At 69.7% G+C, this 55,906-nt stretch carries 61 protein-coding genes and 2 pseudogenes (2 of these 63 running past the window's edge); 27 read left to right on the top strand and 36 right to left on the bottom strand.

The features are described from left to right. Both MOQ72_RS10045 and MOQ72_RS10040 read left to right on the top strand, forming a co-directional pair. A protein-coding gene (locus MOQ72_RS10045) for a chitinase (RefSeq protein WP_242182286.1) crosses the window boundary here: on the top strand, positions 1–616 show its 3' portion. The gene continues 371 nt to the left of window position 1, outside the view; only the last 616 of its 987 coding nucleotides appear in the window; its start codon lies beyond the left edge, outside the window; it ends in the stop codon at positions 614–616. Positions 617–718: 102 nt separating this feature from the next. Continuing rightward, on the top strand, positions 719–1,006 hold the full coding sequence (locus tag MOQ72_RS10040) for an MGMT family protein (RefSeq protein WP_242182284.1): 288 nt from the start codon (positions 719–721) through the stop codon (positions 1,004–1,006). A gap of 93 nt (positions 1,007–1,099) precedes the next feature. On the opposite strand, the gene MOQ72_RS10035 is transcribed toward MOQ72_RS10040, so the two are convergent. The 5 genes from MOQ72_RS10035 to MOQ72_RS10015 form a co-directional block, all read right to left on the bottom strand. Further along, positions 1,100–1,921, bottom strand: coding sequence for a uroporphyrinogen-III synthase (locus MOQ72_RS10035; RefSeq protein ID WP_242182282.1), 822 nt, complete (start codon positions 1,919–1,921; stop codon positions 1,100–1,102). Between the two features lie 88 nt (positions 1,922–2,009). Then, the gene (locus MOQ72_RS10030) at positions 2,010–2,807 is read right to left on the bottom strand and encodes a TIGR02569 family protein (RefSeq protein ID WP_242182280.1); all 798 of its coding nucleotides are present in this window, start codon (positions 2,805–2,807) and stop codon (positions 2,010–2,012) included. Positions 2,808–3,024: 217 nt separating this feature from the next. Beyond that, positions 3,025–4,197 carry an adenylyltransferase/sulfurtransferase MoeZ gene (gene moeZ / locus MOQ72_RS10025; protein WP_242182278.1) on the bottom strand — a complete coding sequence of 391 codons (1,173 nt, stop codon included), beginning with the start codon at positions 4,195–4,197 and terminating at the stop codon, positions 3,025–3,027. A 182-nt stretch (positions 4,198–4,379) separates the two neighbouring features. Beyond that, positions 4,380–5,447: a DUF3152 domain-containing protein gene (locus MOQ72_RS10020; RefSeq protein WP_242182276.1), complete on the bottom strand. Its 1,068-nt coding sequence runs from the start codon at positions 5,445–5,447 to the stop codon at positions 4,380–4,382. Positions 5,448–5,542: 95 nt separating this feature from the next. Next, positions 5,543–6,562 carry an alpha/beta fold hydrolase gene (locus MOQ72_RS10015; protein WP_242182274.1) on the bottom strand — a complete coding sequence of 340 codons (1,020 nt, stop codon included), beginning with the start codon at positions 6,560–6,562 and terminating at the stop codon, positions 5,543–5,545. Between the two features lie 127 nt (positions 6,563–6,689). Between MOQ72_RS10015 and MOQ72_RS10010 the strand changes: the two genes are divergently transcribed. Continuing rightward, on the top strand, positions 6,690–7,310 hold the full coding sequence (locus MOQ72_RS10010) for a TetR/AcrR family transcriptional regulator (RefSeq protein ID WP_242182272.1): 621 nt from the start codon (positions 6,690–6,692) through the stop codon (positions 7,308–7,310). Between the two features lie 3 nt (positions 7,311–7,313). Here the strand turns inward: MOQ72_RS10010 and MOQ72_RS10005 are convergent, their stop codons facing one another. Continuing rightward, positions 7,314–8,222 carry an alpha/beta fold hydrolase gene (locus MOQ72_RS10005; protein ID WP_242182270.1) on the bottom strand — a complete coding sequence of 303 codons (909 nt, stop codon included), beginning with the start codon at positions 8,220–8,222 and terminating at the stop codon, positions 7,314–7,316. After that, positions 8,219–9,118, bottom strand: coding sequence for an AurF N-oxygenase family protein (locus tag MOQ72_RS10000; RefSeq protein WP_242182268.1), 900 nt, complete (start codon positions 9,116–9,118; stop codon positions 8,219–8,221). Before MOQ72_RS10000 ends, MOQ72_RS10005 begins: the two co-directional genes overlap by 4 nt. Positions 9,119–9,170: 52 nt before the next feature. On the opposite strand from MOQ72_RS10000, the gene MOQ72_RS09995 reads away from it, so the two are divergent. Together MOQ72_RS09995 and MOQ72_RS09990 are read left to right on the top strand one after the other, a co-directional pair. Beyond that, a complete protein-coding gene (locus MOQ72_RS09995; RefSeq protein WP_242182266.1) occupies positions 9,171–9,923 on the top strand; it encodes a TetR/AcrR family transcriptional regulator in 753 nt (250 codons plus the stop codon). Further along, positions 9,916–10,221 (top strand): DUF4873 domain-containing protein, encoded by a 306-nt coding sequence (locus MOQ72_RS09990; protein ID WP_242182264.1) that lies wholly within the window; start codon positions 9,916–9,918, stop codon positions 10,219–10,221. The genes MOQ72_RS09995 and MOQ72_RS09990 overlap by 8 nt, the downstream gene beginning before the upstream one ends. A gap of 63 nt (positions 10,222–10,284) precedes the next feature. Here MOQ72_RS09990 and MOQ72_RS09985 read toward each other — a convergent pair whose 3' ends face one another. Together MOQ72_RS09985 and MOQ72_RS09980 are read right to left on the bottom strand one after the other, a co-directional pair. Next, positions 10,285–10,512 (bottom strand): DUF3107 domain-containing protein, encoded by a 228-nt coding sequence (locus tag MOQ72_RS09985; RefSeq protein ID WP_242182262.1) that lies wholly within the window; start codon positions 10,510–10,512, stop codon positions 10,285–10,287. A gap of 130 nt (positions 10,513–10,642) precedes the next feature. After that, on the bottom strand, positions 10,643–11,329 hold the full coding sequence (locus MOQ72_RS09980) for a ferritin-like fold-containing protein (protein WP_242182261.1): 687 nt from the start codon (positions 11,327–11,329) through the stop codon (positions 10,643–10,645). 331 nt (positions 11,330–11,660) lie between these two features. Between MOQ72_RS09980 and MOQ72_RS09975 the strand changes: the two genes are divergently transcribed. Both MOQ72_RS09975 and MOQ72_RS09970 read left to right on the top strand, forming a co-directional pair. After that, positions 11,661–13,454 (top strand): DEAD/DEAH box helicase, encoded by a 1,794-nt coding sequence (locus tag MOQ72_RS09975; RefSeq protein WP_242182415.1) that lies wholly within the window; start codon positions 11,661–11,663, stop codon positions 13,452–13,454. A 105-nt stretch (positions 13,455–13,559) separates the two neighbouring features. Beyond that, positions 13,560–14,762 carry an Rv3212 family protein gene (locus MOQ72_RS09970; protein WP_242182259.1) on the top strand — a complete coding sequence of 401 codons (1,203 nt, stop codon included), beginning with the start codon at positions 13,560–13,562 and terminating at the stop codon, positions 14,760–14,762. Positions 14,763–14,843: 81 nt separating this feature from the next. Here MOQ72_RS09970 and MOQ72_RS09965 read toward each other — a convergent pair whose 3' ends face one another. The 5 genes from MOQ72_RS09965 to MOQ72_RS09945 form a co-directional block, all read right to left on the bottom strand. Continuing rightward, the gene (locus MOQ72_RS09965; protein WP_242182257.1) at positions 14,844–15,239 is read right to left on the bottom strand and encodes a hypothetical protein; all 396 of its coding nucleotides are present in this window, start codon (positions 15,237–15,239) and stop codon (positions 14,844–14,846) included. Between the two features lie 26 nt (positions 15,240–15,265). After that, a complete protein-coding gene (locus MOQ72_RS09960; protein ID WP_242182414.1) occupies positions 15,266–16,099 on the bottom strand; it encodes a RecB family exonuclease in 834 nt (277 codons plus the stop codon). A 48-nt stretch (positions 16,100–16,147) separates the two neighbouring features. Further along, positions 16,148–17,029 carry a PHP domain-containing protein gene (locus MOQ72_RS09955; RefSeq protein ID WP_242182411.1) on the bottom strand — a complete coding sequence of 294 codons (882 nt, stop codon included), beginning with the start codon at positions 17,027–17,029 and terminating at the stop codon, positions 16,148–16,150. 93 nt (positions 17,030–17,122) lie between these two features. Beyond that, positions 17,123–17,695 (bottom strand): PH domain-containing protein, encoded by a 573-nt coding sequence (locus tag MOQ72_RS09950; RefSeq protein WP_242182254.1) that lies wholly within the window; start codon positions 17,693–17,695, stop codon positions 17,123–17,125. A 26-nt stretch (positions 17,696–17,721) separates the two neighbouring features. After that, positions 17,722–17,886, bottom strand: coding sequence for a cytochrome c family protein (locus tag MOQ72_RS09945; RefSeq protein WP_242182252.1), 165 nt, complete (start codon positions 17,884–17,886; stop codon positions 17,722–17,724). Positions 17,887–18,034: 148 nt separating this feature from the next. Here MOQ72_RS09945 and MOQ72_RS09940 point away from each other — a divergent pair, with 148 nt between their 5' ends. From MOQ72_RS09940 to MOQ72_RS09925, 4 genes are all read left to right on the top strand, one after another. After that, complete coding sequence (locus MOQ72_RS09940; RefSeq protein WP_242182409.1) at positions 18,035–18,460, top strand: NUDIX hydrolase; 426 nt, start codon at positions 18,035–18,037, stop codon at positions 18,458–18,460. A 451-nt stretch (positions 18,461–18,911) separates the two neighbouring features. Beyond that, positions 18,912–19,991, top strand: a complete 1,080-nt coding sequence (gene corA / locus MOQ72_RS09935; protein WP_242182250.1) for a magnesium/cobalt transporter CorA — start codon at positions 18,912–18,914, stop codon at positions 19,989–19,991. A gap of 137 nt (positions 19,992–20,128) precedes the next feature. After that, positions 20,129–20,320, top strand: a complete 192-nt coding sequence (locus MOQ72_RS09930; RefSeq protein ID WP_242182248.1) for a hypothetical protein — start codon at positions 20,129–20,131, stop codon at positions 20,318–20,320. A gap of 306 nt (positions 20,321–20,626) precedes the next feature. After that, positions 20,627–21,106, top strand: a complete 480-nt coding sequence (locus MOQ72_RS09925) for a CAP domain-containing protein (protein ID WP_242182246.1) — start codon at positions 20,627–20,629, stop codon at positions 21,104–21,106. Positions 21,107–21,189: 83 nt separating this feature from the next. Here MOQ72_RS09925 and MOQ72_RS09920 read toward each other — a convergent pair whose 3' ends face one another. The 6 genes from MOQ72_RS09920 to MOQ72_RS09895 form a co-directional block, all read right to left on the bottom strand. After that, complete coding sequence (locus MOQ72_RS09920; protein ID WP_242182244.1) at positions 21,190–22,362, bottom strand: ABC transporter ATP-binding protein; 1,173 nt, start codon at positions 22,360–22,362, stop codon at positions 21,190–21,192. Between the two features lie 5 nt (positions 22,363–22,367). Then, on the bottom strand, positions 22,368–23,213 hold the full coding sequence (locus tag MOQ72_RS09915) for a carbohydrate ABC transporter permease (protein WP_242182242.1): 846 nt from the start codon (positions 23,211–23,213) through the stop codon (positions 22,368–22,370). Next, entirely contained in the window at positions 23,213–24,148 is a 936-nt protein-coding gene (locus tag MOQ72_RS09910; RefSeq protein WP_242182406.1) for a carbohydrate ABC transporter permease, read from the bottom strand. Before MOQ72_RS09910 ends, MOQ72_RS09915 begins: the two co-directional genes overlap by 1 nt. Beyond that, positions 24,148–25,407: an ABC transporter substrate-binding protein gene (locus MOQ72_RS09905; protein WP_242182405.1), complete on the bottom strand. Its 1,260-nt coding sequence runs from the start codon at positions 25,405–25,407 to the stop codon at positions 24,148–24,150. The genes MOQ72_RS09910 and MOQ72_RS09905 overlap by 1 nt, the downstream gene beginning before the upstream one ends. A gap of 234 nt (positions 25,408–25,641) precedes the next feature. Continuing rightward, positions 25,642–26,163: a YflT domain-containing protein gene (locus tag MOQ72_RS09900; protein ID WP_242182240.1), complete on the bottom strand. Its 522-nt coding sequence runs from the start codon at positions 26,161–26,163 to the stop codon at positions 25,642–25,644. Between the two features lie 134 nt (positions 26,164–26,297). Then, the gene (locus MOQ72_RS09895; protein WP_242182238.1) at positions 26,298–26,861 is read right to left on the bottom strand and encodes a hypothetical protein; all 564 of its coding nucleotides are present in this window, start codon (positions 26,859–26,861) and stop codon (positions 26,298–26,300) included. On the opposite strand from MOQ72_RS09895, the pseudogene MOQ72_RS46040 reads away from it, so the two are divergent. The 3 genes and pseudogenes from MOQ72_RS46040 to narI form a co-directional block, all read left to right on the top strand. Next, a pseudogene (locus tag MOQ72_RS46040) lies at positions 26,821–26,955 on the top strand (hypothetical protein); the annotation flags it as partial. The gene MOQ72_RS09895 and the pseudogene MOQ72_RS46040 sit on opposite strands and share 41 nt — an antisense overlap. After that, positions 26,954–27,151, top strand: a pseudogene (gene narY, locus MOQ72_RS09890) (nitrate reductase subunit beta); the annotation flags it as partial. The pseudogenes MOQ72_RS46040 and narY, both read left to right, overlap by 2 nt. Positions 27,152–27,185: 34 nt before the next feature. After that, positions 27,186–28,187, top strand: a complete 1,002-nt coding sequence (narI, locus tag MOQ72_RS09880) for a respiratory nitrate reductase subunit gamma (RefSeq protein ID WP_308197863.1) — start codon at positions 27,186–27,188, stop codon at positions 28,185–28,187. 45 nt (positions 28,188–28,232) lie between these two features. Here the strand turns inward: narI and MOQ72_RS09875 are convergent, their stop codons facing one another. After that, positions 28,233–31,679 carry a patatin-like protein gene (locus MOQ72_RS09875; RefSeq protein WP_242182236.1) on the bottom strand — a complete coding sequence of 1,149 codons (3,447 nt, stop codon included), beginning with the start codon at positions 31,677–31,679 and terminating at the stop codon, positions 28,233–28,235. 190 nt (positions 31,680–31,869) lie between these two features. Continuing rightward, positions 31,870–32,826, bottom strand: a complete 957-nt coding sequence (locus MOQ72_RS09870; RefSeq protein WP_308197862.1) for an HpcH/HpaI aldolase/citrate lyase family protein — start codon at positions 32,824–32,826, stop codon at positions 31,870–31,872. A 152-nt stretch (positions 32,827–32,978) separates the two neighbouring features. Between MOQ72_RS09870 and MOQ72_RS09865 the strand changes: the two genes are divergently transcribed. Then, positions 32,979–34,265 (top strand): magnesium transporter MgtE N-terminal domain-containing protein, encoded by a 1,287-nt coding sequence (locus MOQ72_RS09865; RefSeq protein ID WP_242182234.1) that lies wholly within the window; start codon positions 32,979–32,981, stop codon positions 34,263–34,265. Continuing rightward, positions 34,265–34,792: a DUF1003 domain-containing protein gene (locus tag MOQ72_RS09860; RefSeq protein WP_242182231.1), complete on the top strand. Its 528-nt coding sequence runs from the start codon at positions 34,265–34,267 to the stop codon at positions 34,790–34,792. The genes MOQ72_RS09865 and MOQ72_RS09860 overlap by 1 nt, the downstream gene beginning before the upstream one ends. A gap of 78 nt (positions 34,793–34,870) precedes the next feature. Here the strand turns inward: MOQ72_RS09860 and MOQ72_RS09855 are convergent, their stop codons facing one another. Further along, entirely contained in the window at positions 34,871–35,287 is a 417-nt protein-coding gene (locus MOQ72_RS09855) for an NUDIX hydrolase (RefSeq protein WP_242182228.1), read from the bottom strand. 4 nt (positions 35,288–35,291) lie between these two features. Then, complete coding sequence (locus MOQ72_RS09850) at positions 35,292–35,738, bottom strand: MarR family winged helix-turn-helix transcriptional regulator (protein ID WP_242182226.1); 447 nt, start codon at positions 35,736–35,738, stop codon at positions 35,292–35,294. A gap of 290 nt (positions 35,739–36,028) precedes the next feature. On the opposite strand from MOQ72_RS09850, the gene MOQ72_RS09845 reads away from it, so the two are divergent. Then, positions 36,029–37,168, top strand: a complete 1,140-nt coding sequence (locus MOQ72_RS09845) for an Mrp/NBP35 family ATP-binding protein (protein WP_242182224.1) — start codon at positions 36,029–36,031, stop codon at positions 37,166–37,168. 83 nt (positions 37,169–37,251) lie between these two features. Here MOQ72_RS09845 and MOQ72_RS09840 read toward each other — a convergent pair whose 3' ends face one another. Then, on the bottom strand, positions 37,252–37,857 hold the full coding sequence (locus MOQ72_RS09840) for an O-methyltransferase (RefSeq protein ID WP_372495342.1): 606 nt from the start codon (positions 37,855–37,857) through the stop codon (positions 37,252–37,254). 288 nt (positions 37,858–38,145) lie between these two features. Here MOQ72_RS09840 and sigE point away from each other — a divergent pair, with 288 nt between their 5' ends. From sigE to tatB, 4 genes are all read left to right on the top strand, one after another. Then, positions 38,146–38,724: an RNA polymerase sigma factor SigE gene (sigE, locus tag MOQ72_RS09835; protein WP_242182399.1), complete on the top strand. Its 579-nt coding sequence runs from the start codon at positions 38,146–38,148 to the stop codon at positions 38,722–38,724. A 3-nt stretch (positions 38,725–38,727) separates the two neighbouring features. Further along, complete coding sequence (locus MOQ72_RS09830; protein WP_242182222.1) at positions 38,728–39,462, top strand: zf-HC2 domain-containing protein; 735 nt, start codon at positions 38,728–38,730, stop codon at positions 39,460–39,462. Between the two features lie 170 nt (positions 39,463–39,632). Beyond that, positions 39,633–41,315: a trypsin-like peptidase domain-containing protein gene (locus MOQ72_RS09825; RefSeq protein WP_372495341.1), complete on the top strand. Its 1,683-nt coding sequence runs from the start codon at positions 39,633–39,635 to the stop codon at positions 41,313–41,315. Positions 41,316–41,616: 301 nt separating this feature from the next. Next, on the top strand, positions 41,617–42,009 hold the full coding sequence (gene tatB, locus MOQ72_RS09820; protein WP_242182218.1) for a Sec-independent protein translocase protein TatB: 393 nt from the start codon (positions 41,617–41,619) through the stop codon (positions 42,007–42,009). A 152-nt stretch (positions 42,010–42,161) separates the two neighbouring features. Here the strand turns inward: tatB and MOQ72_RS09815 are convergent, their stop codons facing one another. Next, on the bottom strand, positions 42,162–43,364 hold the full coding sequence (locus MOQ72_RS09815; RefSeq protein WP_242182216.1) for an MFS transporter: 1,203 nt from the start codon (positions 43,362–43,364) through the stop codon (positions 42,162–42,164). Positions 43,365–43,427: 63 nt separating this feature from the next. On the opposite strand from MOQ72_RS09815, the gene MOQ72_RS09810 reads away from it, so the two are divergent. Further along, positions 43,428–44,360 (top strand): LysR substrate-binding domain-containing protein, encoded by a 933-nt coding sequence (locus MOQ72_RS09810; RefSeq protein ID WP_242182213.1) that lies wholly within the window; start codon positions 43,428–43,430, stop codon positions 44,358–44,360. A gap of 129 nt (positions 44,361–44,489) precedes the next feature. On the opposite strand, the gene MOQ72_RS09805 is transcribed toward MOQ72_RS09810, so the two are convergent. Both MOQ72_RS09805 and MOQ72_RS09800 read right to left on the bottom strand, forming a co-directional pair. Next, positions 44,490–46,070 (bottom strand): leucyl aminopeptidase, encoded by a 1,581-nt coding sequence (locus tag MOQ72_RS09805; RefSeq protein ID WP_242182212.1) that lies wholly within the window; start codon positions 46,068–46,070, stop codon positions 44,490–44,492. A 316-nt stretch (positions 46,071–46,386) separates the two neighbouring features. Next, positions 46,387–46,554, bottom strand: coding sequence for a DUF3117 domain-containing protein (locus MOQ72_RS09800; RefSeq protein ID WP_009949794.1), 168 nt, complete (start codon positions 46,552–46,554; stop codon positions 46,387–46,389). Positions 46,555–46,947: 393 nt separating this feature from the next. On the opposite strand from MOQ72_RS09800, the gene MOQ72_RS09795 reads away from it, so the two are divergent. Continuing rightward, positions 46,948–47,736: an enoyl-CoA hydratase-related protein gene (locus MOQ72_RS09795; protein ID WP_242182209.1), complete on the top strand. Its 789-nt coding sequence runs from the start codon at positions 46,948–46,950 to the stop codon at positions 47,734–47,736. A 269-nt stretch (positions 47,737–48,005) separates the two neighbouring features. Here MOQ72_RS09795 and MOQ72_RS09790 read toward each other — a convergent pair whose 3' ends face one another. From MOQ72_RS09790 to MOQ72_RS09775, 4 genes are read right to left on the bottom strand one after another with little or no spacing between them, the layout of a single operon-like run. Further along, the gene (locus MOQ72_RS09790) at positions 48,006–48,584 is read right to left on the bottom strand and encodes a DNA-3-methyladenine glycosylase I (protein ID WP_242182207.1); all 579 of its coding nucleotides are present in this window, start codon (positions 48,582–48,584) and stop codon (positions 48,006–48,008) included. Continuing rightward, positions 48,577–49,035 (bottom strand): SRPBCC family protein, encoded by a 459-nt coding sequence (locus MOQ72_RS09785; RefSeq protein ID WP_242182205.1) that lies wholly within the window; start codon positions 49,033–49,035, stop codon positions 48,577–48,579. Before MOQ72_RS09785 ends, MOQ72_RS09790 begins: the two co-directional genes overlap by 8 nt. A 3-nt stretch (positions 49,036–49,038) precedes the next feature. Next, positions 49,039–49,389, bottom strand: coding sequence for a DivIVA domain-containing protein (locus MOQ72_RS09780; RefSeq protein ID WP_242182203.1), 351 nt, complete (start codon positions 49,387–49,389; stop codon positions 49,039–49,041). Between the two features lie 43 nt (positions 49,390–49,432). Beyond that, positions 49,433–49,765, bottom strand: coding sequence for a PadR family transcriptional regulator (locus tag MOQ72_RS09775; RefSeq protein WP_010694135.1), 333 nt, complete (start codon positions 49,763–49,765; stop codon positions 49,433–49,435). A 227-nt stretch (positions 49,766–49,992) separates the two neighbouring features. Here MOQ72_RS09775 and MOQ72_RS09770 point away from each other — a divergent pair, with 227 nt between their 5' ends. After that, complete coding sequence (locus tag MOQ72_RS09770) at positions 49,993–50,328, top strand: hypothetical protein (protein ID WP_242182200.1); 336 nt, start codon at positions 49,993–49,995, stop codon at positions 50,326–50,328. Positions 50,329–50,332: 4 nt separating this feature from the next. On the opposite strand, the gene folP is transcribed toward MOQ72_RS09770, so the two are convergent. The 3 genes from folP to MOQ72_RS09755 form a co-directional block, all read right to left on the bottom strand. Continuing rightward, positions 50,333–51,172: a dihydropteroate synthase gene (folP, locus tag MOQ72_RS09765; RefSeq protein WP_277953845.1), complete on the bottom strand. Its 840-nt coding sequence runs from the start codon at positions 51,170–51,172 to the stop codon at positions 50,333–50,335. A 333-nt stretch (positions 51,173–51,505) separates the two neighbouring features. Next, a complete protein-coding gene (locus MOQ72_RS09760) occupies positions 51,506–52,093 on the bottom strand; it encodes an LOG family protein (protein WP_242182196.1) in 588 nt (195 codons plus the stop codon). Continuing rightward, positions 52,090–52,875 (bottom strand): LOG family protein, encoded by a 786-nt coding sequence (locus MOQ72_RS09755; protein WP_242182194.1) that lies wholly within the window; start codon positions 52,873–52,875, stop codon positions 52,090–52,092. The genes MOQ72_RS09760 and MOQ72_RS09755 overlap by 4 nt, the downstream gene beginning before the upstream one ends. Before the next feature lie 231 nt (positions 52,876–53,106). On the opposite strand from MOQ72_RS09755, the gene MOQ72_RS09750 reads away from it, so the two are divergent. After that, entirely contained in the window at positions 53,107–54,075 is a 969-nt protein-coding gene (locus MOQ72_RS09750) for a slipin family protein (protein WP_242182192.1), read from the top strand. 75 nt (positions 54,076–54,150) lie between these two features. On the opposite strand, the gene dapE is transcribed toward MOQ72_RS09750, so the two are convergent. After that, a complete protein-coding gene (dapE, locus tag MOQ72_RS09745) occupies positions 54,151–55,227 on the bottom strand; it encodes a succinyl-diaminopimelate desuccinylase (protein WP_242182190.1) in 1,077 nt (358 codons plus the stop codon). Positions 55,228–55,364: 137 nt separating this feature from the next. Between dapE and MOQ72_RS09740 the strand changes: the two genes are divergently transcribed. Continuing rightward, on the top strand, positions 55,365–55,670 hold the full coding sequence (locus MOQ72_RS09740) for a hypothetical protein (protein ID WP_242182188.1): 306 nt from the start codon (positions 55,365–55,367) through the stop codon (positions 55,668–55,670). Positions 55,671–55,678: 8 nt separating this feature from the next. Continuing rightward, positions 55,679–55,906: the beginning of an alpha/beta hydrolase gene (locus MOQ72_RS09735; protein ID WP_242182186.1), read on the top strand. It continues 1,548 nt past the right edge of the window; 228 of the gene's 1,776 nt are visible here — the first part of the coding sequence; its start codon is at positions 55,679–55,681; the stop codon falls past the right edge of the window.

The raw sequence follows: 55,906 nt of genomic DNA, 5'->3' as shown, positions 1-55,906 counted from the left end.
CTGCCAGGACGCGCAGTCGCTGGCCGGTGCCTACCAGAAGGTGATCGACGCCTACGGACTCAAGGCCATCGACATCGACATCGAGGCGTCGGAGTTCGACAACCCCACCTCGCAGGACCGGGTGCTGGAAGCGCTGAAGATCACCAAGGAGGCCAACCCCGGCCTGCTGACCGTGGTCACGTTCCCGACCCTGGTCAGTGGCCCGAATGACGTTGGCCAGCGAATGATCAGCCGGGCCAACGAGATCGGCGCCAACGTCGACGTGTGGACGCAGATGCCGTTCAACTTCGGCGGTTCGGACATGGCAGCCGACACCATCACCGCCACCGAAGCGCTGAAGGAACTGCTCAAGAGCACCTTCGGCTACAGCGACGCGGACGCGTACGCGCACGCCGGGATCTCGTCGATGAACGGCAACACCGACACCGGTGAGGTCGTCGACCAGGCCGCGTTCCAGCAGATGGCCGACTACGCCAAGCAGAACGGTCTCGGCCGCTTCACCTTCTGGTCGGTCAACAGAGACCGCCCGTGCGACGGCGGGGCGCCGGACTCCTGCGGCGGCATCGACCAGCAGCCGTGGGACTTCACCAAGATCGTGGCTGGCTTCCAAGGCTGACGGTTTTCCCTGGTCAGCTACTGCGGGTGCGTTGGGGTGCGAGGGCGTCCCAGCGCACCCGCAGTCCGTTGCCAGGCGGCGCGGTGCGGTACTTTCGGTTTCGTGGACGAGGAGACCGTGGAGCAGGTGCGAGCCGTGGTGGCGTCGATCCCGCCCGGATCGGTGCTGTCCTACGGCGACGTCGCCGAGCTCGCGGGCCTGCGCTCGGCCCGGCTGGTGGGCCGCATCCTCGCCGAGGACGGCGGCGACCTGCCGTGGCACCGCGTCCTGCGCTCCAACGGCACGGTCGCCGACCACCTGCGCCAGCGCCAATTGGAACTCCTGCGAGCCGAAGGCGTGCTCGCCGACGGAGCCCGCGTCGACCTCCGCCGCTACCGCTGGGGCGCCTGATCCACACCGGCCGGTCGCGGGCCGAACGGTGAATTTTCCCAGTATTGCCGCAATCCGGAACCCGGATTCGCCGAGTCCTATTCGGACACCGAACTACCGCAACGCGTGCTTCGGGAGTTCGTCCGCGACGAGGCGCACCAGAGACGCCGTGCGGGCTCGGTCCGGCATCACGTACGGCAGACCTGCCGCGTCGATCGGCGCGGCCGTCACCGGGCCCACGCAGGCGATGAAAACCTTGTCGCGCAACGCTTCCCGGAACCGCTCGCCACGCCCGGTCCGGTCCGCGCGAGCCAGCAGGTTGGTCGCGGCCGGTGCGCTGGTGAACGGCAGCGCATCCACCTCGCCGCGCAGCACCGCGTCGATCAACCGGTCCAGTGCGGCCAGGTCCACCGGGTCGGTCCAGCGGTAGACGGTCACCGGCACCACCTCGGCACCGGCCGCCCGCAACGCCTCGCGGAAACCCAGCATCGGATCGCCGTGCACCTGCACGACGACCCGCTTGCCCTCGACCCCGCGCTCCAGCAGGTACGCCAGGACCTCCGCGGACTCCTCGGCCGGAGACGTCCAGGACTCCGTCAACCCGGCACCGCGAACCGCGCCGCGCGCCTTGGCGCCCCGCGCCACCACTTCGGCGGAACGCAGTTGCGCCAGCAGCCGATCACCGAGGCCGCCCAACTGCGCGGCCTCGATCCAGCCCCGGAACCCGACACCGGTGATCGCGACGACGTAATCCACCGGGGCGGCCAGCACCGCCTCGGTCGCGGCAGCCAGCTCGCCGTCCTCGGGCAGGGGCACCGTGTGCATCGCAGCGCCGAACAGCACGCGGGCACCCCGGCGCGCGAACAACTCCCCGATCTCCGCGGCCTTGCGCTCCGCCGTCACGCCGACGGTGAAGCCGCTCAACACTGCCTCCACCGCCCAATCGTCACACAACGTGGAGCCGAAGCGGAGCACGGCCGTGTGACGGGTGCGATGCGCCGCGAGGCGGCACCGAAACCGCCACTCAAAGCACTTCGAGGACCATCTGGGAAGCGCGTTCCAGCCCGGTGAGGGTCTGCGATGACGAGCGCGGGTGCAGGGCGTGCACCGAGAGCCGGAACAGCAAGGCCCGCAACAGCGCCTGCGGCCATTCGGCGAGGTGCGACCACCGTTCCACGATGGCCGGGTCGGCGCCGCCCCACGCCAGGGCGTCGATCACCACGACCGCCGCCGCCCACTCGGCGGACCGCCAGTACGGGTTGAAGTCGATGATGCCCGGCGGCGCGTCCTCGGTGAACAGCACGTTGCCGAACAGGTCCCCGTGCACCACCTGGGACCGCAGCTCGACCTCCCGCCGCGAACCGGCGAGCACGTCGTAGAGCCGACCGCCCTTCTCCTGCGGCAGCACGTACTCCTCTTCGCCCCAGGCCATCCGGTCGGCCAACGCGTAGATGTCCTGCCGGGCCTGCAGGAACCGCGGCCGGGCGAGGAACCGGCTCGCCGCGTGCAGCCGCAACGACATGGCAACCACGTCGTCGTGCCGCGGTTCGGCCCGACCGGCGAGGTTCCGGCTCGCCGACCAGCCCGACACCACCCAGCGCCCGTCCGTGGACCGCACCGGACGGGACACCCGCACCTCGTCGGGTTCCAGCAGGTCCAACGTCTGCGCGACCCAAGCGGCCTCGGCGGTGTTCGCGGCGGGTTTGAGCACGATGTCACCGCAGCGCCAGGCGACCGCACCGTCCAGCGGCTCGGGTTCTTCGACGCGCGCACCGAATGCCGCGCGCACGTGCGGCGGGGGCGGCTCCGGCGTAGGACTCACGGCCCAGACGCTACCGCGATGATCGCCAAATCCGCAGCAGGCGCTCCGAACGCTGCCACTCGATGCGGCGGTTTCTCGCGAAAACCGCCACGCGCCACGAGCACCTTTCCCAGTGCCCGAGCGGGTTTCAGCGAGGTGAAGGGCACCTTTCACCAAGTTACTTGGTGAAAGGTGCCCTTCAGTGCTCACTCGTACGGCGCAGGGCCCGCTCCGCGACTCAGTACGTCGGCAGGCTCGGGTCGACCTGGTTGGCCCAGCCCAGCACCCCGCCGCCAACGTGCACGGCGTCGGCGAACCCGGCCTTGTGCAACGCCGCCAGCGCTTCCGCCGACCGCCCGCCGGACTTGCAGTGCAGGACGATCTTGCGGTCCTGCGGCAGTTCGGCCAGCGCTTCACCGGAGAGGATGCGGTCCTTCGGGATCAGCTTCGAGCCCTCGATCCGGACGATCTCGTACTCGTGCGGCTCCCGGACGTCGATCAGCTCGAACTTCTCGCCCCGATCGAACATGCCCTTGAGTTCGAGGGGTGTGATCGTGCTGTTCACCGCCGCCTGCTGCGCGTCGTCCGAGACCACACCGCAGAACGACTCGTAGTCGATCAGTTCGGTGATCGGTGTCGCGTTCGGGTCCTTGCGGATCTTTACGGTGCGGTAGTTCATCTCCAGCGCGTCGTAGATCATCAGGCGGCCCAGCAGCGGCTCACCGATGCCGGTGATCAGCTTGATGGCCTCGTTGACCATGATCGAACCGATCGAGGCGCACAGCACGCCCAGCACGCCGCCCTCGGCGCAGGACGGCACCATGCCGGGCGGCGGCGGCTCCGGGTACAGGTCGCGGTAGTTCGGCCCGTACTGGTCCCAGAACACGCTGGCCTGGCCCTCGAACCGGAAGATCGAACCCCACACGTACGGCTTGCCGAGCAGCACCGCGGCGTCGTTGACCAGGTACCGGGTGGCGAAGTTGTCGGTGCCGTCCAGGATCAGGTCGTAGTCCCGGAAGATGTCGAGCGCGTTTTCCGAGCTCAGGTGCGTCTGGTGCAGGTTGACCTTGACGAACGGGTTCACCTCGGCGATCGAGTCGCGGGCCGACTCCGCCTTGGGACGCCCGAGGTCGGACTGCCCGTGGATGATCTGGCGGTGCAGGTTGGACTCGTCGACCTCGTCGAACTCGACGATGCCGAGCGTGCCCACCCCGGCAGCGGCCAGGTACAGCAGCGCCGGGCTGCCGAGTCCACCGGCACCGACCACCAGCACCTTGGCGTTCTTCAGCCGCTTCTGCCCGTCCATCCCGACGTCGGGGATGATCAGGTGGCGGCTGTAGCGCGCGACCTCTTCCTTGGTCAGCTCCGCCGCCGGTTCGACCAGCGGCGGCAGTGACGTTGCGCCGGACATTCCCAGCTCCTCCTCAGTGGTCGGCACCCGCTGCGCTCGGAGCGTGGCAGCGGCGCCTCAAGCGTCCCCGAAGGCCACCCGGATGGGGCCTCACAGAATCTGCAACGCAAGACTCCCCGATGCTCTTCCGCAACCCAACCTACTCCCACGATCCGAGAAGAAACGATGTTGCGGGCGCGGACTCACGAGCCGCCGGTGCCACCGGTGGGGAACGGCCAGGCGTTGTACTTGCACACGAAGCCGTTGGCCGGGATGGAAGTGCCCTGGTCGGCGATCTTGTTCAGCTCGTGCAGCTCGTTGTTGGACACGCTGAAGCTCTGCTGCATCATCACCGGCGCCAGCGCCCCCTGCGCCGGGCAGCCGACGTGCTTGTTGCCGAAGACGTGCCCGACCTCGTGATTGATCGCATAGCGCTGGTAGTTGCCCATGTCGCCCTGGAACGACACCGCGCCGCGAACCCAGCGCGCCGCGTTCAGGTACACCATGTCGCCCTTGCGGCACGAGCTGTCGTACGGCACCCCGTTGCTGTAGTCGCATGCCTCGCGGGCGGTCTGCTGGCTGACCAGGATGACCCGGAAGTCCGGACGCGGACCGCTGGCGTCCACGCGTTGCAGCGAGATCCCACCGCCCTGCGGGTTCGTCCAGCTGCGCGGATCGGACAGCGTCGCCTGCACCAGGCTGCCGAACTCCCTGTTCGGGTCGGCGATCTGCACGCCGACCTCGATCTCGACCGTGTACCGGTACAAGGTTCCCGAACCGATCACCGGGGACGTGCCGGGCAGCACCTGGAAGGTGCGGGCACCGGTCTCCGGGATCGGGCCGCCGGGGGGCAGGTCGGCGGAGAACATCGCGGGGCCGAAGGTCTGGCCGTGCGGTGCCTCGGTGACGACCGGCTCCGCGGGGTTCACCGCGGTGCGCGGCTGCGCCAGTCCGGTCGCGGCCCCGCGATCGGACGGCCGGACGGTCTGGAACACGGCGAGGGCGCTCACCACGATCAACAGGGGCACCGCGTAGATCCGCCAGCCGTAGCGCGACAGCACGCCCCGTCGTCGGCGGCGCGGGCGGACGTCGTCGAGATCCTCCGCCTCGTCGATGATCTCGGGGTCCGGCGGCTCGGGGATCGGATTCCAGGACGCCGCTAACGGCTCTCCAGATCGTGCATCCGCACCGACACGCGCGCTCTCACGCCCCGCCCGTCGGCGGTCGGATGTGGAGGCGCGAGGTCGCTGCGGCAGGCGGGTCACGCCCATAAGCTTCCCACAAGCGATCTGGCAGCCTAGATCACCACTGGACACTACGAGTGACCGAAAACGCCAAGATCACACGAAGTGATGCAAGCCGGCGACTACCAGGAATCGGCCCCCACCAGGCCGAGAACCGCACGCGCGACCATTTGCGGGCGCTCCATCTGGGCGACATGCCCTGTCCGGGGCAGTACCAGCAGCCGACCGCGCGGGAGCAGCGCCGCCGCGCGCGGGGCTTTGCGGACCGTGACCACCCGATCGTCGCTGCCCCACACGACCAGGGCAGGAGCGATGATCTCGGGCAACCGGTGCCACAGCGAGCGGCCAGGCGGGACGAGCCAGGAGTGCACCAGTTCCCTGGTGGTCCGGCCCAACGCTGGTCCGGCCCAGGGCAACACGGCGCGTTCCTCGAACTCGGCGACCGCCTCGGCGAGCCGGTGCGGCGGCACCGCGTCCGGGTCGGCGAAGCACAGCCGCATCAGTTGCACGGCCCGATCGGCTGGCGGCACGGCCGCCAGTTGCCGCCGGGTCGCCCCGCCGACCATCGGCAGCATGGCCAGCGCGATCCGCGGGTCGGACAGCCGCCACGGGTTGGGCCGCAGGTCCGGCATCGCCGGTGAGATCAACGTCAGCGAGGTGATCAGATCCGGGCGCAGTGCTGCGACCTCGATCGCCACCGCGGCGCCGAAGGAGTTCCCGGACAGGTGCACCGGCCGGGCGTCGAGCTGCTCCAGGAACCGGATCACCACGTGGGCGTTCGCCTGGCGGGTGAAGGTGAACCCGGCTGGTGGCTCGGAACGTCCGAATCCGGGCAGGTCCAGTGCGATGCTGCGCAGCCGCACCGCCAGCAACCCGGCCAGATCGGTCCAGTTCGTCGACGAACCGGCCAGCCCGTGCAGGTGCACTGCGGTCGGGGCGGTCGGCGACGCGCCCGGCGTCTCGCGGAGGTGCAGCCACAGCGGCCCCCAGCGGGTGGCGAGTTCGACGTGACGTCCAGGTGGCGGCTTCGCGGTGAGGTCGACCGGCGGAATGCCATCGGCCACCAGCGGAACCCTGGTCAGCTCCCCTCGGAGCAACATGTCTCGTCCGTGCAGCGCAGCGGCAGGAGTTGTCGTCGTCACACCTACAGCATGGCTGCCCAGGTTGGCATGGATTTCGGTGCCTGGCTCTACCGGCGAGTAGAGTCAAGGCCCACTGGGGCCGCAAGGCCGCCTAGCGCCAGCGTGAAGTAATCGGGTGGAGGCGAGGATGACCGAGACCGCACAACCGAGCCGAGGTGTCCGGTTGCCTCGCGACGCACGCCGGGCACAGCTGCTCGAAGCGGCTCAACACGTCTTCGTGCACAACGGCTACCACGCGGCCGCGATGGACGACATCGCCGAGCGCGCGGGCGTCAGCAAGCCGGTCCTCTACCAGCACTTCCCGGGCAAGCTGGAGCTCTACCTCGCGCTGCTGGAGACGCACGGCAACGAGCTGGTGCGCCGCGTGCGGGCGGCCATCGAGTCGACCACGGACAACAAGCTGCGGGTGCGGGCCGCGATCGGCGCGCTGTACGGGTTCGTGTCCGGCGAGGGGCAGGCGTTCCGGCTCGTCTTCGAGTCCGATCTGCGCGGCGAACCGGCCGTGGAGAAGGCGGTGGAAGGTGCCCTGTCCGGGTGCATCGACGCGATCACCGAGGCGGTGACCGCGGACGCCGGGTTGGACGCCGAGCGCGCGAGGCTGCTGGCGGTCGGCTTGGTCGGCCTCAGCCAGGTGACCGCGCGCTACTGGCTGGACGAGCAGGAGACCATCTCCCGCGACGAAGCGGTGAACCTGATGTCCACGCTGGCTTGGAAGGGCCTCGCGGGCTTCCCGCTCCAGAACCCCTGAAGGTCAGCGGATGGCGCGGGTCACGAGTTCGGCGATGCGGGCGGTGACCTCGTCGGCTCGTTCCAACGGGAGCATGTGCCCGGCATCGGCGTAGATCAGCAGCTTGGCGTCCGGCAACGCCTCGGCGATGCGCCGCGCGTGCGAATGCGGCGTCAGCCGGTCGGACAGGCCGGAGAGCACGATCGTCGGGATGGACCGCAGCGCCGCCAGCGCCGCGAGCCGATCGTGCTCGGCCAACGTCTCCCGGTAAGCGGCCATGTTCGCCGGGTGGCAGGCCGCGACCCAATCGGCGGTGACCGCCACGTCAGCGCGCTCGGGACGAGCACCGAAAAGCAGCCAGCGCATTCCTGGCTGTAGCCAGCGCGACCGCGAACTCAGCCGCGTCCCGTGCGAGGCCGCGAGCCGCTTGCGGATCATCCGCTCGCCCCGGTTCGCCACCGCTGCGACCGGACGGGGCAGGCGGAAGCCCGGCTTGCCGAGATCCCCGCCCGAGGTCGACACCAGAGCGACTCCGGCGACCCGCCGCGCGAACAGCTCCGGGTGCGCTTCGGCCAACGCCATGATCGTCATGCCGCCCATCGAATGCCCGACGAGCACCAGCGGCCCCTCCGGGGCCCGCGCCCGGACCAGCTCCGCCAGGTCCTCCGCGCAGCGCTGGATGCTCGCGCTCCCCGGCTGCGCCGGGTCGCTCCCGCCGTGCCCCCGCAGGTCGAACCGGAGGCTCCGCGGCTGGCTCCCGGCCGCCTTCGGCAGGCCGCTCGCCACCCGGTCCCAGGCATGCATGGTCAGCGTCCAGCCGTGCACGAACACGACCGTGACCGGCGCGTCGGCGGGTCCTTCGTCGAGCACCCGCAGCCGGGTTCCGTCGCTGGTCGTGAACGCCCCGGCGGTGCGCAAGGTTCCTCCGGTCATCGGATCAGCTGGGCCTTCTTCCACCACCGCATGCCCGGTCCGCCGACCAGTCCGGCCTCGTCCAGGAACGCCATGATCTTCTCGCCACCCCAGTGCAGGGTGTCCTGGAAGTTGGGGTTCGCCCAGGCAACTCGCCAGGCGTCCCGCGGCCGCAGCCCGACTGCCTTGTAGACGTGCGGGTTGATCAGGCTGACGCAGATGGAGTAGGCGACGAGCGCGGTCCAGTACTGGTGGTAGGCCTGCTCAGCGGCGTTGCACTCGGCCATCCGGCGCACCACCTCTTCGCGGGCGAAGGTGACGTGCCGGGCTTCTTCCAGCACGTGGATCCGGTTGATCATCCGCACCAGCGGTTGGACCTGCTCGTCGTTCAGCTGGTCGCGCTGGAACCGGTCCAGGATCTCCTCGGCGACCAGGATCGAGGCGTACGCGGATGGACCGCGCAGCACCGCGGGCAGCACCCGACCGCCGAGGTGCAGCAGCGGAAGCGGTCCGTAGGCGGGCGCGCCGACGCGGTCGATGGCCTTGGCGAACATCGTGGAGTGGCGGCATTCGTCGGCGATCTCGGTGAGCGCGTACTGGGCGTGGTTGGTGCGCGGATCGGAGTTGTAGAACTCCTTGAGCAGCATCTGCATCAGCAGGACCTCGAACCACAGCCCGTTCGAGGCGATGCTGGCGAATTCGTGCTTGGTCAGCTCGATGCGCTGTTCGTCGCTGAGCTGTTCCCAGAGGTGCGTGCCGTAGAGCGAGCTGCGCCGGTACGGGATGTAGGGCTTGCCGTCGGCCAGCGCGGCGTCCCAGTCCACGTCGACTTCGGGGTCGTAGCTGTTGCGGGCCGAGGAATTCAGCAACCGCGCGGCCGTCTTCTCCCGGTCGTTGACCTGCCGGGTCCTGCTCATCCGCGCTCACCCTCCTTGCATGTTACTTCAAGTAACAGTTACCTTGGGTAGCGTGAGCGACAACCCCCGCCCTGTCAAGGTGGTTCCGCAGCGCGAAGCCCGCGGTGATGCGCGTCGGGAGCGCTGGCGCGAGCACCGGAAGGCCCGCCGGGTCGAGTTCGTCGAGGCCGCGGTGCGCGCCATCGGCAAGCACGGCGCCGAGGTCGGCATGGACGACATCGCGGCCGAAGCCGGGGTCAGCAAACCCGTGCTATACCGGCACTTCAGCGACAAGAGCGACCTCTACGTCGCGGTCGGCGAGTGGGGAACCGAGCTGCTGATGCAACGGCTGCGGCCGGAGTTCGACCAGAGCGGCAGCCCCAACCAGCGGATTCGCCGCCTGCTGGACGCCTACCTCGGCACCATCGAGCAGTACCCGGAGCTGTACCGGTTCGTCGTGCAGCGCACCTTCGCCGACCGCCCGGTGCGCTCCGATCCGGTGTCCGCGGAGAAGACGGTCATCGCGAACTCTCTGTCGCGCATCCTCGGCGAGTACCTGCGCGCGCTGGGCCTGGACTCCGGCGGCGTCGAGGCGTGGAGCCACGGACTGGTCGGGATGGTGCAGGCCAGCGGCGACTGGTGGCTGGATCGCCAGTCGATGAGCCGCAACGACCTCACCGACTACCTGGCGCAGATCATCTGGTTCGCCATCGACGGCGTGCTGCGCTCGGCCGGTCTGGTGATCGACCCGGACGAACCGCTGGACATCGACACCGACCTGCGCGTGGTGCCCGACGAAGGCCAGGAGGAAACCGATCATGGCTGACCACGACGAGGACGACTACCGTGGCCCGGCGACGATCCGCGCCGCGGACCGCGAGATCCCGGTCGAAGTGGTGCTGCGCGGCCACTTCCAGCCCATCGACGGGCGTTTTCACTGGTACGGACGGCTGGCCGCGCAACGGTCCGTCGACGAGTTCGCCGCCCACTGCAAGAAAGACGTGGTGTTGCGCACACCGTCGGGCGAGGCGATCGGCACGCTGTCCGATCCGGATCCGTGGGGCCGCTACCGGATCACCGGAACCGGCCGCCCACCCTTCCCGATCCCGACCGAGCTGGCATGAGTGAGGGGCACCCGTGACCCGGTTAGTTGGTCACGGGTGCCCCTCACCTCGACGAAAACCGGGTCAGCTGACGCCGAAACCGACGCGCGGCATTTCCGCCGGGCCGATTTCGACGTAGGCGACCTTGGTCGCCGGGACGATGATGCGACGCCCCTTCTCATCGGTCAGGGCCAGCACGCCTGCAGCGTTCTTCAGCGCGTCGGCGACCAGCGACTCGACCTCTTCAGGGGACTGTCCGCTGGCGACCGTCAGCTCGCGCGGGCTGTCCACGACGCCGATCTTGACCTCCACGCCGAACCTCCGTTGAGCACTCGAATCCGTTGGGATGGGGCAAGGCTATCCCAGGTCCCGCCGGTGTCGACGGGTCCCGTGGTCGCGAAGATGGCGCGGACATCCGGCTCGCCTGCCCGCTTCGAAACCGCTAGCCCAGGCCGAGCCGCGCCATCCGCTTGGTGTGGTTGTTCTGCAGGCGCCGGAACATGGCGCCGATGCCGGTGAGGTCCCCGGAGCCCTTGATGATCAGCTCCGCCAGCGCGTCGCGCTCGGCGACCACCCGCTGGGCCTGCATGATGGCCTCGCCCAGCAGCCGCCGCCCCCACAGCGTCAGCTTGTCGCGCAGCTTGCGGTCCGACTCGCAGGCGGCCTGCACTTCGCGCTCGGCGAACGCGGAGTGGCCGGTGTCGGCCAGCACGCTCAGCACCAGCTGCCGCGTGGTGGGGTCCAACCACTCGGCCACCTCGCGGTAGAAGTCCGCCGCCAACCCGTCCCCGACGTACGCCTTGACCAGCGACTCCAACCACGAATGCGGCGCCGTCGAGGCGTTGAACGCTTCGAAGGGCGCGGCGAAGGGCTGCATCACCTCGTCGATCGCCACGCCGCGAGCGGCCAAGTGGTCTTCGAGCAGCCGGTAGTGGCCGATCTCCGCGGCGGCCATGCGGGCCAGCGCCGCGCGGCCGGTCAGCGTAGGTGCGGTTCGGGAATCCTCGGCGAGGCGGTCGAAGGCCGACAACTCTCCGTAGGCCAACGCAGCGAGCAGATCTACGACGCCTTCCTCGTAACGCTCGTCACGTTCTCCGGGCAACGTCGCGCTCTGGTCAGCCTCATTCATGGCTGCGAGCGTAACCGGCGGCACGCCCGAGTTACACGCACCACGGCGAGAACCGTCGGCGAACAGGTATCCTCGGGTCTCGGAGGAGCATCGGCGTCCGGCGGCGCGGTCGGAGAACCGGTCGTAGACCGTGGGGCTGGCTCCACGAACGTCACGACACGGGCGACTCGCGCCCGAGCGGGACGGCCCCGCGAACGCGGCCTGAGCGAATCGCTTGTCGGCCTTGGCGCGACGCGACGCCGAGAGGAACGAACCAACAGCGGACGCACCGCTGAGCGAAAAAGGCGCGCACTACCAGGTCGATGACCACGAGCACTGCGAGCGGCTGGGAATGACAAGCGGCCGCCGTGCCGGGAGGACGTCACCACGGATCGGCCCATTGCGGGGCGCATGCGCGCAGGTACCGAGAGAGGCGATCATTCTGACGTTCACCAACAGCCAGGCCCCCGGCGGCCTCGAAGATCAGACCGGGGGCGGCACCCCCGACACAGTGGACGATCGACAACTGGAGCACCGCGAGTCCGGCGCTCCCGACATCGACACCAGCGCACCGCTGCAAGCAGGCACCACGACCAGTCCGGACGCACCGACGTTCGCCGAACTGGACGTACACCCGGAGATCGTCCGCGCGCTGCGCGACGCCGGGATCGAGCACACCTTCGCCATCCAGGAACTGACCCTGCCGCTGGCGATGCGCGGCGAGGACCTGATCGGTCAAGCGCGCACCGGCACCGGCAAGACCCTCGGCTTCGGCGCCCCGCTGCTGCACCGCCTGAGCCTGCCCGGCGACGGCACCCCGCAGGCGCTGGTCGTGGTGCCGACCCGCGAGCTGTGCCTGCAGGTCACCCGCGATCTCACCGACGCGGGCAAGTACCTGGGCGTGCGCACCGTCGCGGTCTACGGCGGCCGCCCCTACGAGGAGCAGATCTCCGCGCTGCGCAAGGGCGTCGACGTGGTCATCGGCACTCCGGGCCGACTCCTCGACCTCGCCGAACAGCGCCACCTGGTGCTCGGCAAGGTCCGCGGACTGGTGCTCGACGAGGCAGACGAGATGCTCGACCTCGGCTTCCTGCCGGACATCGAGCGCATCCTGCACATGGTCCCCGAACAGCGGCAGACGATGCTGTTCTCGGCCACCATGCCGGGCCCGATCCTGACCCTGGCCCGCACGTTCATGACGCAGCCCACGCACATCCGGGCCGAGCAGGCGGACGAGAGCGCGGTGCACGAACGCACCCGGCAGTTCATCTACCGGGCGCACGCCATGGACAAGACCGAGCTGATCGCGAAGGCGCTGCAAGCCACCGATCGCGGCCTGGCGATGATCTTCAGCCGGACCAAGCGGACCGCGCAGAAGCTCGCCGACGAACTCACCGAACGCGGTTTCGCGGCTGGTGCGGTGCACGGCGACCTCGGGCAAGGTGCGCGCGAGAAGGCGCTGCGGGCGTTCCGCTCCAGCAAGGTCGACATCCTGGTGGCCACCGACGTGGCGGCCCGCGGCATCGACGTCGCCGGTGTGACGCACGTGATCAACCTGCAGTGCCCGGACGACGAGAAGACCTACGTGCACCGCATCGGCCGCACCGGGCGAGCAGGCCGCGAAGGCGTCGCGATCACCCTGGTCGACTGGGACGATGAGCCCCGCTGGAAGCTGATCAGCGACACCCTCGGCCTGGGCAAGCCCGAACCCGTCGAGACCTACTCCACCTCGCCGCACCTGTTCAGCGACCTCGACATCCCGGCCGACGTGACCGGGCGGCTGCCGCTGGCCAAGCGCACCCGCGCCGGGCTGGACGCCGAGCCCGAGGTGCAAGGCGATACCAAGCGGCCACGGCGCAACCGGCGCCGCACGCGCGGCGGAGCGGACCAGCGCACCGGCGACACCGAGACCGGCGCGCGCCAGGACAGCGACGCCGAGACCCGGCCCTCGGGTAGACGGCAGCGCCGCCGCACGCGCGGAGGCGCCGAGACCAGCGCGCAGCCCACGGACGCGCCCGCCGCAGGCGGGGAAGCGGACGCGGGCGAGCGACCGCGCCGACGCCGACGCAGGCGGCGCTCGGGCGAGCCGTCCGGCGAAGCCGGTGACGCGGCGCGCAGCGGCAACGCCGAAGGCGGCGCCGCGTAGCTCCGGAGGCGGCGGCGGTGCGTGAGCAACCGGGTTCCCACCCCGGCTTCGCACGCACACCGCTCTAAGCTCGTCTTGGGACAGCTCGCCGATCGAGGAGTTTCTGTGGTCCGGCCGGAACGGCGCACGAAAGCCGACCTCGCCGTGGTGGCGCTCATCCTGGTGGCCGTGGTCGTCGGTGCTGCCGTGATCTGGTTCAACAGCGATGCGCGGGCCACGGTGTCCGAAACGGCGGCCGAGCCGGTGGCCGAACCTCCAGCGGCCACCGGCATTCCGGCCGCGTTGACCGAGGCGTGGCGCGCGACCAGCCCGGCCACGCCGGTACCAGTGGTGGCCGGTCCTGCGGTGATCACCGGTTCCGGCAACGAGGTGCTCGGCCACGACCCGATCACCGGCCGGGTCGCCTGGCGCTACTCCCGCGACATTCCGCTGTGCACGGTGGGCGCGGAGTGGGACCGCGCCCTCGCCGTCTACCGCAAGTCGCTGAATTGCAGCGAAGTCACCTCGCTGCGCGGCCCGACCGGGGTGCGCGGACCGCTGCGCAATTCCGACGCCGAGTTCGGCACCCAACTGCTGACCGACGGCACCTACGTGACGGCCACCGGTCAGCGGTCCTTCGAGTCCTGGCGTTCGGATCTGGTGCGCACCCAGCAGTTCGGCATGCCGCCCGCGGTGAAGAACCCGAACAACAACATGAAGCGCCCGGAGTGCACCTACTCATCGATAGCGGTGGGCGACGAGCGGGCCGGGGTGGTCGAGAACTGCCCGCAAGAACAGGGCCGGATCACCGTCCTGAACACCCACCCCGAGGACGACGAGAAGCCCGAGGAGATCTTCAGCGTCGGTCTCGGCAGCGCGGCGGCCGGGGTCGTCGCGGTCACCGAGGAACGCGTCGCGGTGGTCCTGCGGGACCGGTCCGAAGTCGTCGTCTTCGACAACTCGGGCGCTGAGGTGGCGCACTTCCCGGTACGTGTTGGCACGCCCGACCTCCGGGCGAACGTGCAGATCGAGTCGACCGCGACGGGGCGCCGGATCTACTGGCACACCGGCACCGACACGGTCGCCCTGGACCCGGCCACGCTCACTCCACTGTGGACCTTCCCGGACACGCTCGGCCCCGGCGTCGGTTTCGCCGGGAAGATGCTGGTACCGGTGCGGGACGGCCTCGCGGTGCTCGACCCGGCGACCGGCGACCGCGAGCGGGTGATCCCGGTGGACCGGGCGGGCTCCCCAGGCCCGGTGCAGCTCAACGCGGTCGGCCCGGTCATCCTGGAACAACGCGGCGACACCCTGGTCGCCCTGCACTGACGAGCACCGGCACGTCGCCAGTTCTCACGCCTGTCGTCCGCTAGCCGCACCGCCACGCGGAACGACCACGAGAAAAGACTTTCAGAGCCACCACCAGAACCAGAGCGAGCCCACCACGATCACGAGCACGCCGCAGGTCGCGAAGCCGCCTGGCACGTCGCGGTGGCGGTCCGCCGTCGCCTGCAGCGCCAAGGCCACGACTGCGGCCACCAGTTGGGCGATCACCGCAGGTAGACCGGGCCCTTCCTGGCCCTGGTTCGTCGCCCAGAACTGGATCACCACGAGTGCGATGCTGAGCAGCACCGAACCTGCCGCCAAGGCTCCGGTGAGGTTCCGCAGCGCCGATCCCGCGCGGGTGGCCGGTTTCCTCGTGCTGAGCGCGTGCCGACCGCGCGACCGTCGCGGCGGGAGATCGCCGGACTCCGGCGGCTGCCTCGTCCTGGGTGGCCGCGGTCGTTGCGAAGCAGGTGTGCGCATCGGCCCGTCCTCCGGTCGCATGCTCGTCAATCCCCCAGCAAGGCCCAGGGGGGCAGGTTCGGCGCTGCTTGCTGGCCCTCCGGGCAGTGCGCACGGAAGTCGCACCACGAGCAGTGCGGCCCGGTCCGCACCGGGAACAGCGCCTGCTCATCGGCCCCGTCGTCGAACGCGTCCGTCGCCGCTTGCAGTTCCCCCGCGAGCTGCTCGGCGCGATCCTGCAGCTCGGCCAACGATTCCGCGCTGTGCTCCCAGCTCGCGACCGTCCCGGTCGGCAGGTGGTGCAGCTCGACCCGCTGACACGGCCGATGGAGATTCCTGCGCACTGCCAACGCGTACAGCCCGAGCGCCAACGACCGCCGAGCGTCGTCGACGCGCAACCCGTGCCTGCCGGTCTTGTAATCCACCACGACCAGTTCGCCGTGCCGCTCGTCGATCCGGTCCACGCGCCCCTCGGCGATGATCGACCCCAGCGGCGCGGACACCCAGCGCTCGACGGCCAACGGCGCCACGTCGGGCGCCAACTGCTCGACGTAGGAACTGACCCACTCCTGGGCGCGGCGTCGGTATTCCCCGGCCTGGGCCGAGGACGCGAAACCGTCGGCCTTCCAGTGCTCGCGAACCAAGGCGGCGGCCCGCTGCGGGGTGCGCTGATCAGCCCGCAACTCGAAGTACGCGCGCAACGCGTTGTGCACCACCGCGCCCAACGTGGCGTTCGCCCAAGCTCCGGCGCGCGTCGGCGTCGGCCGGTCCAGGTAGGTCATGCGGTACTTCCGGGGGCACTGCGCCCAAGTCGCAAGCCTGGCCGGTGTAACCCGCACCAGCTTGCTGGGAATTCCTTCGAGACCGAGCTGCCCCTGCACGATCCCCACAGTACGCAGTTTTCCCGCTACTCCAACGACGTGCCCCGTTCAGCCGATGACCGCGCTACCGCTGCTTCGCTCGATCAGGCGGTCCAGCGAGTCGGGCGGGGTGGTCTCCTGGCCGATCCGGATCGTCTTGTTGGTGCCGTGGTAGTCGCTGCTGCCGGTGGTGATCAGATCCAACTCGACGGCCAGCCCGCGCAGCCGAGCCCGCGTCTCGGGGTCGTGATCAGGATGGTCGATCTCGATTCCGGACAGCCCGCGCCCGGTCAGGTCGGCGATGACATCAGCGGTCACCACCGGACCACGCGCGGTCGCGAACGGGTGCGCCAGCACGGTCACCCCACCGGCCTCGGCGATCATCTCGATAGCGCGGTGCACCGGGGTGTCGGTGCGCGGCAGGTAGTACCGACCGCGGCCGCCGAGGTACTTGGCGAACGCCTCGTCGACGCTGGCCACCGTTCCGGCGTTGACGAGAGCGCGGGCCAAGTGCGGACGGCCGCCGGGCGAGTCGGGCGGCAACCCCGCCATGATCGCGTCCGGGTCGACGGGAAACCCGTCCCCGGCCATGTGCCGTGCCATCTCGTACAGCCGCTCCCGGCGCTCCGCGCGCAGTCGCGACTGCTCCCGCGCGAGCGCCGGAGCGTTCGGGTCGAAGAGGTAGGCCAGCAGGTGCACGGTGATCTTCCGCCCGCTGCCGTCCGGGCACGAACAGGACAGCTCCGCGCCCGGTACCACCTGGAACCGGCCGGACCCGGCCCGATCGCGCACGGCCCGCTCAGCCGCTGCCCAACCCGCCGTGGTGTCGTGATCGGTCAGCGCGATCACGTCCAACCCGGCATCGATCGCGGTCGCTACCAGCTCAGCAGGCGTATCGGTCCCGTCGGACTCGGTGGAATGCGTGTGCAGGTCGATTCGCACACCCACCAGTGTGGCCGATGGTCGGGAGCCGATCCGCACCTGCACCCAGCCATGGATCCACGGAGTGCGCCACGCGGCCCGCGCCGCCGTGACGGTCCGTGATCAGAGCTTGGCGGCCTTCCTCTTGCCCACCGCGGCGCGGCGCGCCTTGAGCATCGAGAACCGGTCCTGCTGCTGGCCCTTCTTGTCGCCGAAGACGAGCCCCGAGATCGCGTCCTCGACCTCGGTCGGATTCGGCACGTACTCGATGCGGTTGAGCGCCTGGATCTGACCGGCCGACTCGACCACGAGCGTGCCGTAGCCGAAGATCCGGCCCATCAGCGATCGCGCGAAGGTCAGGTCGGTGACCTTGGTGATCGGCATCATCGCCACGTTGGTGGTGAAGATGCCCGAGGTCATCAGGAACCGCTTGTCCGTGACGACGACGCGTTCCACGTACCAGTCCAAGACCTGGTACGTGAAGCGCACCAGCACGATCAACCCGGCGTACCAGAGGATGTTCTGGACGACCCACCCGCTGCCGCTGGGCAGCAGGTAGGACACCATCACCAAGCCCACCAGCAGACCCGCCGCCTCGAAGAGGTCCCACACCAGGCATGCCCAGTGCCGCCGGACGCGGATCACCCGGCGCTCGGTGTCCAGCAGGTACTCGTCGGGATCCCTCGGAGCGAACAAGGCACCCGCCTCCCGCGGCTCGTGCTTTACGACGTGAAGAGGTTCTGCATGAACGTTATGACGGCTTCAGCTGCTCCCCTCAGACTGCCCAGAATGCCGTTGACGACATTACTGGCCTGGTCTGGCGCGGAAAACAGGAAGAACAGGAGGAACGCAACCCCGGCCCACGTGAGGATTTTCTTCATGTTCACTGTGACGCACCCCGTCCGAAATGCCCTTGAGTAGCGCAGGCGCCTGCTGATCCGTTGTACCGCACTCCGCCGCTTTACGGCAGCTTTGTACCGCACTTGGGTCAGTCGTTTCCGGGCAGGCCCGGATCAACTACCCTCCGTGTTGATGATGATATCTGAGAATCCTGTGATCCGCTGCGTCGGTGCGGTAATTCACGACCCGCGCGGTCGGTTGCTGCTGGTCAAGCGTGCGCATGAACCCGGCAAGGGGAAGTGGTCCCTTCCGGGTGGCCGAGTGGAGCAGGGCGAGACCGACCATTCAGCGGTACAGCGGGAAGTTCTCGAAGAAACGGGGCTGTCCGTCGTGGTCGGAGAACTTCTCGGACGCATCTTCCGACCCGCCCCGCAGGGCACCTACGAGATTCTGGATTACTCCTGTCGGAGCATTGAATGGGAACTTTCCGCTGGTGACGACGCCGCCGATGCGATCTGGGCGGATCGCGCGACTTTCGCCGCGTTGGAACGCAATGGCGCGTTGACCGCGGGTCTGCCCGAGACCTTGGAGTCCTGGGATTGTTTACCCCGCAACGAGTGATGGCCGAAAGGCGACCGGGTTACCTGTCAACGGACTGGTTGGCATAGCTGGTTGAGCCGAACGCGAATCCAGATCTGATTCGCCCAACTCGACCAATTTCACCCGTTCCATGCAGCGTCACCAGGGGCCGACTGTGATGTTGGATGCCCACCGTTGCCAACATCGCACTCGGACGGAGTAGCATGTCCGGTTGGCTGACTCAGGGACCACCGCGGCGGTGGATGACCTTCGGGAGGTGAGGGATCGTGGGCAGCAGTGCCGATAGTGCGCTTCCGTGCAGTACCAACCGCATCCCCGCCGGGAAGGCCAGCCGCTAGGCGCCGAGCGTTGCCCTTCGGGGCCCTGGCCGGGATGCGCGAAAAGTGAGAGGAATCCGTTTCGCGCCCCTTTGCGCAGTTTCGCCCGAATCGTTCGTTTCGCGGGGCACTGCGCCAAGACCCTGGAGGTCGCCGTGCCCAACTTGCCCTCACTCGGCCTGCGCAACCGGAACAACCGTGGGCCGCGGCCGGTCGCCCGCACGACCGCGCCGCTGGCCGCGTACGTCGTTGACTGCGCGATCTACGTCGACGGCCACCGGCTGGACGGCTCCTGGAACCACATCGACGCCATCGAAGAGGTCCGGCGTCGCGGTACCGGCTTCGTCTGGATCGGCCTGCACGAACCCACCGAGGAACAGATCAACGGCATCGCCGAGACCTTCGGCCTGCACGAGCTGGCCGTCGAAGACGCAGTGCACGCGCACCAGCGGCCGAAGCTGGAGCGCTACGACAACACGTTGTTCATGGTGCTGAAGACGGTCCGCTACGTGGCGACCGAGACGCGGTCGGCGACCAGCGAGATCGTCGACACCGGCGAGCTGATGGTGTTCCTCGGGCGCGACTTCGTCATCACGGTGCGGCACGGCAAGCACGCGGGGTTGGGCGACGTGCGCTGCCAGTTGGAGGCCGATCCGGAACAGCTCGCGTTGGGGCCTTCGGCGGTGCTGCACGGCGTCGCCGATCACGTGGTGGACACCTACCTGGACGTCACCGAAGCCATCCAGGACGACATCGACGAGATCGAGGCCGAGGTCTTCGAGCCGCGCGCCAAGATCGACGCCGAGCAGATCTACCTGATGAAGCGGGAAGTCATGGAACTCCGGCGGGCGGTGCTGCCGCTGACCAAGCCGATGCAGCGGCTGGCCGAGGGCTACACGCCGATGGTGGCCGACGACGTGCGCTCCTACTTCCGCAACGTCGAGGACCACTTGGCCAAGGTTTCCGAAATGGTCGGGTCCTTCGACGAACTGCTGACCACGCTGGTGGACGCCACGCTGGCCAAGATCACGCTGCAGCAGAACACCGACATGCGCAAGATCTCCGCGTGGGTGGCGATCATCTCGACGCCGACCATGATCGCCGGGATCTACGGCATGAACTTCGACATAATGCCGGAACTGCGCTGGAGTTTCGGCTATCCCGTGACCCTCGTGGTGATGCTGGCCGCCTGCATCAGCCTGTTCAAGATCTTCCGGCGGAACAAGTGGCTTTGATCGCACGTTGTAACGAACCCCGCGCCGTCGGCGATGTGCAACGCGGGGTCATTTCGCGCCCAGCCGCTCGCCGGGCGCCGTTCCAGCTGTCATTCGCCCGTTCCCTTCGAGCGATGCGAGCGCGTGAGGAGGTTGTCATGCACCGGCTGCTGCAGCACCAAAGGTGGGACCGGCATCGGCTCCTCACCGATCCGGTTCCACTGCGGCGACGTCCCGTGACATGTCGGGAGATCGCCGAGCGGTTGTTCCGGCACACCAAGTGGGTGCAGCGAAAACCCGGCGCGATGTGGGACGCGGTTCCCGCCGCGCCGCGCGCCGCTGCGCGCTGACGCCTGCTGGGAGCACCGCGGGCCACATCGTGAAAGCGAATCTCTTGCAGATCCTCGTATTCACGTTGGGAGGCACCGCCATGACTCGCTTGGTCACCAACAAGCTCACCGTTCTGGTCGCGCTGATCATGGGGTGGATCGTCACCCTGTTCGTGCTGATCGCGAGCCAGCTCTGATCGCCGTCCACTGTGGCCTGAATCAGCACGCACGACCGGTAGCCGGATCCAGCGACAACACCGCGCAGTCGTACGACGGCGCCGCTATAACTTCCGCAGCCAAATCGGTGCTGTGCGGAGGTGATCGCGGATGTCGCTGGGCGCACGGATGTTGTGCACAACGGTCGTCGTGCTGCTGGCGCAGTTCGGCGCTGGGCCGCCGCTGCTGGCGGCCCAGCGGTCTTCGCCGGAGCAGCGGATCCTCGAACTGACCAATGCCGCGCGAGCCCGCGTGGGCTGTCCGGCGCTGCGCCCGAACGCGGAGCTGAGCCGGGCGGCCGCCGCGCACAGCGCGGACATGGCGCACCGGAACTTCTTCGCCCACACCGGAAGCGATGGCCAGGTCCCGGCAGCCCGCACCCGGTCGGCGGGCTACCCCGGCAGCTACATCGGCGAGAACATCGCCGCTGGCAACAAGACAGCGGAGGGCACCTTCAGGCAGTGGATGCGCACCGCCCCGCATCGGAGCAACGTGCTCAACTGCGCCTTCACCGATCTCGGTGTCGGCCACGCCGTCACCGACCACAGCTACTACCGCCACTATTGGACCCAAGCACTCGGCCGACTCTGATCACGCTGACAGGTGACGCGTGAAGGGCACCTTTTACCGAGTAAGCCGGTCAAAGGTGCCCTTCACCTTGAAAAATCGGTTGGTCAGGTGAGGGTTTGGCCCGTGTTGGGGTTGAAGAGGTGGATCTTGTCCGGGTCGAACCAAACCGTTAGGGGTTGGCTTTCCCGGGCCGCGGATTCGACCGCGAGGCGGGTTACCACCTGGCCTTCGTCGGTGGGCACCTCCGCGCTGCCGCTGTCGGCGGCCAGCTCGTCGAGTTCCGCCGTGCTCGCCCGTCCACCGTGGAGGGTGAAGTAGACGTACTTGTCGGAGCCCATTTCCTCAACGACATCCACCTCACCGGTGAACGTCGCGCCTGCGGCGCGGGCCGTGTCGTCGAGCAGCGCCGCGTCTTCGAAGTGCTCCGGGCGGATGCCGAGCACCAGCTCACGCGGTGCGTCCGCGGCCTCCAGCGAACGGCGGATCCGGTCGCTGAGCGGCACATCACCCAGCGCGCTGCGCAGCACGCCCTCGGCGACCTCGACCGGCACGAAGTTCATCGCGGGCGAACCGATGAAGCCCGCGACGAACAGGTTCGCCGGGTGTTCGTAGAGGTGCTGCGGAGCGCCGACCTGTTGCACCACGCCGCCGCGCAGCACCACGACGCGGTCGCCCAGGGTCATCGCCTCGGTCTGGTCGTGCGTGACGTAGACCGTCGTGGTGCTCAGCCGCTTCTGCAGCTTGGACACCGAGGTCCGCATCTGCACCCGCAGCTTGGCGTCCAGGTTGGACAGCGGCTCGTCCATCAGGAACGCCTTGGGGCTGCGCACGATCGCCCGACCCATCGCGACCCGCTGCCGCTGCCCACCGGAGAGGTTGGCCGGTTTGCGGTCCAGGTGCTGGGCGAGGTCGAGGATCTTGGCGGCCTCCTCGACCTTCTCCTTGACCGTCGACGAATCGACCTTGGCCAGCCGCAGCGGGAACGCCATGTTCTCGAACACCGTCATGTGCGGGTACAGCGCGTAGGACTGGAACACCATCGCGATGTCCCGGTCCTTGGGTGCGCGCTCGTTCATCCGCTCCCCGCCGATGCGCAGTTCGCCGCCGCTGATGTCCTCCAGCCCGGCGATCATGTTCAGCGTGGTGGACTTGCCGCAGCCGGACGGGCCGACCAGGATCACGAACTCGCCGTCCGCGATCTCCAGATTCACCTCGTTGACCGCCAGCGCCCCATCGGGATAGCGCTTGGTCACCTTGTCCAGCACGATCTCGGCCACTTCGGTTACCCCTTCACTGCGCCGGAGGTCAGTCCGGACACGATGCGTCGCTGGAAGAACAGCACGAACACGATGATCGGAATGGTGATCACCACCGCGGCCGCGGAGATCGACCCCGTCGGGTCCTCGAACTGCGAGTCACCGGTGAAGAACTGCAGCGCCACCGGCACGGTGCGGGAGTTCTCCGTCGAGGTCAGCGAGATCGCGAACAGGAAGTCGTTCCAGCAGAAGATGAACACCAGGATGGCGGTGGTGAACACGCCCGGCGCGGCCAGCGGCGCGATCACCTTCGCGAAGGCTTGGCCGGGCGTGGCGCCGTCCATCTTGGCCGCCTTCTCCAACTCCCACGGGATTTCCCGGAAGAACGCCGACAGCGTGTAGATGGCCAGCGGCAGCGAGAAGGTGATGTACGGCAGGATCAGGCCCGGCCAGGTGTCGAACAGGCCGAGCGCCCGCTCGATCTCGAACAGCGGGGACACCAGCGACACCTGCGGGAACATCGCGATCAGCAGCGACGCCCCGACCAGCAACCGCTTGCCGGGGAACTCCAGCCGGGCGATCGCGTAGGCGGCCATGGTGCCCAGCACCACGGCGATCGCGGTGGCGATCAGCGCGATGCCGATCGAGTTCAGCAGCGCGCGGGTGAACTCGGTGGTCTGGAAGATCGCCGCGTAGTTCTCCAGGGTCCACTCGCGCGGGATGAGGTTGCCGTCCGAGAGCGTGTCCGCGCTCTTGAACGACAACGACAGGATCCACATGACCGGCAGCAGCGCGTAGACCACGACGACGATGTTGAGCACCGTCCACTTGGCTTTCCGCGCGGGGGTCTCCGCCCCGCCCACGCCCGCCATCAACGCCTCCCCTTGTCGTCACTACCGGGCGCGGCCGTGCCGAAGAGCTTGACGAAGATCCACGCGATTAGCGCGACCGCGATGAAGATCAGCACGGACATGGTCGAGCCGATGCCCAGATTCAGACCCTTGATCAGGTTGTTGTAGGCGAGCACCGACACCGACGAGGTGTCCTGCGCGCCGGAGGTGAGCACCACGATGTTGTCGAAGACGCGGAACGCGTCGAGGGTGCGGAACAGCAGCGCGACCAGGATGGCCGGTTTCATCACCGGCAGCATCACCTTCAAGAACCGCTGCCACGCTCCGGCGCCGTCCATAGCGGCCGCCTTGAGCAGGTCGTCGGGTACCAATGCCAGCCCAGCCATCAGCAGCAGGGCCATGAACGGCGTGGTCTTCCAGATCTCCGCCAGGATCACGATGGCCAGCGAGCTGGCGTACTCGGTCAGCGGCGCGCCGTCCGGGGTGATCGCGTTGGCCAGGTAACCGGTGTCCGGGGTCCAGGCGTAGCGCCAGCTGAACGCTGCGACGACGGTGACGATCCCGTACGGGATCAGGGTGACGGTGCGCACCAGCCCGCGGCCGACCAGCGCGCGGTGCATCACCAGCGCCAGGCCCATGCCGAGCGCGAACTCGATCGCCACCGAGATCACGGTGACCACCACAGTCACCCAGAACGCGCTCCACCAGTAGCCGTTGGTCAGCACCGTGATGTAGTTGTCGAGCCAGACGAACTCGCGCTGGTCCGGGTACTTCAGGTCGAACCGCTGGAACGACAACCACAGCGCGTAGATGATCGGCCAGCCGGTGACGGCGACCATCACCAGCGCGGCCGGGGCGCACAGCAGCCAGCCGAGCCTGCGTTCGGCCTTCTTGCCCTCGCTGATCGCCGCGCCGTCCGCCGCAGCGGCGGACTCCCGCTGTTGCACCTGCACCATCACGGCATCACTCCCTTGGAATCCAAGGCGTTCTGCACCTCGGTGCGCATCCGGTCCGCGATCCGCTGCGGGTCGATGGCCGCGATCGGGGCCAGTTCGTTGGACAGCACCGTGGAGACGTTCTGCGCGGCCGGGGTCACCGGTCGCACGCCCGGATCCTTCAGCGCGTCCAGGATCGCGTCCTTCATCGGGTATTCGGCGTCCATCGCCGGGTCCGCGTAGACGGACTCGACGACCGGCGGAAGGCCGTCTTCGATGGCCGAGAACTTCTGGTTCTCAGGGCTGCGCAGGCAGCGCGCCGCCTCGAAGGCCAGCTCCGGTTTGGTGGAGTACTGGCTGACCGCCAGGTTGTAGCCACCGATGGTGGACTTGCTCGGCACGCCCGGAATCACCGACGGCAGCCGGGCCCACCGGACGTTGCGCGCCAGGTCCGGCTTGTCCTCCTGCATCGACGGGTAGACGAACGGCCAGTTCAGCTGGAAGGCGGCCTGTCCGGTCTCGAACTCCATCCGGGCGTCGTCCTGCTTGGCGTTGTTCATCGCGGCGCTGGTGACCCCGGCGTTGCCGAAGTCGCGCAGCACCTCCAGGGCGCGCACCGCACCCTGGTCGACCACCGCGCGCCGACCGTCGTCGGAGACGATGTGCCCGCCCGCCGATTCGACGAGGGTGTTGTAGTGCACGAACAAGCCCTCGAACTGGGCGCCGCTGAAGGAGATCCAGTGCGGCTTGCCCTCCTGCTTCAGCCGCTGCGCGTCGGCGATCATGTCTTCCCAGGTCGCGGGCGGTTCGCTCACCAGATCGCTGCGATACCACAGCAGCTGCACGTTGGTGTTCTTCGGCGCGGCGTAGAGCTTCCCGTTCCAGGTGGCGGTCTCCAGCGGCCCCTGCAGGGTGCCGCGCTCGGCGTCGGCCTTGTCCGCGCCGGTCCACTCGCGGATCCAGTGCGCCTCGGCGAACTCGCCGGTCCAGGTCACGTCCAGGCCGAGGATGTCCATCCCGCTGTCCCCGGCGGCCAACCGGCGCACCATCTGCTCGCGCTGTCCATCGGCCTCGCGGGGCAGCTTGTGGTAGACGATCTGGTACCGGCCGCCGGAGGTCGCGTTGCACCGGTCGACGACCGTCTGCAGGTGCTCCTCGGGCGCGTAGTACAGGTTCACGGTGTTCGCACCGGAGGCCGGTGCGCAAGCGGCAAGCACGGACGCGCACGCCAGCGATGCGCTGAGCACTGCCGCACGACGGGTGCGACGAACTTTCACGATCGGTCCTCCCAGTTGCCGGTCACAGGTACGACCAAGCACTGGGTGCCCACGCTTCGTCGCCTGCCACCACCGGCCTGCAAGCCGGTGGTGGCAAGTTAGGACGCTTGATCAGTCAAGGCAAGGGCGACCGGTCCCTTGTTGCCAACACGTGAAATTCGGCAAAACCGGGCAACGCGGAGTTGCGCCGAAGGCCACACCGCACTGCGCTGATCGCCGCAGAAAGCGCGCTGGGCGCTACTGCGTCGATGGTGGACGCATGGCCAGTTTGGCCAGCAGGTCTCGGCCCTGTTCGGCGTGGCGGGGTTGGGCCAGGACGTCGTAGCGGCCCGCGACCAGTTGGCTCGCCGAGGAGAAGTCCCGGCGACCTCGGGTCGAGGCGTAGCCGACCGCCGCGAAGACCAGGCCGAACACGATGCCCGCGCCCAGGCCGACCAGCACCGGGCCGAGCCACGAGCCCTGAGGGGTGAACATGCCCAGGATCAGGCCGACGAACAGCCCGAACCACGCTCCGGAAGCAGCTCCGCCGCCCAGCACCCGACCCCAGGTCAGCCGCCCGGTGACCCGCTCGACGAGCATCAGGTCGACGCCGACGATGGTCACCTCCTGGACCGGGAAGTCGCTGTCCGCGAGGTGGTCGACCGCGCGCTGCGCCTCTTCGTAGGTGCCGTAGGAACCGATCGGCCAGCCGCTCGGCGGAGTGGGCAGGTTCGGCGTGCCCGGCGTCGGCCGACCGGAGCCGGTGAACGGATTGGACACCGCTGACACCTCCGTTGAACTTGCTGCCAAGGGCGGGACCGGGCGAGCCCGATTCCGGCGTAATGTCTCTTACCCCATCAGGCTACCCCGAGGGGCGCCCGAAGAGATCATGTCGGTTGGCTCGCACCCGCGCATCAGCGCCCCCGGTTTCCGGCGGACGCCTCCTCCCGGACGGCCGCGAAGGTCAGCGCCAGGAGCACGAAACCCCAGGTGTAGTCCCCGGCCGTGCCGTAGATCGCGCCCATCACCAGCGGCGGGAAGAACCCGCCCGCGGCATCGACCTGCCCGGTCACCGCACCGACCTCCTCGGCCGGGGCCAGCCTGGCGACCAGCGCGAACACCGCGCCCGCACCAGCGCCGAGCACCGCGGCCAGGCCGAGGAAGGCGATCGTGCCGAGCGGGATCGCCCGATCGGCCGGATCGCTGAGCAGGATCCAGGACAGCACCGCCACCACGACCAACGCCGCCGATGCGGTCGCGAATGGCGCGAACGGTCCGAACGCGTCGGTCAGCGGCAGCGTGGAGAACGACGCGATCGCCGTGCCACCGGTGCCGATGCCGAAGATGCCGAGCGCCATGCCGCGATTGGCGGGCGCGAACCAGGCGTTGACCGCCGGGACGCCGACGGCGAAGGTGGTGCCGGCGAGGCCGAGCAGCACGCCCGCCGACACCCAGTCGCGGCCGGTACCGGTGATCATCTCGCCGGAGTGGAGCGGCAGCGAGCACGGCGGCCGCCGCTACACCGCGTTCGCGGTCAACGTCGACCGGCTCAAGCCCTGGCACACCCTGACAGCTGCGCGGCGGCGGCCGGTTCCGACGGCTGATGTCGCTGTTCGCCAACCCGAAGCTGCCCACCATCCAGGACTACTACGAGCCCTGGACCTACGACTACGGCAACCTGATCTCCGCGCCGCTGAGCGACGAGATGCCGGTGGCCCGCCCCCGGTCGCTCATCTCCGGGGAGCCGATGAAGATCTCCTGGAGCGCTGCGGGAGCTGCTGGACCACCTCGACGCGACGCCGTTGCTGGCCACGCAGCAGCACTACGTCGAGACCTTCGATCTGCGGCGCCGCTGCTGCCAGTACTCGAGCTACTGGTCCACCGGCGACACCAGCAACCGGGGTCGGGCCATTGTGGACTTCAAGCGCATCTACCGGTCCGCCGGAGTGCTGCCGCCCGAGGACGAGTTGCCGGACCACCTCACGGTCGTGCTGGAGTTCGCCGCCACGACCGACCAATCGCTGGGCACCGCGCTGCTGGTCAGCCACCACGCCGGGCTGGCGCTGCTCGCGGATGCCCTGCGCGAGCAGGGCACCGCGTACGCGCGCGGGGTCGAGGCGGTGCTGGCCACATTGCCCGCGCCATCGCAGCTGTACGAGTCGCGCCTGCTGCGGTTCGCCAGCCCGCTGTTCCACTTCGGACTGCTGGTGGTGATCGTCGGGCACGTGATCGGGCTGCTGATCCCGGAGTCGTGGACCGCCGCGCTCGGCGTCTCCGAACAGCTGTACCACGTGGTGGCGGTCGGACTCGGCGCGCTGGCCGGGGTTTGCACGCTGGTCGGGGTCGCGCTGCTGATCTACCGGCGGCGGCGCAACGGGCCGGTGTTCTCCGCCACCACCGGCAACGACAAGGCGATGTACCTGGTGCTGGTCGGGGCGATCGTGCTCGGGTTGCTGACCACGGTGCTGGCCAACGGGATCATCGAGGGCTACGACTACCGCGCCACCGTTTCGCCGTGGTTCCGCAGCATCTTCGTGCTGCAGCCCGATGCCGGGCTGATGGTGGACGTGCCGTGGTCGTTCAAAGCGCACATCCTGGTGGGGATGCTGCTGTTCGCGCTGTTCCCGTTCACGCGGCTGGTGCACGCCTTCAGCGGCTTCGCCGCGGTGCGCTACCTGTTCCGGCCCTACGTCGTCTACCGCAGCCGCGCCGCGACCCGAACCCGCCGCGGCTGGGAACCGGTCGGCGTCGCCAACCAGCGCCGCGGCAAGCACGACTCGCCGCGCCCAGCCCGCAAGCACTAACCCGAGGTCGTGAGCGTTTTTGGTCGTCAGAGCGACCATTCCCACTCACGAGGGTTGCCTCGGGCGGGGAGCGAGGACATCGATGGTGCCCAGCAGGATCATGTGGGCGTAGGCGGCGAGGACGGTCGCCAGGACGATCCAGCCTCCGCCGGTCCAGCCGTCCGGCTCGGACCACCACAGGACCCCGCCGAACACCAGGAGCGTCAGGACCACCGCGCCGACTCGGGCGATCGGGCGGTAGGCGACCGTCGCTGGCCAGGTCAGCAGCCCGGCGACCAGGGCGAGGCCCAGCGGACCGAGGCGGAATCCGGTTGTGAACAGCCAGAATTCGGCCGCGAGCAGCACCAGCGCGACGAACGCCGCGGGCAGCCAGCGCGCCAGGCCACGGCCGAGGCGGTACGTCAGCCTGCGGCCGGACCAGACCGCGAAGGCGATCGCGAACAGCATCGCCAGCAGCACGCCGGGGCCGAAGGACGCCCCGGAGAAGTTGGCCACCACCAACCAGTCGCCCGGCGCGGACGTGCCGAATCCGGTGGTCGAGACCGCGCACGCCACGATCTCGTCGGAACCGGATTCCGGGCACCACTCCGCGTCGACCGCCGGAGCGGGCGAATCCGGGTAGCCGAGCCCGGCGTAGTGCTGCTCGGCGGAGAAGAACTGCATTCCCGGCATCGGCGAGCTGAGCCCGACACCGGTGAACGCCACCGCGCTCGCCGCCAGGAAGCCCAGCAGTGCCGCGCGGCGCGGTGCCGCGAAGGCGAACACGGCCACCATCAGCAGCGGCTTGATCAGCGTCATCGCGCGGCGGCCGAGCCACGGCAGCATCCCGCGTCCCGACGGGCGGGCCGCGCGGTAGGCCAACAGCCCGAAGCGCGTCCCCATCGACAGCGTCCGCTGTTCACCGAGGTCGGTGAGCCGCTGGCGGCCGATGTCGTAGCGCTCCACCTCACCCGACAGCTGCGCTGGCGCGGGCATCGGCGGGGCGGCACCGCCGCTCGGGTCCGCGCCCGGTGCCACGGTCGCGACGAAGGGGATCTCCTCGGCGGCGATCGTCCACTGCAGACGCTCGGTGAGCAGCCTGCGGGTCTCGGTCAGCGGGTGCTCGTCGTCCGGATCGCGGAACAGCGCGTCGAGTTCGGCGCGCACCTCCCCGGCGTGCCGCGCCCACACCTCGGCCAGGAAACCGCGCCACTGCTTGGCCTGCGCTTCGTCGAGCTCGCCGAGCTCCGCCTTGGTGGGGCGGCTGACGATGGCCTGCAGGGCGTCGCCGAGTTCCTCCGAACCGCCGTGCCGCTGCGCCAACCGGACCGGGTCGGCGAGCAGTCCGACCAGTCCGGCGGCGGCGTCCAGCCGTCCCCACATCCAGTCGTTCGCCCGCCACTTCGCGGACAGGAACGCGCCGAAGCTGCCCATGTCCACGCCGCGGATCTTGTCCTCGATGCGCAACGGCACGTTCGACCCGCGCCGCAGCGCGGCGAACGGCAGCGGGCTCGGCTCATCGCTGACCACGCGCAGCAGGTTGATGTGCGAGCCCGGAACTCGGCCGACGTCCAGCGGCGCGCTGAGCACCACTAGCTGGCGCAAGGTGTCCGGACGCCGATTGCTCCGCTCCAGCAGTGCGTAGCCGATCTGCTGGGGCTCGTCGGTGCTCTCGCGCGGCGGAGCCGCTGCGGCCAGCCGGTCGGCGACCCGGTGCAGCACCGCACGCGCCTCGGCCACCGCGTCCAGACCGGCGGCGTCGGGGACCGCATCCGCTCCCGACGACTCCACGATGGACCCGAGTTCGCGGGCGAACTCAGCCAGCTCCCGTTGGAAGTCCTCGCCGTCCTCCGCAGCGCGCAGCACCGGACCCAGCAACGGCTCGATCGGGGACGGCAGCTGGTGCTGCAACCGGACGCGACGGCGGAGCGCGCGCTGGACCCACTCGTCGAGTTCGGCGGTCTCGACGATCGGCTCCAGCTTCGCGCCGTTGATCCAGTACCGGTCGGCGTGCCCCTCCAGCACCTCGCCGAAGCTGCGCAGCCGGTAGAGCACGGATTTGCAGCGCCCGATCTCGCGAGCCCGCGGCGCCCAGCGCTCGATGTCCCACGCCCAGCCCAGGCATTCCTGCACCGCGGTGAGCAGGCTGCGCACATCGTCGAAAACCCGCGTGGTGGCCTCGCGTCCGAGCCCGTCGGAGAGTTTCCGCGCGAGCTGCGTCCGCGCCTGCGCCGACCACTCCGCGAGCGGATCGCCGACCACCGGCGGCAGCAGCTTGCCGTCTTCGGTACCAGCGGGCTCGGTGAGCAGTCGATGCACCGCCTGGGCGTCCAATTCCGCTCGCACCACCGCGTTGTCGGGTTCGACCGCTTCGGCATGGTGCGCCAGCACCGCAGCTCGCTCGTCGACCGGCGCGGCCCGCAACGGCGCGAACAAGGCCCTGCGGCGCAAGGCGATTCGCTCGACGACCCGGTTGTGCTCGTCCAGCGCATCGATGTCGGCGAGCAACGACTCCTGGGACAGCCGAGCCCGCAGAGCGGTAGAGACAACGGGCACGGCCCGTGCCGGTTCGCGGCGTTGGCCGCGCGAGGCAACGGGATCCGGGTTCAGGTACAGCAGCCACCGGTGGGTCGGGCGGTCCGCCGGGGCCGCCGAGATCGCCCGGATCGCCGCCGCCACCGGGATGTTGTCCAGCACACCACCGTCGATGACCCGGAACGGTCGTCCTTTCGACTCGGCGACCGTCTCGGAGAACAACCCCACCATGTTCGGCTCGCCCGCGGGCGGCTCGCCGAGCGACGAATGCACCCGCGCGGGCTCGAAGGCGAACGGGAACGACGACGTCGACCGGGCGGCGTGAGCCAGCCGGAGCACCGTGGCCGCGAAGTCCCCGCCCGCGCCGAAGTCCGACAGCGGATCACCGGCCTTGCCCTGGTGCCGGAACCGGAACGACGCGGTGCGGCGCTCCTGCAGCATCGGCCCAGACCGGGCGTCGAAGTGCTGCTCGACGATCGGGTCCAGCAGCGTGGCGGTCAGCAGCAGATCGGCGCGGTTGCCCGGATGATCCGCGGCGGCGGGCACGTTGTCGGTGATGACCTTGGCGAGCTCGGTGCGGAAGTAGCGGTCGCCCGCCAGCAGCGATGGCGGGCTGGGCTGCCAGAACTTGGGCACCGGCCGGGACATCGCCGTCATGTCCGCCAACCGCACCCACGTCCGGCGCATCCGGTCGAAGGGCATTCCGTAGACCAGCGTCGCCGAAAGCAGCGTCGCGTTCAGACCACCCGCCGACGCACCGGCCAGCACGTCGACGGCGACGGAGTCGTAGCCGGACAGCTTCGCCAACGCCGCCCACGGGTGGTTGCCGGGCGAATCCCCGGATTCCGCCACCGCTTCGCGTAACCGGTTGATCTCGGCGACGGCGCCGCCGATCCACACCGCCATGCTCGCGCCGCCGCGCATCGCCAGCGCCAAGCGCAGTTCCTGCTCGTTCTCCGCTCCTGCCGCGGTGGCCACCTCGCCAGCCCGCCCTCTCCCTCGACGCCTGCGGATCTTCCGAAACCTACCGCGCGAGACGGCCGCCGTGAGCGGCTATTCCGGTACGAAGACCGGATTCCTGGTGCGGGGCGATCTGGCGTTCATGATGTCGGGGATCCCGGAGTCGAGGCGGCTGCTGAGGTTCCGCGAACCACTACTGGAAGAGTCTCTAATCCTGCGGCGGGCTCCAGCGGTCGGTGCGGGTCATCCCGGCCGCGCGGCCCTTGCCAACGATCACCAGCGCCATCTTGCGGGAGGCTTCGTCGATCATCTCGGCGCCGAGCATCGCCGCGCCGCGCTTGCCACCGGCCGCCGAGGTGTGCCACTCGTAGGCGTCCAGGATGTTCTCCGCGTGGTCGTAGTCGGCCTGCCGCGGCGAGAAGAGCTCGTTGACCGCATCGACCTGCGCCGGATGCAGCACCCACTTGCCGTCGAAGCCGAGCGCCGCCGACCGGCCACCCACCCGCCGCAGCCCGGCCACGTCCTTGATCTGCAGGTACGGTCCGTCGATCGCCTGCACCCCGGCCGCACGGGCGGCGGTCAGGATGCGCATCAGGATGTAGTGGTAGGCGTCGCCGACGTCGTAGCCCGGCGGCTGGTCGCCCACCACCAGCGATGGCATGTTGATCGAGGCCATGAAGTCGGCGGGCCCGTAGACCAGCGCCGCGACCCGCGGCGAGGCGTTCGCGATCGCGTCCACCTCGACCAGACCGCGGGCGTCCTCGATCTGCGGCTCGATGCCGATCCGGCCGACCTCCAACCCCACGGCCCGCTCGATCTGGGTCAGCGTCAGGTCCAACCAGCGCACGTGGTCCGGGGTGCTCGCCTTCGGCAGGATGATCGTGTCGAGCTCCGCACCCGCGCCCTCCACAACGGTCACCACGTCGCGGTAGGTCCACTCGGTGTCGAGCGCGTTGACCCGCACCGAGCGGATCTTGTCGCCCCAGCCGCCCGCGTTGAGCGCGCCGACGATCCGCTCCCGCGCCTCGGCCTTGGCCAACGGCGCCACCGCGTCCTCCAGGTCCAGGAAGAACTGGTCGGCGGCCAACCCGCGCGCCTTGTCGATCATCTTCGCGCTGGAACCCGGCACCGCCAGGCAGCTGCGCCGGGCACGTCGACCGTCCACATTCCCCTCCTCTAGCCGCGGAAGCTGCTGCGTGTCTACCACGCCCCAACCCGGTCGTGAGTGCACAGCCGGGCTGGAGCCCACTCGCGCACTCACGACCCGCGCGCCTCGCCCAGGCAGCGTGCGCGTCGATGAGTCCTTAGCCTGATCACGTGGTAGCCGCGACCAGGGTCTTCGCGGCCCGGATCGCCGGTCTGCCGGTGTTCGGGCCGGATGGCGAATCGATCGGTCGGGTGCGCGACGTGGTCGCCGGGCTCAGCGTCCGGCGGCAGCCGCCGCGCGTGCTCGGCCTGGTCGTCGAGCTGGCCACCCGACGCCGGATCTTCGTGCCGATGCTGCGGGTGACCCGCGTCGAGCCGAGCGCGGTGACGCTGGCGACCGGCTCGGTGAACCTGCGGCATTTCCACCAACGCCCCAACGAACTGCTGGTGCTCGGCCAACTCCTGGACGCCCGGGTCACCATCGACTCGTCCGGAGCGCCCGCCGTGCTGGTGGACGTCGCGCTGGAGCAGACCCGCACCCGCGACTGGCAGCTGACCAAGCTCGCGGTCCGCGAACGCACCGGACGGCTCGGCCGCCGCGGTCCGACCCAGGTGCTGGACTGGGACCAGGTCACCGGGCTCGCGGTCGCGGAGCTGACCGGTCAGCCGCAGGGCGTGCAGCAACTGCTGGCCATGTTCGACACGATGCGCGCCGTGGACGTCGCTAGCACCCTGCACGAACTGCCGACCAAACGCCGCTACGAGGTCGCCGAGGCGCTGGACGACGAGCGGCTGGCTGATGTCGTCGAGGAGCTGCCCGAAGACGACCAGAAGGACCTGCTCTCGCACCTCGACGACGAGCGCGCGGCGGACGTGCTGGAAGCGATGAACCCGGACGACGCCGCCGACCTGCTCGCCGAACTGTCCGAAGTGGACAAGGAGCGGTTGCTCGGGTTGATGGAGCCGGAGGAGTCGGCGCCGGTCAAGCGACTGCTGGCGTACTCGTCCGACACCGCAGGCGGGTTGATGACCTCGGAACCGATCGTCGTCGGTCCGGACGCGACGATCGCCGAGGCGCTGGCGATGGTCCGCAACGCAGACCTGCCGGTGGCGCTGGCCAGCCTGGTGTTCGTCTGCCGCCCGCCGTCGGCCACCCCGACCGGCCGCTACCTGGGCTGCGTGCACATCCAGCGGCTGCTGCGCGAACCACCGTCCACTTTGGTCGCCGGTGCGCTGGACACCGACCTGGCCAGCCTGCCCGCTGGGGCGTCGCTGGCCGACGTCACCCGCTACTTCGCCGCGTACAACCTGGTGTGCGGGCCGGTGCTGGACGACGAGGAGCACCTCATCGGCGCGGTCACCGTGGACGACGTGCTGGACCACCTGCTGCCGGAGAACTGGCGGGAGAGCGGACTTCCCGAACCGGAGACCGGTTCGACCAACCAGGAGGCGCGCTGATGCCCGAGTTGCTGACCCACCGCCGACTCGACCAGCCCCGGCCACCGCACCGGCTCACCGTCTCCTTCGACCCCGAGCTGTTCGGGCAGATATCGGAGCGGATCGCCCGGTTCCTGGGCACCGGCAAGTTCCTGTTCTGGATGACGGTGCTCGTGATCAGCTGGATCGCGGTCAACCTGTTCGCGGTCGGCCTGCGCTGGGACCCCTACCCGTTCATCCTGCTCAACCTGGCCTTCTCCACCCAGGCGTCGTACGCCGCGCCGCTGATCCTGCTGGCGCAGAACCGGCAGGACGACCGGGACCGGGTCGCGCTGGAGGAGGACCGGGCGCGAGCGGCGCAGACCAAGGCCGACACCGACTACCTCGCCCGCGAACTCGCCGCGCTGCGGCTGGCGATCGGCGAGGTCGCCACCCGCGACTACCTGCGCGGCGAACTCGACCGGCTCCGCGAAGAACTCCCCGGCCTGCGAAGTCCGGCCGAGAAGCGCAGAGCCCGCTCCGCCACCCGAGACCCCGACGACGACTGACGATCGGCCCCGCGCATGCCGGAAGTTCCCGAATTCAGGGAAATTCGGAGCTCCGAATCGGTGGCGCGAGTCGTCGGGTTACATCGGATCGAGGTCGGCGAAGAGGGCGACGATGGCCGGGGCGGTCACCGGATGCGCCACGTATTCGGCTCGGGTCAGCCAGGCGAGCTCGGCGATCTCCGCCGCTGGCTGCGGCGCACCGTCGAGTTCGCCCGTGTAGCAGGCGAGCTCGACCTGGACGCCGTCGCCCTGACCGACCGCGTCGGTGAGGTACCGGCCGAGGAAATCGGCCCCGACGAGACCGACCCCGAGTTCCTCGCGCACCTCCCGGTGCAGCGCTTGGACCTCGGTCTCACCTGGATCGATCTTGCCGCCGGGCAGGTAGAAGGCGGTCTGGTAGTCGGCGCGCACCAGCAGCAGCCGACCCGCCACGAACCGGACCAGGCCGACCGCGCGGATCAGCTGCTCGGCAGCCGGGGACATCGCATCGGACACGTCCTCATGCTTGCGCACGATGGCCCGGCGGTGACGGCACACCCCCGTCAGCGAGCCGCTCGCAGGTGCGCATCAGCGCCTCCAACTCACCGTTCGTCGCCGACAGGAAGTAGCGCGCGACGCCGCTGCGGTGCGTCGATGCGGCCAGCCGCAACCTGCCTTCGCCACGTTCGGTGATCACGGCCTGCACGCCACGCCCGTCGGAATCCACCCGGACCCGGCGCACCAGCCCGAGCCGTTCGAGGCGGTCGACCAGCCTGGTCACCCCGGAGCGGGACAGCAGCACGACATCGGCGAGCTCCGTCATCCGCAACCGGTGTTCTGGGGCCTCTGCCAGCGCTTCGAGGACGTCGTAGGCGGCTAAGGTGAGCCGCTGCTCGGCGATGAGGTCGCCTTCCAGGCAGCGCGTGACCCTGGCGTGCGCGCGGAGGAAACTGCGGTACGCCAACAATTCACTTCTAGTCGGTAATCGATCAAGAGCCGTTTCGGCCACGAAGATTGATATTACGGAACGCGTTCGCCTGACTGCGCAGCGCCCCCGGAACAAACATCGCATTCTTCCCACCGCGGCATGCCGGTCAGCGCGATCCAACTGCTGAGCAGCCCTGTTCCCGGCGGACTGCCGGTCCGTAGCATGGAATTGACCACAGCGCGGTGTGAGAGTCTTCGGGAGCGGCCGACCGGCACCGGTTCGTCCGAAGCGACCACCGACCACGTTCGCGACAGCTTGCCGAGGTAACCGTGACCACTACGCAGTCCACGCCCACCGAGGATGCCGTTCGGAAGGCCCTCAGCCAGGTCGAGGACCCGGAGATCCGCAGACCGATCACCGACCTGGGCATGGTCAAGAGCGTGTCCATCGGCTCGGACGGCGCGGTCGCCGTCGAGGTGTACCTGACGGTCCAGGGCTGCCCGATGCGGGAAACGATCACGCAGCGGGTCACCAAGGCCGTGTCCGCCGTCGAGGGCGTCGCTTCGGTCCAGGTCGAACTCGACGTGATGAGCGACGAACAGCGCACCGAGCTGCGCAAGATGCTGCGCGGCAGCGCCGAGGAACCCCGCATCCCGTTCGCCGAACCCGGCTCGATGACGCGGGTGTACTGCGTGGCTTCCGGCAAGGGCGGGGTCGGCAAGTCCAGCGTCACCGTCAACCTGGCAGCCGCGATGGCCAAGCGCGGCCTGTCGGTGGGCGTGGTGGACGCCGACATCTACGGCCACTCGGTGCCGCGAATGCTGGGCGCGGACGGCAAACCCACCCAGGTGGAGAAGATGATCATGCCGCCGCAGGCGCACGGCGTGAAGGTCATCTCCATCGGCATGTTCACGCCCGGCAACACCCCGGTGGTCTGGCGCGGCCCGATGCTGCACCGCGCGCTGCAGCAGTTCCTCGCCGACGTCTTCTGGGGCGACCTGGACGTCCTGCTGCTCGACCTGCCGCCCGGCACCGGCGATGTGGCGCTGTCCACCGCCCAGCTCATCCCGAACGCGGAACTCCTGGTGGTCACCACCCCGCAGCAGGCGGCCGCCGAGGTCGCGGAGCGGGCCGGGGCGATCGCCATTCAGACCCGCCAGCGGTTGGCGGGCGTGGTGGAGAACATGTCCTGGATGGAGCTGCCGGACGGTCAGCGGATGGAGGTCTTCGGCTCCGGCGGCGGCCAACTCGTGGCCGAGTCGCTGAGCCGCGCCATCGGCTCGGAGGTGCCGCTGCTCGGGCAGGTCCCGCTGGACCCGAGGCTGCGCGAAGCGGGGGACAACGGCACCCCGCTGGTGCTGGAAGCACCCGATTCGCCAGCCGCCGTGGTGCTCAACGACATCGCCAAGCGCCTGTCGACCCGAGCCCGCGGCCTCGCAGGCAAGCTGCTGTCCGTCTCACCCGCCTGACGGGTCCCGCCCAGCAACAGCTCGCTTTTGCCTGTCTTTGATCTTGTTTTGGAGGCCGCGCGAAACGAGTGCGAAGACAGGCTCTAAGCGCGCTTGGCGACTGCGAGTAGGCCGGGACCGGTCGGGAGGGTGACCGGGACCAGGTTCTCGTCCTCTTGGATCGCGCGGATCAGGTCGCGCAGCGCCAAGGCCAGCGCGCTGCGGGTGTCCGGGCTGGCGAGCTGGACTCCGGCGAACACGATCACGCCGCCGGGCCGCAGCAGGCGGACGCCGAGCTCCAGGTACTTCGGGTACTCGGTGGTCGCGATACCGACCGACACCAGGTCGTAGCCGCCCTCGGTCAGCCGGGGCAGCAGCTCGACCGCCCGCCCTGCGATCAGCCGCGTCCGGCCGGTCGGCACACCCGCCTCCCGCAGCCTCGCGCGGGCCATCCGCTGCCCGGCCGGATCGGCATCGACCGAGGTCAGCACGCCGTCCGGCACCATGCCCTGGAGCAGCCACAGGGCGCTCTCGCCCGAGCCGGTGCCGACCTCGACGACGGCCTTGGCCCGCAACGCCGCCGCCAGGAACCGCAGCACGTGCAGCGGCGACGCCCCGACCGACGCGTCCGTCGGACCGTCGCCGGACAAGCGGGATCGCGCCTGCTCCCGGCCCACGGGCCCGGCACCCACCGGCGTCTCGGGTATCACAACGCGAAAGGTTATCGGCGTCGCGCGCGCTGGTGACCCGTGCGGCCGACATCGTTAGTGGGCCGTTTCCAGCCGCCCGGCAGTGCGAGACAGCTCACGTCAGGTTCTCAGCCTGTTCTCAGCCGTCTTTAATCACTACCTCACCAGGGCATACGAAGGTGGTACGTCATAACCGGCCCTCATCCGCGTCTCCAGGACGACAGCGCCGGGGAACAACCGCCCCGGCGGATTCGTTCTTGGAGATGCAACCCACAGGAGGTGGCTTTTCGCCCGATGGCAACACAGCCGATGAGTGTGGCCCCCAGTGCCCCGCAGAACACCGTCTCGCCCGCCGCGGAAGAGGTCGCTTGGACCCCGCCATCGTGGGACGAGGTGGTTCGGCAGCACGCCGACCGGGTGTACCGGCTGGCGTACCGCCTGACCGGCAACCAGCACGATGCCGAAGACCTCACCCAGGAGACCTTCATCCGGGTGTTCCGGTCGCTGGCCTCGTACAAGCCGGGCACGTTCGAGGGGTGGCTGCACCGGATCACCACGAACCTGTTCCTGGACATGGCCCGCCGCAGGTCCCGCTTGCGGATGGAGGGGTTGCCCGAGGACACCGACCGGTTGCCCGGCGGCGGCCCGAGCCCGGAGCAGGTCTTCCACGACACCCACCTCGATCCCGACCTGCAGGCGGCGCTGGACGAACTGCCGCCGGAGTTCCGCGCAGCGGTGGTGCTCTGCGACGTCGAAGGGCTCTCCTACGAGGAGATCGGCGCCACCTTGGGCGTAAAGCTGGGTACTGTGCGCAGCAGGATCCATCGCGGGCGGCAGATGTTGAAGGCCACCTTGGAAGCTCGCCGCGAGCATGCCCGGGAGGTTTGAGGAATGACGGTTTTGCGCGGGTGGGGGCTGTCGGAACAGCACCTCGCGCTGGACGCGATCGTCGCGTTGGTGGACGGCGAGCTAAGCCCGGCCGCCCATGATCGCGCCGTCGCCCACCTGGCCGGCTGCCCCGCGTGCACCGCGGACGCTGCCGCTCAGCGGCAGGCCCGCGCCGCGGTGAAAGCGGCCCAGACGCCGTCGATCTCGCCGACCCTGCTGCAAGCCCTGCAGGCCATCCCGACGCAAGCCGAACTCCCGAACCAGCCGGACGGTCTGGCGTTGACCGAGGACGGCCAACTGGTCGCGCTGTCCCGACCTGACCGCGCCAAACGATTCGGCACCGGCGCGGTGCTGGGCTCCAGCACACCGCTGGGCGGCGGTCAGCAACCCCTGGGCAGCGTCTCCCCTTTTGCCAGTGACACCGACGATGCGGGCCCGACGCGCCGCGTCGGACGGCGCACCCGGCAGGGCGCCGGAGTGGTGTTCTCCGGCCTGGTGCTGGGCGCCCTGGCGTTCATGAACCTGCCGACCGACGACGACGGCGAGCCGGTGACGGGCGTGCCGTTGCCCGGCGGAGCGTTCACCAACGGTGTCGTGCCCGCCGCGACGCGCGACGCGCTGCCCACCGAGCCCCCCACCAGCCAGGCGCCACCGCCGCCGCACGTCGCTGCGGTCGCGCCGCCCTCTGCTGCCGAACCGGCTCCCACCACATCAGCGAGTGCCCCGCCACGGAACTGATTCGCAAGCGATCTTTCCCCGCGAGCATTTCGGCCGCTCCCACACCAACTTCACCTGTGACCCGGCAAAATGAGCACGCCGGTGGTGGGTCCACACATGCCGGTGACGCGGGCGTGCCGCCCGTGTGATCCACTCGAACGGACGAGTCCCGACCGCATGTCCGGGGAGCGATGAGCGACCAGCCAGGAAGGCCCGCGCAGGGCTCCGACGCCGATCGTGGGCGTCCGGATCAGCCCGAGGCGGGCCACCAAGAGCCAAACGGGCGGCCCGCCCAACCCGTGCATCCGTGGCAGGGCGCTGCCAGGTCCACCCCCGGAGTGCCTGCCGGGCAGTTCACACCTGGCCGGGAGGTGGACAGCAGCAGCGCGACGGCCGGTGCCGGATCGCACCGCCTCCCGCCGCGCCCGCTGCGGCGTCCCCCGGTCGACCCGGTGCAGACCTCGATGTTCGGCCGTCCGCGAGGTGTGACCGGAAGCTTCGACCCGAACCGGCGCGACCTGCCGATCCGCGGCATCGAGCACGCCCCGCCCCCGGCGGAAGCCCTGGCCCAAGCGTTCAGCCGACCTCCGCAGAGCAACGAGCGGCTGCAACGCGCCCCCGGCGAGCAGCCGATGACACCGGAGCCGACCGAGCAACCAGCGTTGTGGAACTCCGGTGAACGCGATGCGTGGCGCGACCCGGCCGCGGGCGCGGTGATCGGACCACCGGCGCTCGCCGAGGACCCGCAGGAAAAACCCGACCGTTCCGAACCCGGCCCGCTGCTGAGCGCGCGCGAGGTGCTGTTCGGCCGCCGGGTGCATCCGCGCGCGCTCGTGATTCTCGGTGTGCTCGCCCTGCTGGTCGGGGTGGCCGGTGGGTTCGTCGGCCGGATCACCGCCGAGGAGGGCAACCCGCTCACCAATCCGGACGTCACCCTCGCCGAGGTGGAACAGGGCGCCGACCGGCCGAAGGGCACCGTCGCCGCTGTCGCGCAGCGGGTGGTGCCCGCCGTGGTGTCGGTCGAGGTGCGCGTCGGTTCCCAGGGCGGCAGCGGCTCCGGGGTGGTCATCGACGGCAACGGCTATGTCGTCACCAACAACCACGTCGTCTCGATGGCCGCGGACACCCCGAACGCGCAGGTCTCCACGGTTTTCCACGACGGCACCAGGGCCCCGGCGCGGATCGTCGGCCGGGACGTCAAGACCGACCTGGCGGTGCTCAAGGTCGAGGTGGCCAACCCGACGGTCGCCCAGCTCGGCGACTCCGACAGCCTGGCGGTGGGCGACGACGTGATCGCGATCGGCTCGCCGCTGGGACTGGCTGGCACCGTGACCACCGGCATCGTCAGCTCGGTGCACCGGCCGCTGCGGCTGGCTGGCGAGGGCACCGACACCAACGCGGTCATCGACGCGATCCAGACCGACGCCGCGATCAACCCGGGCAACTCCGGGGGCGCGCTGGTCGACGGCAACGGCGCGGTGGTCGGCATCAACAGTGCGATCCGCACCCTCGGCAGCGGTGGCGAAGGCGGGTCGATCGGGCTGGGCTTCGCGATTCCGATCGACGACGCCCGGCGCATCGCCCAAGAGCTGATCCGCACCGGAAACGTCCTGCACGCCGACCTCGGCGTGAACACCAAGTCGGTCAGCGACGGGTTGGCCGATGGCGCCCAGGTGCAGAACGTGCAGGACGGCAGCGCCGCGGCGGCGAGCGGCATCGCCGAGGGCGACGTGATCATCCGGGTGGGCGACCGCAAGGTCGGCAGCGCCGACGAGCTGGTCGTGGCCGTCGACCGGCACCAGGTCGGCGAACGGGTTCCGGTCACCGTGGTCCGGCAGGGCCGCGAACTGGTGCTCGACGTGACCCTGAAGTGACCGATGGCGCAGGCGACGTCGACCTCGCGGGAGCTTCCGCCGAGCCGACGAGGACGAGGAACCGCTCGCGACGTCGACCAAGAACGGGTTCGAGAACAGGCACTGAGCTGCCGCTTCCCGTACCGCGAAGCAGACCGGGTTCGAAGACGCGCCGAGCGGAACGACCTGCTAACTCTTCATGAAAGCCGGGTGCCGGGCAGCTTCCCCCTCCTGCTGGTATCCCCCGGTCGGTACTCTGGGGGGCGTTGGCAGCTCGTGCGGTGCCGGTCCGCGAGCGCGAGGACCCGGAGGTAGTCGAGAGGTGTTCGATAGCATCGGCTGGCCCGAGCTCCTGGTTCTCATCGTGGTCGGCCTGTTCGTGCTCGGCCCGGACCGGCTGCCGCAGGGCGCGGCGTGGCTGGGGCGGACCATCCGCCAGGTCAAGGAGTACGCGACCGGCGCCCGCGAGCAGATCCGTTCCGAGCTCGGTCCGGAGTTCGACGAACTGCGCAAGCCGCTGGAAGATCTGCGCGGCATCCGCAACTTCAACCCGCGCACCGCAGTGACCAAGCACCTCTTCGACGGCGAGAACCCGCTCGACGGCATTACCAACGGCAACGGCCACCAGCCGCCGAACCCGGCGGACCCACCCCGCCCCCAGCAGCGCCCCCTAGCGCCGGGCGAGCGTCCCCCCTACGACTCCGACGCCACCTGAACGCACAGTCGCGCCGGATCGAACCGCACGCCGCGGCACCACGAAGTGACTGGAACGGAGCGAGGGGCACCCGTGACCAACTTACTTGGTCACAGGTGCCCCTCACTCCTCACCTGAACGGGGGCGTGAGTGCGTAACCGGGTGGAGCCCGGTTAGGCGCTCACGAGTGCAGGGCGGCGCTCTGGGGTTCGGTGGGCGACCAGCACCGCGATCGCAGCAGCCGCCAGCCAGCAGCACAGCAGGGTCGTCATACCGGGCCAGCCCCACGCTCCGTAGGCAGTGCCGCCCAGCACTCCTCCCACGCTGCTGCCGCCGTAATAGGCCAACTGGTACAGGGCCGATGCCTGGCCGCGGGCTGATGCCGGTGCCCGCGCGCCGACCCAACCGCTGGCCACCGAGTGCGCCGCGAAGAATCCGCCGGTGAACACCACCAGACCCACCACGATCAGCAACAGGTCGTCGGCGAGCATCAGCAGCAGTCCCAACGCCGTCACCGCCAGTCCGGTGAACAGCACCCGAGTGCGACCCCAGCGATCAGCAGCGCGTCCGGCGACCGTGGAAGTCACCGTCCCAGCGGCGTACGCGAGGAACGCGAGCGCGGCGAGCGCGGGCGGCACCAGCAGTGGCGGAGCGGTGATTCGGAAGCCGAGCACGTTGTAGACGGTGACGAAAGCCCCCATGCCGAGCGCAGCGACCATGAACGGTGCGTAGAGGACCGGATCGCGGAGCGCGACGCGCAAGCCGCCGAACAGCGGGCGCCAGCGCAGCGGTTGGCGGCTGTGGTGGCGTTCGGCGGGGAGCAGCGCGATGAACAGCACCGTGCACACCGCCGCGAGCAGGGCCACCGTGAGCACACCGCCCTGCCAACCGGCGAAGTCACCCACCACCCCGCCGAGCAGCCTGCCCGACATCCCGCCGATCGTGGTTCCAGCGACGTAAAGACCCATCGTGGTGCCCAGTCGTTCGCCGCCGGTCTCGTCGGCCAGGTACGCCGTCGCGACCGCCGCCAGACCCGCGATCGCCGCGCCCTGCACCAGGCGAATGGCCACCAGCACCGGGAAGAACGGCACCCACGGCAGCAGCAGGCCCAGGACCTCCGCGACCAGCAGCGCCACGATCATGGTGCGGCGGCGGCCGACCGCCTCGGACAGCGCGCCGAGCGGGATGGCTGCGACCGCGAGGCCGAGCGTGCTGGCCGAGATCAGCAAGGCCGCGGTGCCCGGATTCAACGCGAAGACCCCGGCCAGCTGCGGCAACACCGGCTGCGGCGCGTAGAGCAATGCGAACAGCGCCAGCGCACCGAGCAGCAGTGCGAGGCGGATCTTGCGGATTCGGACCGGGTCGGCTGGGGACACGAATTCGAAAGTAAGCAGATCTAATTAATGCGTCCAATTCAGCTTTGTCGCATCATTGATGCGATGGTGGATCAATCAGCCGCACCGGACGATGCGCCCCAGCTCGCGGCCCATCTGGCCCCGACGCTCGCGCTGTTGCGCGCGGTCGCCGCCGAGGGTCATCTCACACGGGCAGCGGAAACCCTGGGCGTCCCGCAACCGACGGTCAGCCGGACGCTGGCGAAGCTGGGTGAGCGGCTCGGCACGCCGGTGATCGTGCGGCAGGGACGCGGCATCCACCTCTCCCGAGCCGGTGCCTTGCTCGCGGCGGCGGCTGAGGACGCGATGCGCGGCCTGGAGGCGGGTTGTCGCGCCGTGATCGAGGAGATCGATCCCGACCGGGGACAGGTGACCTTCGGGTTCCAGCACACGATGGGCAGCACGCTGGTGCCGCCGCTGCTGCGCGGATTCCGCGATGAGCACCCGCACGTGCGGTTCGGGCTCGTGCAGGGCCCGCGGGACGCCATGCTCGCGCGGGCGTGGGCTGGCGAGATCGACCTCTGCCTGATCGCGCCGCTGCCGGACCACGACCCGCGCTGGGAGACCGCCGCGATCCGGCAGGAACCGCTGGTCGCGGTGCTGTTCGCGCGGCATCGACTGGCCCGGCGGCGCAAGCTGCGGCTCGCCGAGCTCGCCGGGGACGACTTCGTCGCGACCCGTCGCGGGTACGGGCTGCACCAGATCTTCATGGGGCTGGCCGAGCGAGCCGGGTTCGAACCCCGGTTGGCCTTCGAGAGCGAGGAGGTCGACACGGTCCGCGGGCTGGTGGCTGCCGGGCTCGGCGTGGCGCTGCTCCCGCCTGGCGACAACGGCCCGGCACCGGGCACCGTCGAGGTGCCGCTGGACCCACCCGCGCACCGCACGATCGGCCTGGCCTGGCCAGCCGGGCGAACGCTGCCCCCAGCGGTCCGCACCTTCCGCGCCTTCACCCTCGCCCACCGCACAGCCGAACGCTGACCGCCTTTCCGACCTGCAGAGCCGAATCGAACAGTTCTGGCCAAGAAGGCGAGGATTGAGGCTCGCCCTGAGGGTCGTGAGCGGCAATGGTCGCCAGAGCGACCATCACCACTCACGACACGGCAGCGGTCACTTCGCCAGGGTCGCGGCGAGTTCGACGAGGCTGCGGGCCGCGAAACCGGTTCCGCCGGTCACCACCTCGGCGTAGTCCTTCTCGGCTCGGGCCGGACCCGCGATGTCCAGGTGCGCCCACGGCAGGCCGCCGGTGAACTCGCGCAGGAACAGCGCGGCGGTGATGCCGCCCGGCCCCGGCGGGGTTTGCTTGACGTCGGCGAGCTGGCCCTGCACGTCCTCGGCGTGGTCCTCCAGCAGCGGCATCCGCCACCACGCCTCGCCGACCCGCTCCCCGGCCGCGCGGATCTGGTCGGCCAGTTCGGGATCGGTGGCGAACAGCCCACCCGTGCGCAGGCCGAGCGCGACCTTCATCGCTCCGGTCAACGTCGCGACGTCCACCAGCAGATCGGGTTCGAGCCGATCCACCGCGTACGCGAGCGCGTCGGCGAGCACCATCCGGCCTTCCGCGTCGGTGTTGCCGACCTCCGTGGTGGTGCCGCCGTAGTGCCGGACGACATCACCGGGCCGGTATGCGCTGCCGGACACGTGGTTCTCCGCCGACGGCACCAGACCGGTCACCCGGATCGGCAGTTCCAGCCGTGCGATGGTCAGCAGCGCGCTGATCACCGCCGCGCCACCGGACATGTCGGTGCGCATCAGGTGCATGCCCTCGGCGGGTTTGAGCGAGATCCCACCGGTGTCGAAGGTGATGCCCTTGCCCACCAGCACCAGGTGCGGGCCAGCGGCGTCCTTCGGCCGGTAGGTCAGCTCCAACAGCCGGGGCGGCCGGGACGAGCCGCCACCGACCGCGAGGACTCCGCCGAAACCGTTGTCGGCGAGCCACTTCTCGTCCCGCACCGCCGCACCCAGGTTCGCGACGTCGGCGGCCAACTCGGCGGCGATCCCGGTCAACCAGGCCGGGTCCTTGATGTTCGAGGGCGCGTTGGCGAGATCGCGGGCCAGCGCGGTGGTGGCCGCCAGCTCCCGGGCGCGGCGGACCTGCTCACCCAGCGCCGCCGAGTCGGCACTCTCCGGCAACACCAGCAGGACCTTCCGCAGCCGCGGCGGAGCTGGTTTGGCGGTGACCCGGAACCGGTACCCGCCCAGCGCCAGCCCCAGCGTCAGCGCCGACACCGTCTCGCCGTCGACGCCGTCGGGCAGGCGGATCTGGAGGTAGTCCGCGTCGGAAGCGTCCCCGAGATCGCCGGTCTCATCAGCCGACTCCGCCGCCTCACCGAGCCGCTCGCGCAACGCGCGCGCCAGCGCCGCCCCGGCGCTGCGCCACTTCGCGGGCTCGCCCGCTCCGACGCCCACGACCCAGCCGACGTGCCCGGCGGGCAACGGCACGGCGCGCACGTCACCGGCGCTGGCCGTCGCGCCGACGGCCTGCAGCACCGCGATGTCCACATCGAACGGTTCGGCCGCGGCTGCCAGGTCCGGTCCTGACTCACCTTCGAAGACCGCGACCGCGCCGGGCACGCCGTCCCGCCACTGCCGCACGACGTCCACTTCGACCAGTGACGTCGGAATCACGGGCAGTGCCGGGTCCGCGTCGCGGGACGGCTGGGCGGAACGGAACACTGAGGCACCGGACACGAAAAGACCTTCCTGCACGGGTTCGCCGCGCGCACTCGAAACTACTGTCCTCACCGGCCCGGTCACGATGTGCACCCGATCGCAGCGCCAGGGCGGTGTCTCGCGCTGGACGGCCTCGGGTGATCACGTTGGTGGGCCAAGGACTTGCCTGCTGTCGACGACGACCCCGGCGTCGCCCTCTACACCGGGGCCCGGCCGCGGCGAAGCAGGTTCGCCGTCGACTTGATTGAGTTGTCGCCTCGGCGGAGGGGGCAGCAGGCGGCCAATCGATCGCCACCCGACCGCCCGCGCTCCCCTCGATCGCCAGCTGGCGGCCTCAGCCGGTGGCCGACTCCAGGGCGTCGCCCAGGTTCTTGGCCTCCTCGACCGACATTTCGACGACGAGCCGCCCACCACCCTCAAGCGGAACGCGCATCACGATGCCGCGTCCCTCCTTAGTCACTTCGAGGGGACCGTCACCGGTCCGGGGCTTCATGGCCGCCATAGCGTGCTCCCTCCGTGAACTCTTCCCCCGCCGGTCGCCACAACCAGCTCGGGTCCACCCCCATTCTCCCCCATGCCGAGGCGGGGACGAAACCGAACCGATCAACTCGTGTCGCCCGTGCGCTGGTCGAATGCCCGCGGTGGCTGGCAGACTCACCGCTCGTGCGGGCTATTTCGGTGCCTTCCGGTGCAACCGCCGGGCGCCCGGTGGCCGACCGGGGCCGCCGGGCCACCGACGGCTGGCACCGGGTTCCGGCCGCTCCTGATGATTGCCTGGGCGACCAGCCGCAACACTGTCTACTCGGGACTTCGCGTGATCCGCGGCGTCCACAGTGGAGCCGTCAGCCGGTGGCCCGGCGACCCGCCACAACGGACTCGAGGCAAGGAGCGTGAAGTGACCGACGTACTGCTGACCCAGGACACCGCCGGTGTGCGCCTGCTCACGTTGAACCGCCCGGAGGCGTTCAACTCGCTCGACGTCCAACTCAAGCAGGCCCTGATCGCCGCGCTGCGGGACGCCGCCGCCGACGACTCGGTGCGCGCGCTGGTGATCACCGGCGCGGGCAAGGCGTTCTGCGCCGGTCAGGACCTCAAGGAGCACATCGCGCTGCTCGACGCCGGGGACCCGGCGCCGCTGAAGACCGTGGAGGAGCACTACAACCCGATCATCCGGGCGGTGACGAGCATGCCGAAGCCGGTGATCGCCGCGATCAACGGCACCGCGGCCGGGGCGGGCGCGTCGCTGGCCTACGCGTGCGATCTGCGGGTGGCGGCGACGAACGCGAAGTTCCTGATGGCCTTCGCCAACGTCGGCCTGTCCGCCGATTCCGGGGCGTCCTGGACGCTGCCCCGGCTGATCGGCTACGGCCGGGCCATGGAGATGCTGCTGCTGGCCGAGCCGGTTGCCGCGGAGGACGCGCTGCGGATCGGCATGGTGAACCGCGTCGTGGACACCGGCGAGGCGGTCGCGGCGGCCACCGAACTGGCCACTCGGATGGCGACCGGGCCGACCAGCGCCTACGCCCGGATCAAGGAGACGATGCTGGCGGCCGCCGCGGAAGGCTTGGCCGAGGCGCTGGCAGTCGAGGCGGGCGCGCAGGCCGAGGCCGGTTCGACGGCCGACCACCGGGAGGCGGTGGCGGCGTTCGTCGCGAAGCGCACCCCCAACTTCATCGGCCGCTGAGGCGATTTCCTGCGAAATCGACCTACCAGCGCTGAGCGAGGCGCTTAGCGCCTGTCTTGGTCTTCTTCTGAAGCGGCGCAGCCGCTTAGCCCACCTACGGCACTTGCACCGCCGCGGGTTCACGGTGCCCACCCCTCTGGGGTTCTCCTCGCGAGGACAGCCCCGACGTGGTGTATCGGCATACACGATGTCGGGGATCCCGGAGTCGAGAAGGCCTCTGAGGTTCCGCTACCCGCACCGCCACGCGAAACGAGTCCAGAGACAGGTATTCAGTTCGCCCGCCAGCAGTCCGCGAGGTGGTCGTCGACCATGCCGGTGGCCTGCATCAGGGCGTAGCAGGTGGTGGGGCCGACGAAGGCGAACCCGCGCCGCTTGAGGTCCTTGGCCATCGCCACCGACTCCGGCGTGGTGGCTGGCACGTCGCCCAGGGTGGCCGGGCGCCGCTTGCGGGCTTCCGGGGCGAACGACCAGAGCAACTCGTCCAGCGGGCGGTCCAGCTCCAGCACCGCACCGGCGTTGCGGATCGCCGCGTCGATCTTCGCCCGGTTGCGCACGATGCCCGCGTCGGCGAGCAGCCGCTGCCGGTCGGCCTCGCCGAACGCCGCCACCCGCTCCGGGTCGAACCCGGCGAACGCCTGGCGGAACGCCGCCCGCTTGCGCAGGATCGTCAGCCACGACAACCCGGACTGGAACGCCTCCAGGGTGATCCGCTCGAACAGCTCCGGCACGCCGTGCAGCGGGACGCCCCACTCGCGGTCGTGGTACTCGGTGTAGTCCGCCGGACCGGCACCCCACGGACAGCGCGCCCGACCGTCCTCGCCGAGGACCGCGGCACCGGATTCACTCACGCCTTCCTCCACTTTCGTAGTCCCGGCAGAACGCCGCGAAGGCGTTCAACGACCGGCGCATTCCCCAGGCGAAGGCGGGTCGCACCACCGGCCAGACCAACGCGCCGCCGGTCGGCAGCGCCAACCGCTCCCACCACACGAACATCGATGCCGCATTGCCGCACCGGACCACATCGAACCCGCCATCCCCGACAAGCAGCTCCCCGTGGTGGCGCACCCGGCAGGTCTGCGGTGGCCGCCACTCGACGATCTCCATCCGATCCACCACGCCGACCCCGCGGTACCCGGTGACCGCGATCAGCCGAGTGCCCGGCCCACCGGAGCCGCCGAGCACCTGCACGTCGGTGCCCAACATCCACTCGCCCTGCCGCGCCCAGTCCGTCGCCGCTGCCCACACCACCTCGGGCGCCGCCTCGACCGGCACGCTGAACCGCAGCTCGACCGGGCGCACCGGTCAGTCCTCCGGCTCGTCCGGGCAACCGGCGCGGGCCTCCTGCAACTGCTGCCCGGCGACGTCGAGCTGCTTCTCCAGGAGTGCGATCCGGCCGTGCAGCTCGTCGAGTTCACCCGCGAGGCGCGCCAACGCCCAGTCCACCTCCGATGCCTTGTAGCCGCGGAGGACCTGCTGGAACCGCAGGGCGCGCACGTCGGCGGCCACGATGTCGGCCGGGGGCAGGCGGGTCGGCGTCGAGCCCGGCGGCAGCGGCGCGAGCTGCTCGCCGCGTCCGAAGACCAGCGAGGCCAGCAGGTAGATCACCGCAGCGACCGCGAGCACCACGAACAGGTAGATGAGCGCACTAGCCACGGTCATCAATCGTGGCACGGACCGCGGACCGCCGCGGCCACGGTCAGGTCTTGGCGGGGGCTGCTTCGAGGACGCCTTCGATGGCGCTGGTGAATTCGCGCCACGCGCGGCGCTCGGCCTGCAAGGTTTGCACGCCGGTCTGGGTCAGACGGTAGGTACGGCGCTGTCGGCCGCCGACAGTGCTCCAAGTGCTTTGCACGTAGCCCGCGCGCTCCAGCCTGCGCAACGCGGGGTACACCGTGCCGGTGGGCAGATCGAGGGCGCCACCGCTGCGTTCCTGCAGCGCCTCGATGATCGCGTAACCATGCAAGGCCCTGCCGTCTAGCGTGGCCAGCAGCAGAGCGTCGAGATGGCCGCGGAGCGCATCAGCCTTCACAAGTAGCGACTCTACGGTCATTTGCGACCACTGTCACCGCTCTCGCACAAGAGGACCTAAGTCCTGTCGCGATCCGGACGTGAATGACGTCCATCACATCGAGTGACAGCTGCGCCGTTCGGGTGGCGCAAACCAGAAAGCGCGTTGACAGCGGCCAAATCCGACCACACTGCGAAGCCGGATGTCCCCCATCGCACCACCGGGTAAGCAATCAGGAGTCGTTTGCCGTGTCCAAGGACAGCGCCCAGGACGCGACCACCGGTGCCGCACGACTCGATGCCGCGACCACCTACGCCCCGCGGCAGGAGGCCCTCGATCAACTCCGCGCCTACCTCGTGGTGCTCGTCGACGTGATCGACCAGCACCCGGAAGCGAGCATGGCACGCGACGAGGCGCACTGGCGGCTGGAGGAGCTCGTCGAGGAACTGACCCGCGTACCGCCGAGCGCGCCGCGGGTCCAGTCCCGGTGGCTGCGGCTCGTCCCGCTGCTGCGCGAAGTCCGCCCGGACATCCCGATCCCGACCCTCACCGACCTGCTCAACCGAGCTGTCGGCGACCTGTGAACCGTCAGGCCAGGGCACGGATGACCTGGCTGGGCGGATGGGTGCCCGCGATGGCCGCGACCATGTCCACCACCCGGCGGGTTTCCGCCACGTGGTGGGCCCGGAACACCTTGGCGCCGCCCCAGGCCGCGATGGCGGTGGCCGCCAGGGTGCCCTCCAGGCGCTCGGTCACCCCGACGCCCAGGGTCTCGCCGATGAAGTCCTTGTTGGACAGTGCCATCAGCACCGGCCAGCCGGTGGCCACCAACTCGCCGACCCGGCGCAGCAGCGCCAGGCCGTGCCAGGTGTTCTTGCCGAAGTCGTGCGTCGGGTCGATCAGCACCCCGTGCGCGGGCACCCCGAGCCGCACCATCCGCTCGGCCCGTTCGACGAGTTCGGCCGTCACCTCGGCGACCACGTCCGCGTAGCGGGCCCGGTACGGGTCGGTGCGCGGCGGCAGGCCGCCGGTGTGCGAGCACACCACGCCGACCCCGAATTCGGCGGCGACCTCGGCCAGCTTCGGATCGGCACCCGCCCAGGTGTCGTTGAGCAGGTCCGCACCTGCGTCGCACACCTGCCAGGCCACCGCGTGCCGCCAGGTGTCGACGCTGATCACCAGGTCCGGGTGGCGGTCCCGGACGGCGGCGACGAACGGCACCACCCGGCGGATCTCCTCCGTGGCGTCCACCGCTTCGCCTTGCGCACCCGCGCGAACGCCGCCGATGTCGACGATGTCCGCGCCGTCGGCGACGGCCTGGTCCACGGCTGCGGTGGCCGCATCGACCGCGAAGGTGCGCCCGTGGTCGAAGAACGAGTCGCGGGTGCGGTTGACGATCGCCATCACCAGCGCACGGTCCTGGGGCATGTCCTTGTCGCGGAACCGCAGTACCTGCACATCTGCAGATGCTGGCACGTCACGGGGCCCAACGGGATGTGGATCAGCCCGCGGCATACAGCTTGGCGCTTGCCTTCGGTCTTGTTTTGAAGCGGCGAAGCCGCTTAGCCCACCCTCGCAACTCGCACCGCCGCGGGTTCTCAGGCGGTGCCGTGCGGGGACACCCCGCACCCCGAGCTATCTCGGGAGGACAGCTACGACGTGGTGTATCGGACATACATGATGTCGGGGATCCCGGACCGAGAAGGCTTCTGAGGTTCCGCCACCCGCACCGCCACGCAAAACGAGCTCGAAGACAGGCTCTTACGGGGCGCAAGCGTCCAGCGCCTCGTCTACATCAGTGGCCACGGTGAGCACGTCGAGCGAGTGCTGGGTGGCGAAGCCGCTGTCGACCAACCCGTGCAGCCAGTCCAACAGCACGCGGTAGTGCCCGTCCGGGTCGAGCAGCACGACCGGCTTGCGGTGCATGCCGATGTAGCGGGCGGTCCAGATCTCGAAGAACTCCTCGCAGGTGCCGATGCCACCGGGCAGCGTGAGGAACGCCGTGGCATGCGCGTCCATCAGCCCCTTGCGCTCCCGCATCGTGTCGACGACCAGCAGTTCGTCGGAGTCGTGGTCGGCCACCTCGCGGTCCACCAGAGCACGCGGGATCACCCCGACCGTGCGGCCTTCACCGGCGCGTGCCGCCCGCGCGACCTCGCCCATCATCGACACCCGACCGCCGCCGGAGACCAGCGTCCAACCGCGCTTGGCGATCTTGGCACCCACCTGCGCGGCGAGGTCCAAGTAGTGCTGGGGCACCGGACCCGATGCGCAGAAGACGCATACGGAGACCGTCGCGGTGTTCAGTTCTCCGGTGCTGCCTTCCGGGGCGAAGTCAGCGCTGCTCAATGAGTGGCCTCCCAAGCCTCGTACGCCTCCTGCACGATGCTGACCGCGTCGTCGATGTCATCGGTGAGGTGCAGCAGCGCGAGATCCTTGGCGCCGATCTTGCCCGAGCCGTGCATGCTGTCCCGAATCCAGTCGTAGAGGCCCTGCCAGTACGACTTGCCGAACAGCACCACCGGGAACTTGGTGACCTTCTTGGTCTGCACCAGGGTCAGCGACTCGAACAGCTCGTCCATGGTGCCGAAGCCGCCGGGCAGGCAGACGAACGCCTGCGCGTACTTGATGAACATCGTCTTGCGGACGAAGAAGTAGCGGAAGTTGACGCCGAGGTCCACCCACGGGTTCAGGCCCTGCTCGAAGGGCAGCTCGATGCCGAGCCCGATGGACAGCCCACCGGCCTCCGACGCACCGCGGTTGACGGCCTCCATCGCCCCCGGTCCCCCACCGGTGATCACCGCGCAGCCGATCCTGGCCAGTGCCGCGCCGAGCTTGACCCCGGTGGCGTACTCCTCGTGGTCGCGCGGGGTGCGTGCCGAACCGAACACGGTCACCGCGCGCGGCACCTCGGCCAGCGCGCCGAACCCCTCCACGAACTCGGACTGGATGCGCAGCACCCGCCACGGGTCGGTGTGCACCCAGTCCGACGGGCCGCGGGAGTCCAGCAGCCGCTGGTCGGTGGTGGTGGGCTCGGTCAACCGGGACCGGCGCAGCACGACGGGTCCGCGTTGCTTCTCCTGGGGGCGCTCCGCACCGTTGGGTGCGCCCCACGGGCCTTCGACTGTCATGCGGTCGAGAGTACGCAGCCGCCGATCGCCAGCGACGTGCGCCCACCCGCTGCGGCAGCGGGGAAATGCCTGTTCACGAGGGATTCACACGAGCGTGCGGCGGCGTACGATACGAAGAAAAGATCGAGTGGTGCCAGCGATGCTGGGCCGCGCACACCACGCAGATCTGGGGCGATCTACGCAGGCGTCGGGACGGGTCGCTGGGCCGGAATCGAGCCCGGGGAGCCAGCCATGCTCATCGACCTGCTGATCGCAATCATCGTGCTCGGCGTCCTCTTCGTAGCTGCCGGTGTCAAGGTCATCAAGCAGTACGAACGCGGCGTGGTGTTCCGCTTCGGGCGGTTGCAGGAACTCACCCGCGGACCGGGTCTGACCATGATCATCCCGGCGGTCGACCGGATGCGGAAGGTCAACCTCCAGATCGTCACCATGCCGGTACCTGCCCAGGAGGGCATCACCCGCGACAACGTCACCGTGCGGGTGGATGCGGTGGTGTACTTCAAGGTCGAGGACCCGGCACGCGCCATCGTCAACGTCGAGGACTACCTGTTCGCCGTCGGACAGGTCGCGCAGACCTCGCTGCGGTCCATCATCGGCAAGAGCGACCTGGACGACCTGCTGTCCAACCGCGAACGGCTCAACCAGGGCCTGGAGCTGATGATCGACAGCCCGGCGCTTGGCTGGGGCGTGCACATCGACCGGGTGGAGATCAAGGACGTCTCGCTGCCGGAGTCGATGAAGCGCTCGATCGCCCGGCAGGCCGAAGCGGAACGCGAACGGCGCTCGCGGGTCATCTCCGCGGACGGCGAGTTCCAAGCGTCCCGCAAGCTCGCCGACGCGGCGCACGTCATGGCCGACACCCCGGCCGCGCTCCAACTGCGGCTGCTGGAAACGGTCGTCGAGGTGGCCGCCGAGAAGAACTCCACGCTCGTGCTGCCCTTCCCGGTCGAACTGCTCCAGTTCGTCGACACCGCCAAGCGCGGGAGCGGCGCGCCGACGCGCGAGGGCGAAGCCCCGAGCGCGGCGGAAGTCGCCGAGGCGGAGCAAGCCGCGGAGCTCACCGAGGCGGAGCGGCAGGCCGCGGAGCTCGACGAGGCGGAGCCGAAGGCGGAGCTGCCGCGTCAGCGTGAAGCCGCCGCGGACGGCCGGAGGCCGGGCGGCGCGGAGGGCGGCGACGAGTCGATGCTCGGCATCGCCTGATCCCACCTGTTGGAACGAGTGAGGGGCACCCTTCACCAAGTTACTTGGTAAAGGGTGCCCCTCACCTCGAAACGATCAGGTGAGGAAGCGGTGCAGGACGTCGGCGCAGTGGCGGATTTCGGCCGTTGCCACGTGCTCCTGCTTCGTGTGGGCGAGCGTCGGTGAGCCGGGGCCGAAGTTCACCGCGGGCAGCCCGCGGGCCGCGAAGCGCGCCACGTCCGTCCAGCCGAGCTTCGCGACCGGCTCCGCGCCGGATGCCTCGACCAGTTCCGCCGCCGCCGGGGCACCGAGGCCGGGCAGGGCCGCCGGGGCACCGTCGACCACGGTGACCTCGAAGCCGTCGAAGACCTCGCGGAGGTGCGCTTCGGCCGCGGCCAGCGACTTGTCCGGGGCGAACCGGTGGTTGACCGCCACCACGCAGGAGTCCGGCACCACGTTCCCCGCGACACCGCCGGTGATCCGCACCGCCTGCAACCCCTCCTGGAACCGCAACCCGTCGATCACCGGATTGCGCGGCTCGTAGTCGACCAACCGCTGCAACACCGGCTGCGCTGCGTGGATCGCGTTGACGCCCATCCACGCGCGCGCCGTGTGCGCGCGGACACCCGTGGTGCGCACCTCCACCCGCATGGTGCCTTGGCAGCCCGCCTCGATGGCCGCGTTCGACGGCTCGCACACCACCGCCAAGTCGCCGACCAGCCAGTCCGGCAGTTCCCGCTCGATGCGGTTGAGGCCGTTGCGCTCGGCTTCGACTTCCTCGCAGTCGTAGAACACGAACGTCAGGTCGTGGCGCGGTTCGGTGAGCGTCGCGGCGAGGTGCAGCATCACCGCGTCGCCGCCCTTCATGTCGACCGTCCCGCAGCCGTGCAGGACCTCCTCGACGCCCGAACCGGTGCGGCGCAGCGGCAGGTTGTCGTTGATCGGCACGGTGTCCAGGTGCCCGGCCAGCACCACCCGCGAGCCGCGCCCGAAGTTCGTCCGCGCCAGCACGGCCGCGCCGTTGCGCACCACTTCGAGGTGCGGTGCCTGGTCGCGCAACCCCTGCTCCACGGCGTCGGCGATGGCCTTCTCGCCGCCGGAGACGCTGGGGATGTCGACCAGCGCGGCGGTGAGTTCGACGGGGTTCGCGGTGAGATCCAACGACGCAGTCACGTTCGGGAGGCTACCTGGGCGGCCGGACCCCGGCCGCCCACCGGAGCCACCTGCGGAACGAGTGGGAACCGGTTTCTCCCAACGGACGTCCAACCCATGATCATCGCGCTAGGCTTCGTCGGCTGGAGGTGGGGCAAATGGGATACGCGGCAAATCCGGATTCGCTCAGAAAAGCCGCAGCGAGCGCGAAGTCGGCTGGCGAACAGGCCGGGCAGGTGAAGCTGGGACCACCGGCCACCGACATCGCCGAGGCGATGCCGGGCGGCAAGTCCGCGGACGCGGCGAAGCAGGTCGCGCAGAGTTGGGAGAAGTCGCTCAAGGCGTGGAGCCAGGCCGCCGTGGAGCACGGCAACTCGTTGAACGCGACCGCCGACGAGTACCAGCGTTCCGACGAGTCCAGCGCGGCGGACATCGGCCGCCTCGGCGCGCAGACCGGAAGGTAGTCAGACGAATGGTCTCGTTCGCCGATGTGCGCCGCTGGAAGCCGGATGGACTTGATTCTGTCCACGCCGAACTGGGCAAGCGCCGCGACAACCTGATCGACCTGCAGGACGAGTTGGACGGCGCCAAGAACCCCGGCGGCTGGTCCGGCGAGGCCGCCGACGCTTCGGCCAAGCGGCACCGTGAACTGGTCGAGAACATGCGCGCGCTGATCGCCGAAGTCGCCACCGTGCGGGTT

It is taken from the genome of Saccharopolyspora soli, from assembly GCF_022678645.1.
GTDB classification, from domain to species: domain Bacteria; phylum Actinomycetota; class Actinomycetes; order Mycobacteriales; family Pseudonocardiaceae; genus Saccharopolyspora; species Saccharopolyspora soli.
This window is presented reverse-complemented; position numbering and strand designations above follow the sequence as displayed.

What these genes read in the sequence shown, in the direction of transcription:
- moeZ (WP_242182278.1), bottom strand. Translation starts at nt 4,197, where the DNA reads ATGTCCGGCGCAACGTCACTGCCGCCGCTGGTCGAACCGGCGGCGGAG.
- MOQ72_RS10020 (WP_242182276.1), bottom strand. Translation starts at nt 5,447, where the DNA reads ATGGGCGTGACCCGCCTGCCGCAGCGACCTCGCGCCTCCACATCCGAC.
- MOQ72_RS10010 (WP_242182272.1), top strand. Translation starts at nt 6,690, where the DNA reads ATGACCGAGACCGCACAACCGAGCCGAGGTGTCCGGTTGCCTCGCGAC.
- MOQ72_RS10005 (WP_242182270.1), bottom strand. Translation starts at nt 8,222, where the DNA reads ATGACCGGAGGAACCTTGCGCACCGCCGGGGCGTTCACGACCAGCGAC.
- MOQ72_RS10000 (WP_242182268.1), bottom strand. Translation starts at nt 9,118, where the DNA reads ATGAGCAGGACCCGGCAGGTCAACGACCGGGAGAAGACGGCCGCGCGG.
- MOQ72_RS09990 (WP_242182264.1), top strand. Translation starts at nt 9,916, where the DNA reads ATGGCTGACCACGACGAGGACGACTACCGTGGCCCGGCGACGATCCGC.
- MOQ72_RS09980 (WP_242182261.1), bottom strand. Translation starts at nt 11,329, where the DNA reads ATGAATGAGGCTGACCAGAGCGCGACGTTGCCCGGAGAACGTGACGAG.
- MOQ72_RS09975 (WP_242182415.1), top strand. Translation starts at nt 11,661, where the DNA reads ATGACAAGCGGCCGCCGTGCCGGGAGGACGTCACCACGGATCGGCCCA.
- MOQ72_RS09965 (WP_242182257.1), bottom strand. Translation starts at nt 15,239, where the DNA reads ATGCGCACACCTGCTTCGCAACGACCGCGGCCACCCAGGACGAGGCAG.
- MOQ72_RS09940 (WP_242182409.1), top strand. Translation starts at nt 18,035, where the DNA reads ATGATATCTGAGAATCCTGTGATCCGCTGCGTCGGTGCGGTAATTCAC.
- MOQ72_RS09930 (WP_242182248.1), top strand. Translation starts at nt 20,129, where the DNA reads ATGCACCGGCTGCTGCAGCACCAAAGGTGGGACCGGCATCGGCTCCTC.
- MOQ72_RS09925 (WP_242182246.1), top strand. Translation starts at nt 20,627, where the DNA reads ATGTCGCTGGGCGCACGGATGTTGTGCACAACGGTCGTCGTGCTGCTG.
- MOQ72_RS09915 (WP_242182242.1), bottom strand. Translation starts at nt 23,213, where the DNA reads ATGGCGGGCGTGGGCGGGGCGGAGACCCCCGCGCGGAAAGCCAAGTGG.
- MOQ72_RS09910 (WP_242182406.1), bottom strand. Translation starts at nt 24,148, where the DNA reads ATGGTGCAGGTGCAACAGCGGGAGTCCGCCGCTGCGGCGGACGGCGCG.
- MOQ72_RS09895 (WP_242182238.1), bottom strand. Translation starts at nt 26,861, where the DNA reads ATGATCACCGGTACCGGCCGCGACTGGGTGTCGGCGGGCGTGCTGCTC.
- MOQ72_RS09860 (WP_242182231.1), top strand. Translation starts at nt 34,265, where the DNA reads ATGCCCGAGTTGCTGACCCACCGCCGACTCGACCAGCCCCGGCCACCG.
- sigE (WP_242182399.1), top strand. Translation starts at nt 38,146, where the DNA reads ATGAGTGTGGCCCCCAGTGCCCCGCAGAACACCGTCTCGCCCGCCGCG.
- MOQ72_RS09830 (WP_242182222.1), top strand. Translation starts at nt 38,728, where the DNA reads ATGACGGTTTTGCGCGGGTGGGGGCTGTCGGAACAGCACCTCGCGCTG.
- MOQ72_RS09825 (WP_372495341.1), top strand. Translation starts at nt 39,633, where the DNA reads ATGAGCGACCAGCCAGGAAGGCCCGCGCAGGGCTCCGACGCCGATCGT.
- MOQ72_RS09810 (WP_242182213.1), top strand. Translation starts at nt 43,428, where the DNA reads ATGGTGGATCAATCAGCCGCACCGGACGATGCGCCCCAGCTCGCGGCC.
- MOQ72_RS09800 (WP_009949794.1), bottom strand. Translation starts at nt 46,554, where the DNA reads ATGGCGGCCATGAAGCCCCGGACCGGTGACGGTCCCCTCGAAGTGACT.
- folP (WP_277953845.1), bottom strand. Translation starts at nt 51,172, where the DNA reads ATGCCCCAGGACCGTGCGCTGGTGATGGCGATCGTCAACCGCACCCGC.
- MOQ72_RS09755 (WP_242182194.1), bottom strand. Translation starts at nt 52,875, where the DNA reads ATGACAGTCGAAGGCCCGTGGGGCGCACCCAACGGTGCGGAGCGCCCC.
- MOQ72_RS09750 (WP_242182192.1), top strand. Translation starts at nt 53,107, where the DNA reads ATGCTCATCGACCTGCTGATCGCAATCATCGTGCTCGGCGTCCTCTTC.
- MOQ72_RS09740 (WP_242182188.1), top strand. Translation starts at nt 55,365, where the DNA reads ATGGGATACGCGGCAAATCCGGATTCGCTCAGAAAAGCCGCAGCGAGC.